Source organism: Kribbella sp. NPDC056951, from assembly GCF_042674205.1.
Taxonomy (GTDB): domain Bacteria; phylum Actinomycetota; class Actinomycetes; order Propionibacteriales; family Kribbellaceae; genus Kribbella; species Kribbella yunnanensis.
The window spans coordinates 1-57671 of the sequence record NZ_JBHUQZ010000005.1; the positions used below are offsets into that span (position 1 = coordinate 1).

The window sequence follows — 57671 nt, forward strand, 5'->3', positions numbered from 1 at the left end:
CCGACGCCACCAACACCCAGCCCGGCACCGACCCCGACCGGGCCAGCTTCACCATCGCCCTCAACGCCGCCCGCGACCAACTCATCCAAGCCACCAGCGTCATCACCCACGCCGTCACCGACCTCGTTGCCAACATCGGCCGGCTCGTCCTGGCCAACCTCCTACCACCACGCCGAACCCGTCTCAGCCCCCGCGCCGTCAAACGAGCACAATCGAAATACCCCGCCAAACAAGCAAAAATCAACCGCACCACCTACAAAGCCACCATCACCATCGACATCCTTGACACACCACCCTGACCACTAACTAACCGGCCTTGGGGTGAGCCCACCAAATGACGTGGGACGGAAGAGGGCGGGGTGCAGCGATGGACGGCGGCCGCCCGAGCGAGTTGCTGGGCACACGCCGGCTCGAACTGGGGACCGAAACCACCCGAAAGCGACCGTCAGCGCTCCCCGTCCCCGGCGACCGGGCCACCCTCGACAGGTGGGGAGGGCAACTGCCCTGAGCGGCCAAAATCCACCCCACACTGCAGATTCCGGGCAGGAACGGGGGGTGCGGAGACCGCACGGTGGGCGTGAACAAGGAATCACCTGTTCACCGCCACCAGTTCCTGTCCAAACCCCCGTGTCGACGAGCCGGGGAGCCGGGGCCGACCGGGAACGGACGTAGGCGGCCGGCGGCACTTGTCGGTCGCCGTCGACCGGGTGCCGCTCAGCGGGTGGGGAAGATAGTTGGCCTCACCGGCCCGAGATGCGCCCCACAGTGCGGATTCCGGGGAGGGGCGGGGCGCGGGTGAGGGTTTGCGGAGGTCCACTGCCGCTGGGTGACAGTAGGCATTCGTGTAACGGCAGAAACCACCGCGATGGGTCACTTGACAGGGCACATCACCCTCGGCGGCAACCGAAGACCGTCAGCCCGAGGCGGCGTGCGCCTCTGGTCGCTGGCCTCGCCAAGCGGCTTAGCCACAGGTCCGGCCAGCCACACCTCCTCTGTAAGCCGGCCGCGGCGGCGGTCAGGGACCGCCGTAGGTTTCCGGCCGCATCGCCGTGGCCTAGTTGGCCGGTTTGTGGTCGATCGCAGTCACCTGGCGACATCTTCTTTCCACACAGGTGTGCCGGGTGGCGGGAATTTGGGTTTTATGGCTTCTCAATAGCGTCTATACGGTCGATTCATGGAGAAATTTCAGACGGCGGAAGAGATGTTGGCGGCGTTGCGGGCGGGTGAGGTGAGCTCGGTGGAACTGACCGAGGAGGCGATTGCGCGGATCGAGCGGGATGACACGGCGATCAACGCGATTTGTGTGCGGGACTTTGAGGGGGCGCGGGTTGCGGCGCGGGAGGCCGACCGGGCGCGGGCGCGTGGTGAGGACCGGGCGTTGCTGGGGATTCCGGTGACGGTCAAGGAGTGCTACAACATGGTCGGGCTGCCGACGACCTGGGGGCTGTCGGAGTACCGGGAGTTTGTGCCGACCGAGGACGCCGTACAGGTGTCTCGGCTCAAGGCGGCGGGGGCGGTGGTGCTGGGGAAGACCAACGTGCCTTTGGGGCTGCAGGACATTCAGAGCTTCAACGAGATTTACGGCACTACGAGCAATCCGTGGGATCACGACCGTACGTCGGGTGGTTCGTCCGGTGGATCGGCGGCGGCGCTGGCGGCTGGGTTCGGTGCGTTGTCGATCGGTTCGGACCTGGGTGGTTCGTTGCGGACGCCGGCGCATTTCTGTGGTGTGTATGCGCATAAGCCGACACTCGGGCTGGCGGCTACTCGGGGGATGGTGGTGCCGCCGGAGCCTGCCTTGCCGGTCGATCTCGATCTGGCGGTGGTTGGTCCGATGGCGCGTAGTGCTCGCGATCTCACGCTTCTGCTTGATGTGATGGCCGGAGCGGATCCGCTGACGGCCGGGAAGGCGCAGGTCACGAGCCTGCCGCCGGCACGGCATGAGCGGCTAGAGGACTTTCGGGTGCTGGTTGTTGACGAGCATCCGCTCATCCCGACGGGCGCCGCTGTGCGGGCTGGTGTGCAGCGGGTGGCTGACGCGTTGGTTGATGGCGGGGCTGAGGTCGAACGGCATAGTCCGTTGCTGCCTGACCTGGTTGAGGGCGCGCGGCTCTACATGCAGTTCCTGTTCTCGGGGTCTGTCGCGCGCTTCCCCGTGGACGAATACGAGCAGCTGCAGATCCAGGCCGCCGGGTTGAGCGCGGACGACCAGAGTCTTGATGCGGCGCGGTTGCGGGCCATGGTGCTCAGTCATCGCGACTGGCTTGGGGTGAACTACCAGCGCGAGCTTCATCGGCATGCTTGGCGGCAGCTGTTTGCTGAGTTCGATGTCGTGGTGTGTCCGATCACACCGACGCCTGCGTTTCCGCATGACCACAACCCCGATGTGCTGGAACGGCGGCTCGACATCGACGGCGTCGAGTACCCGTACTTCGATCAACTCGTCTGGGCGGGTTTGGCGACGATGCCTGGGCTGCCGGCGACCGCCGTACCAGCTGGTCGGTCGCCGGAGGGACTGCCGGTGGGGGTGCAGTTGATCGGCCCGATGTTCGAGGATCGCACGCCGCTGCGGTTGGCCGAGCTGCTCTGAAATTGGTACGACGTCGGTTGAGGGCTTTGGTACGGTTTGGGCATGCAGTATTACTACTTCCTCTGACAGACCTGGATCCCGCGGCGCCCGATCGGGCTCGGCCGCGGTTCTGACGTCCGCTGTCAATCCATGTCACCGAACCTCGGCAGAGCTCTGCCCGGGTTCGCTTCGGAGGAAGTATGTCCAGCATCACCACTGCCCTAGCTACCCGCGCCCGAGCGCACCTGACCGCGAGCGGGATCCGGATCGCGCGGGGCGGTCATCCCGTCCTGAACGGTGTCGACCTCACCGTGTCGGCCGGGGATCGGCTCGGTGTGGTCGGCGAGAACGGTCGCGGTAAGACCACGCTGCTGCAGATCCTGGCCGAACGACTCGTTCCCGATGCCGGCGAAGTCCGTCGTACCGGTGCGATCGGGATCGCCGACCAGGAGATGCCGGTCGCCGACGACCGCACTGTCGGCGACCTCATCGACGTCGAACTGACCGACGTACGGGCTGCTTTGGCGGCGTTCGACGCTGCGGCCGCGGCGCTTGCCGAGCAGAGGCCGGGCGCGGACGACCTGTACGCCGATGCTCTCGCCGTCGCCGAGGCGTTGGACGCGTGGGACGCCGATCGGCGGGTCGACATCGCGCTCGCGGCGTTGAGTGCGGTCGACGATCGGAGTCGCGTGCTGTCGACGCTTTCGGTCGGACAGCGCTACCGGATTCGGCTGGCGTGTCTGCTCGGCGCCGGGCACGAGCTGCTGTTGCTCGACGAGCCCACCAACCATCTGGATGCGGGCGGTCTCGCGTATCTGACCGCGCAGTTGCAAGCGCATCCCGGTGGCGTGGTTCTCGTCAGCCACGACCGCGCACTGCTCTCGGATGTCGCCACGGCGATCCTCGATCTGGATCCGACCAGCGACGACCTGCCGCGCACGTACGGCGGCGGCTATGTCGGTTACCAGGAAGGCCGTTTAGCCGAGCGCGACCGGTGGGAGGACGAGTACCGCACGCAGGTCGCTGAACGGCAGCAACTCGCCAACGATCTGTCCACCGCACAGAACCGGTTGTCCACCGGCTGGCGCCCACCCAAGGGCACCGGCAAGCACGCCCGGGCGACTCGCGCGCCCGCACTGGTCCGCGCGGTACATCGACGACAGGAGGATCTCGAAGCCCACGTCATCTCAGTCCCCCGGCCGCCAATGCGGTTCCGGATGCCAGAGCTCGGTTCGCGTCCCGGCGCGACACTGATCCAGGCCACCTCGGCCGGGATGCCGGGTCGACTCGAGTCGATCGAGTCGGTCCTACTGCAGTCGGGTGACCGGCTGCTCGTGACCGGCCCGAACGGCGCGGGCAAGTCGACGCTGCTGTCACTCCTGGCCGGTCAGTTGCCTCCAGCAACAGGTGTGGTCCAGCACGGGCCCAACGTCCGGATCGGGCTATTGAGTCAGGAATCGCCGGAACCGTCCGCTCGGCGTGCCTACGAGGTGTACGACACAGCGGTCGGACGATTCGTCAGTACCGGCAAGCTCGCCGAGTCCGAGCGCGTCTCGTTGAGCGAACTCGGCCTGCTGGGTTCCAAGGAGTCGTCCCGCTCGATCGGCGAACTGTCGATCGGCCAGCAGCGCCGACTCGACCTGGCGATCCTGCTCGCCGCCCGACCCCACGTCGTACTGCTGGACGAACCAACCAACCACCTGTCGATCGCCGTGGTCGACGAACTCACCGACGCGCTGCGCACCACCCCGGCCGCAGTAGTCATCGCCACCCACGACCGCCAACTCCTCCGGGACCTGTCCGACTGGCCGGCGTTGCAACTTTGAGCGTCAACGCCGGGCGGCCCACACGGCGCCCGGCGAGACGTCGTTCAGCAGGTGATCGCCGATCAGGCGGGATTTGTAGATCGCCGGGTTGTGCGACGCGACGGTCCGCGCATTCCGCCAGTGCCGATCGAGCTGCCGGGTGTGACTGGTCGCGGACGCACCACCCACCTCGAACAAGGTCGTGGCCGAGGTCAGCACCAGGTCGATCACCGTCACCTGTGCCTGGTACGCCGCGATCTCGGCCGCGTCGACCAGTTCCTGAGTGAGGCTCCCGTCGTACGCCGCATCGGCGGCGAGACCGACCTGCTCGGCCGCCGCGAGGACGGTCGCGTCGACGGTGAACGACGACGCCGACAGCCGGCCGATCACCTGCTGCACCAACGGATCCTGGCGTGGGACCGGATCCACCGACGCCGGATACGCACGCGTTCGCGGCTGGACGAAGTCGACCGCATCCCGCACGACAGCCCGGCCGATCCCAGCCAGGGTTGCCAGCAGGACCAGCTGGAAGAACGCAAGCAGATGGCTGGGACCGCGATCCCGCCAGCGATAAATGTTGTCCGCGGCAACCTCGACGCCGTCGAACACCGTCGTACCGCTGCCGGTCAGCCGCTGGCCGAAGCCGTCCCAGTCGTCGGTCCGGGTGACTCCCGGCGCATCCGACCGAACGCTCACCGAAACCCGCTCACCGGTCTGCACCCCGCCGACCGAGATCCAGTCCGCGAACAGGGTGCCGGTGCTGTAGTACTTCGTCCCGTTGAGCAGCCACCGATCACCGTCCTGGGTCAGCGCGGTGCGCGGCTCGGCGAGTGACGTCGTCCCCAACTCACTCGACGCATTACCGACCAGCGAACCGGAAGCAATCTCCCGGCCCCAGCGTTCACGTGCTTCCAGATCCGCGTCGACGATCCTGGACTCGGTGAACGCGAAATGCCCACGCAGCAACTGCGGCAGGTTCGAGTCGGCGGCACCGAGTTCGATCAGCAGCCGGAACAACTGCGGCAGGCTCGCACCGGAACCGCCGTACTCGACCGGCACCCGGAGCGCACCGAACCCGGCCTCACGCAACCACTCGATCTCCTCGAACGGCAGTTCGCGCTCCCGCTCCCGCTGTACGGCGTTCTTCGCGATCCGCTCGAAGATCGGCCGGAAGCGGCCGGCGAGTTCGTCGTAGTCAGGCGTCGTCATCGAGACCTCCCGGATCAGATCACGCCGTGGCGTGGGGGCAGGGTGCCGTTCAGCGCGTGCCGGCCGAGGTGCTGGAGCTTCCAGCGTTCGGGATCGTGCAGGGTGTGGGTGCGGGCGTTGCGCCAATGCCGGTCGAGGTTGAGGGGCGCGAGCGCCGACCTGGTCCCGCCGACCTCGAAGATCGCGCTCGAGATCTCGACCGCCGCACGTCCGGTCGCGACCTTTGCCGCCGCGACGGCGAGCGAGGCCGCGGCCACCGACTCGTCGGTCAGCTCCGCGCGCTGGGCCGCGTCGATGGCCCGGGCCGCCGCGACCAGCAGCGCCTCCGCCGACCGGCGCTGCAGGTCGAGTTCGCCGAATCGCTGGATCAGCAACGGCTCCTCGGCTGCCGATTCGAGCCCGGACTCGAACCATGGCCGGGTCTTGGTGCGGACGAACTCCGCAGCTTCGGCGAGTGCACCGGCCGCGATGCCCGCATCGATGGCGGCGTGGATCAACTGCGCATAGGCACCGTGCAACTGCGGCCCCTCGAAGGTGAGGTGATGGGGAGCGACGTGGCTGTCCGGCACCAGCACACCGGTCAGCTTGACCGTGCCACTGGCCGTGGTTCGCTGACCGACCCCGTTCCAGTCGTCGATGACCTGCACCCCGGCCGAGTCCGCGGCCACGAACGCGACGTTCAGCTTGTCGTCCTCGCCACGCGCCAGCACCGGGATCCAGTCGGCGAACAACGCGCCGGTGCTGTACTGCTTCTCCCCGTCGAGCCGAAACCCGCCGCCGGGCTCCCGCACGAGCCGGGTACGGATGTCCTGCAGGTGCCGGGTTTTGGCCTCGGACTGCGCGTTACCCAACCGGCGGCCTGCGAGCAGATCCGTGAAGACCAGCTTCCGCAACTCCGCCGAGCCCTGCCGCTTCAGCACATTCACATAGGCGAAGTGACTCTGCGGGATCTGAGCGACATTCGGGTCGCCGATGGCGAGCAGCCGAATCACCTCGGCCAAGGTCTCCGCGCTGACCTCGGCGCCGCCGTACTCGGCGGGAACGGTGATGGCCAGTAACCCGCTGGCGGACGCCGCCTCCAGCTCGGTCCACGGCAACTCACGCTCGGCATCGCGTTGCGATGCTCCGGCGGCGAGCACCGGCACCAGCCGGCGAGCGGCTTCCAGCGCTTCGGCATCGCTGCCGATCACGACGGCGCTCATTTGCCGGCCAGCCAAGCGCCGGTCAGCACCGGCTGCGGATGCGAGGTATCGATGGCCACCCCGTGCAATCGCTTCTGATAGGCCCATTGCGCGTTGGCCTCCCACTGCGGCAAGGCAGGCACGAGCTCGATCAACCGGTGCTGCGCCTGCGCGTAGAGCGCGGCCGCCTTGGGACCATCCGGCGTACGGCGTGCTTCGGCCAGGATGGCGTCCAGCTTCGCATCCTTCAGGTACGACGCGTTCTGGCCGATCCGGGCGCCCGGGATCTCCGAGGAGTGGTAGCGGATGAAGAGCACGTCGGTCGTGTTGGTGTGCCAGTAACCGCTGGTCAAGTCGTAGTCACCGGCGTATCGCCGATCGGTGACCTGTGCCTGCGGCAACTGTTCGATCCGCAGCTCGATACCAACTGTCTTGAGTTGCCCCTGGACCTGCACCAGCTGCGGGCTCGGTGTCGCGCTCTCGACCGTGGGCAGCGCCAGGCTCAAGCGTTTGCCGACGGCATTGATCCGGTAGCCCTGTCCGTCGCGTCCGGTCCAGCCGGCCTTGTCCAGCAGCTGATTCGCCAGGCCCGCGTCGTACTTGAGGATTCCCTCGGTGGTCTTGTCGTAGTACTTCGAGTTCGAGGCGAGGTAGTTGTCCTTGACCGGGAAGTAGCCGAAGCCGACGCTCTTGGCCACGGCCGCGACATCGACGGCGGCCACCACAGCACGCCGTACGGCGAGGTCGTTCAGCGGGGCGCGGCCGGTGTTGAACCAGATCGCGTTCGGGTGGCCGGTCCGGGTCAGGTTCTCGAACGTCAGGTTCTTGTTCGCTTCGACCGCTTTGGCGTTCTGCGCCGGGACCAGGTCGGTGATGTCGTACTGGCCGCTGGTCAGCGCGTTGAAGCGCACCACCGGCTCGGGGACGATCGTCACCTCGATCCGGTCCAGGTACGCCTCGCCCTGATGTTTCAGCCAGGCCGGCGCCCAGTTGTAGCCGGCCCGCCGGACGTAGCTGATGCTCTGACCGCGTTTGTAGCTCTCGACCACGAACGGCCCGCTCGCGATCGGCTTGTCACACAGCGTTTTCGGCGACTCCTTGATCGCCTTCGGCGACAGCACACCGAGCCAGGACTGCGCGAGTACATAGGTGAACGGCGTGTAGGCCGAGGAAAGGTGGACCTCGAGGGTGCGCGCGTCGATCACCTTCGAGTCCTTGTACGGCGCGATGTACGCAGCCGCCAGCGGGGACTTCGTCTTCGGGTCACGCATGTGCTCGAGGTTCAGCTTGAACGCTTCCGCGTCCCAGGCGGTGCCGTCCGAGAAGGTGACACCGCTCTTCAGCTTGAACGTGTACGTCGTCCCGTCCGGTGACACGGTCCAGGAATCGGCCAGATACGGCGCCGGGTTGCCCTCCCGATCGAGGGTCGTGACGGTGTCGTAGGCGATCCGGCCGAGATACTGGTTCAGTCCACTGGAGATCGCGTGGCCGTCGAGGCACAGCGGATCACCGGAGATCGCGAACTTCAGTGTGCCCCCGCGCACCGGCGAGCCGCTGTCGGCGCCCTGGCCGGCCGACGCGGAAGTTCCGCAGCCGGCGGTCACCAGCGTGGCGACTGTCACCAGGACGGTTCCTAGACGTTTCATACTGACACTCCAGCGGGGATCGGTTTGCCGGTGCTGAAGCCTGCTTCGGCTCGTACGGCGGGGTCTCGGTAGCGGGCACCAGGATGGGTGTCCGGCAGGCGTGCGTGGCCGGCCCCGAAGAGGCGTTCGCGCAGGGTCTCGCCGTCGGCGTACGACTCGCGGTACCGGCCGCGGCGCTGCAGCTCGGGGATGAGCAGGGTGGAGATGTCCTCGGCCGTCCCGGGGGTCAGGAACTGCCGCAGGTTGAAGCCGTCCACGTCGGCGTCGTCCAGCCAGCCGATCAACGTGTCGGCGACCTCCTTCGGCGTCCCGGCGACGAAGAAGGCACCGCGGGAGATCTTGCTGAACTGGTCGACGATCTCGCCGACGGTGAAGTCCGGGTCGTAGCGGCGTTCGATCCGCTGGTAGCCGGGATCCTTGCGGGCGATGATGTCGGCGATCCGCTCCTCGCGCGGGTACTGCGACCAGTCCAGCCCGGCACCGGCGTGAGCGAGGTGGCCGTCGATACTGCGCAGCCGCTCGAACTCGGCGACCTTGCGGGCGACCTCGTCGTCGTTGCGGCCGACGATCACCGCGGCGCCCGGGAAGAACCGGACCGCGTCCCGGCCACGGCCGTGCACCGCCGACGCGGTTCTGATGTCGTTCACATGGCCGCGCAGATCCGCGACCGTGCGACCACCGATGAAGACCGCCTCGGCGTGCTTGGCCGCGAACGCCTTCCCCGCGTCGGAGACACCGGCCTGGAAGATCACCGGCGTCCGTTGCGGTGACGGCTCGGACAGATGCGGACCGGCGACCCGGTAGTGCTCACCGTCGTGGTTGATGTAGCGGACCTTCGCCGGATCGGTGTAGACGCGCTGGTCGCGGTCGAGCTGGACGGCGTCGTCGTCCCACGATCCCTCCCACAGTTTGTACGTCACATCGAGGTACTCGTCGGCGATCGCGTAGCGGTGGTCGTGCTCGATCTCATCGGCCAGCCCGAAGTTGCGGGCGGCGTTCGGCAGGTAGGACGTGACGACGTTCCAGCCGACCCGCCCGTTGGTCAGATGGTCGACCGTGCTCAGCCGGCGGGCCCACGCGAACGGCGGCTCGTAGCTGGTGGAGAAGGTGACCGCGAATCCCAGGTGCTTGGTCACCGCGGCCATCGCCGGTACGACGAGCAGCGGGTCGTTGTTGGGGATCTGCACCCCTTCCCGCAGCGCGGTTTCCGGTCCGCCGCGGAAACCGTCGTACGCCCCGATGACGTCGGCGATGAAGACCGCGTCGAACAACCCGGCTTCGAGGATCTCGGCCAGCTCGGTCCAGAAGCCGATCTCGTTGAACCGGTGCCGGTTGTTGTCCGGGTGCACCCACAGCCCGTGCGAGATATGGCCGGGCGTGTTCATCTCGAACAGGTTCAGGTGGATCTGTTTAGGCATGGGCAACCACTCCTTGGGTTCGCGCGCCGAGGGCCGGGATCGCACTCAGCAGATCGCGGGTGTACTCGTGCCGTGGTTCGGTGAAGACCTGTTCGATCTCGCCCGCCTCGACCACTTGGCCGTCGCGCAGCACGATCACGCGATCGGCGAGGTGGTGGACGACGCCGAGGTCGTGCGAGATGAACAGGTAGGCGACGCCGAGCTGGTCCTGGACGTCGCGCAGCAGGTCGAGGATCTGCGCCTGGACGGAGACATCGAGGGCGGAGACCGGCTCGTCGCAGACCACGACCTGCGGTTCCGACGCCAGGGCGCGGGCGATCGCGACGCGTTGCCGCTCACCACCGGACATCTCGATCGGCCGGCGTTTCAGGAAGTCCCCGTTCAGCTGGACGAGCTCGAGCAGCTCCCCCGCACGATCCCGCCGGGTACGGCGACTTGCGCCTCCGGCCGCGATCGCCTCGTCGAGCACTCGCCCGACGGTGAAGCGGGGGTCAAACGAGCTCAGTGGGTCCTGGTAGATGACCTGAAGATTGCGGTGTGCCTTGCGACGGTCGAGACCGCGCAGCGACGACCACGAGACACCGTTCACCAGCACCTCGCCACCGTCCGGGGTCTCGATCCCCAGCGCGATCCGGGCGGTCGTGGTCTTGCCCGAACCGGACTCGCCGACGAGACCCAGCGTCTCCCCCGCACGCAGCTCGAACGACACCTGGTCGACCACGGTCCGGCTGACGTGGTCGGGCCCGGTGAACTTCTTCACCAGATCCCGCGCCTCGACGACCACCTTCCCCGGCTCCCGGCGTACGGGCTCGGCGGCGGTCGCCGTACTGGTGAGCCGGCGGCCGCGGGAGCGGCGGGATGGGACGGAATCGAGCAGGGACTGGGTGTACGGGTGCCGTGGATTGCCGAGGACCTCGTCGACTGTGCCGGTCTCGACGATCTCGCCGTGCCGCATCACCGCGATCCGCTCAGCGATCTGCGCGACCACGGCGAGGTCGTGGCTGACCACGAGCATCGAGGTCTGGCTGGACTTGAGCGACTTGAGCAGCTCGAGGATCTGCGCCTGCACGGTGGTGTCCAGCGCGGTGGTCGGCTCGTCCGCGATCAGGAACGACGGACTGGTCCCGATCGCCGAGGCGATCAACGCTCGTTGCCGCAGGCCCCCGGACAGCTCATGAGGGAACTGACGCGCCCGCAGCTCGGGCTCGGGAACGCCAACGGCGGCCAGCAGGTCGACCACCTTGAGCTGCCGCTCGGCCTTGGTCAGCTGGGTGTGGAGAGCGAGCGGCTCGGCGATCTCCTTACCCACCGGCCGCAGACCGTCGAGCGAGGCCAGCGCATCTTGCAGGACGAACCCGATCCGGCCGCCGCGCAGTCGGCGCCAGTCCTTCGCACCGAACCCGCGCAGATCCGCGCCCTCGAAGGTCAGCCGATCCGCAGTGACCGTCGACCCGGTACCGGTCAGACCGACCAGAGTGCGAGCCGTGACGCTCTTCCCCGATCCCGATTCGCCTACCAGCGCAAGGGCTTCCCCCTGCTCGACCGCGAAGCTGATCCCGCGCACCACCTGCTTCGCCGACCGTCCGCGCCCGAAGGAGACCGAGAGGTTCTGGACGTCGATACTCATCGTCCGGACCGTCCTTCCGAGCGGCGGCGCAGCTCGCGGCCGACGACGGCGATCGAGATGACGGTGAGCGTGAGCGTCACCGCCGGTACGACGATCAGCCAGGGCGCGTTCGAGATGAAGTTGCGGCCGACCGACAAGGTGGCACCCCATTCCGGACTCGGCGGGGCGGCACCGAGCCCGAGGAAGCTCAGTGACGCGCCGGCGCCGATCATGCCGCCGACTCCGATGGTGGCGAGCACCAGCAACGGCTTGATCGAGTTCGGGAGGACATGCCTGGCGATGACCTGCAGCCGGGACAGTCCGAGCGTGCCGGCCGCTTCGACGTACGTCGATCTCCGGACGACATGTGCCTGGGCGCGGACGAGCCGAGCGTAGTAAGGGATTCCGCCGATACCGAGCGCCCAGATCGCGTTCTGCGTGCCACCGCCGAGAAGGGTGATGACCACCAGGGCCAGCAACAACTCCGGTACGGCGAGAGAGACGTCAATGAACCGCATCACCGCGGCCTCGACCCACCGATGTGACAGCCCGGCCAGCAGCCCGAGTACGACGCCACCGATCGCGGAGATCGCGGTCGCCGCGATACCGATCGTCAGGGACAGGCGGGCACCGTGGATCATCCGGCTGAGCACATCCCGGCCGGACTCGTCCGTCCCGAGCAGATGCCCGCTGCCCGGTGGCAGGAAGCTCTTCGCCGGATCGACCAGCAGCGGGTCGCTCGGCGCCAGCAGCTTCGGCGCGACGACCGCGACAGCCAGCACGATCAGGAACAGGACGGCCAGGGTGAGGCCGGGGCGGAACGTCACTCCCCGCAGGCGGATCCGGGCCACGGCCGGAGCGAACCGCGGCAGTACTTCGTCAGGGGTTGTCATGAGGTCACCAACCGAGGGTCGATCGCGGTGTAGAGGAGGTCGACGACGAGGTTGACCACGACGTACACGCCGGCGGACAGAATCACGACGCCCAGGACCAGCGGGATGTCCTTGGCGTAGACGGCGTTCAGCAGCAGGGCACCGACGCCTTGGCGGGCGAACAGAGTCTCGGTGATCACCGAGCCGCCCAGCAGGGTCGCGACCAGGAAACCCGACATCGTCACCGTCGGGATCAGCGCGTGCCGCAGGGCGTGCTTGATCCGGACCGCGGCATCACTCAGACCGCGGGTGCGCGCAGTGAGGATGAACGGTTGCTCCAATACGTCTTCCAGTTCGTTGCGCAGCACCTGGGTGAGCGTCCCGATCACGGCCAGCGCGAGCGTCGCCGCGGGCAGCACGAGGGCGAGCGGACCGTTGTTCCCGCCGATCGGGAACAACGGGATCGTGAACGCGAAGACGATCAGCAGCGCGAACCCGATCACGAAGGTGGGCGTCGAGGCCACGACGACCTCGGTCCCGGAGAACAGCGATCGCAACCACGGCGCCCGATGCGCCGTCAGCAGCGCGAGGCTCACCGAGACGACGACCGCGAGTACGGCGGCGGTCAGCGCGAGCTGCGTCGTCGCGCCGACCTGTTCGGTGATCGCGGTCAGCACCGGGATCCGCAGTACATAGGACTGACCGAGATCGCCCTGAACCAGCCGGCCCATGTAGTGGACGTACTGGAGCAGGACCGGGTCGTTCAGCCCGTACTCCAGCCGGACCTGGTCCAAGACCTCCTGGGTCGGCCGCGCGTCCGGCCCGCCGAGGATGGCCAGGGCCGGATCGCCGGCGGTCAGTTGCAGCGCGATGAACGCGAGCGTTGCCGCTCCCCACAGCACGACCACGGCCAGCAACAGCCGGATGCCGATTCGCTTCAGGTATCGCATCGGCTAACCACCGATCCAGGCGGTGGTGAAGACCGGGATCGGGTGCGAGGTGTCGACCCGGATGTCCTTGACCTTCTTGCTGTAGGCCCACTGGCTGCTGTTCTCGTACAGCGGCAGCCCGGGGACGAGCTCGATCAGCCGCTGCTGCGCCTGGCCGTACAACTTCGCGGCCTCCGGGCCGTCGGGCTTCTCGCGCGCCGACCGCAGGATCTTGTCCAGCGCGGGATCGGACAGGTACGCCGCGTTCTGGCCGATCCGTTGGCCGCTGATCTCCGAGGAGTGGAACCGGATGAACAACACGTCCGGCGTGTTCGTGTGCCAGACACCGCCGATCGCGTCGTAGTCACCGTCGTACCGGCGTTCGGTGAGCTGCGCCTGCGGCACCTGCTGGATCTGCAGGTCGATCCCGGCCTTCTTCACCTCGCCCTGGATCTGCACGAGCTGCGGTGACGGAGTCGCGCTCTCGACCGTCGGCGCCTCGACGACCAGTCGCTTGCCGTCCTTGGTCCGGTACCCGTCCGCGTCGCGGGCGGTCCAGCCGGCGGCATCGAGGAGCTGGTTCGCCCGGTCCGGGTCGTACTTCAGCTTGCCCTCGGTGGTCTTGTCGTAGTACTTCGTCGGGGTCGCGAGGTAGTTGTCCTTGGCCGTGAAGGTGCCGAAGCCGAGCGACTTGGTGATCGCGGGCGCGTTCACCGCCGCGACGAACGCCTGCCGGACCCGGAGATCGTCGAACGGTGTACGGGACAGGTTGAACATCAGCACCCACGGGTTGCCGGTGCGGATCAGGTTCTCGTAGACGAGGTTCGGATTCTTCTTGATCGCCTCGGCGTTCTGCGGTGGCGCCGCCTCGGTGATGTCGTACTGACCGCTGGCCAGCGAGTTGAACCGCACCACCGGCTCGGCCACCACGGTGATCTCGATCCGGTCCAGGTACGCCGGGCCCTGGTGCTTCAGCCAGGCCGGAGCCCAGTTGTAGTCCGGACGGCGTACGTAGGTGATGCTCTGCTGCCGCTGGTAGCGCTCCAGCACGAAGGGACCACTCGCGATCGGCTTGTCACACAGGGTTTCGGGTGATTCCTTGATCGCCTTCGGCGAGAGCAGCGCGAGCCACGACTGGGCCAGGTTGTAGAGGAACGGCGTGTACGCGTAGGCCAGCTTCACCTTCAGCGTGTACTCGTCGACGACTTCACTGCCGACGTACGGCGCGATGTAGGCGGCCGCGAGCGGGGACTTCGTCTTCGGGTCCCGCATGTGCTCGAAGTTCGCCTTCAGGGCCTCTGCGTTCCAGACCGCGCCGTCGCTGAAGGTGACGCCGCGCCGGAGTTTGAAGACGTACTCCTTGCCGTCCGGCGAGATCTTCCAGGACTCGGCCAGGTACGGCGCGAGGTTGCCGTCGGGATCGATCGTGGTCAGCGTGTCGTAGAGAATCCTGCCCAGCAACGCCTGCTGGGTCGCGGAGATCGCCTGCGCGTCCAGGCATCCGGGTTCGGCGGAGATGGAGAGCTTCAGGGTCCCTCCGGTCCGCGGGCGGGTGTCGGCGGAGGTCTGGGACGCGGCGGGACCACCACAGCCCACGATCAGCAGGGCCAGACTGGCAAGGAGAGCAGGCATGCGGGCACGGGCGGACATGGGAATCCTCTGCAGGGGCAGGACAACTGGACGGGTAAAGACAACTATGTCAGTTCATTTACTCGACTTTGCGGCGTCTCACTGACCGGACACCATCCAGTTGCCTCAGGCAACCTCAGCGGCGAGGCGGCCGAAGCCGCTGCGGTGGAAGACCAGCGGGGACGACGCCTCGACGTGCTCGACGGCGTGCAGCCGGAGCAGCACCAGCAGATGGTCACCGGCCTCGACCTCGCGGTGGATCGAGCAGTCGAAGCGGGCGATCCCCTCATCGAGCGTCACTGCGCCTTCGCCGCTGACAGTTACCGGGACATTGGCGAAGCGGTGGGCGGCCGGACCTGCCAACTGGCGGCAGACCTCACCGTGATGGTCGGCCAGCACACTCAGACCGAGGCGAGCAGCGCGACGCAGGTCCGGCCAGGTCTTCGACGTACGAGCTACCGAGAACGACACCAGCGGCGGGTCCAGACTGACCGAGGTGAACGAACTGGCGGCGAGACCGACGTACTCCGCGTCGACCTCGGCGGCCACGGCGATCACTCCGGTCGGGAAGGTACCGAACGCTGCGCGGAGGACCTGCGGATCGAGTTTCCGGCTGCACAGAACGCTCATGAGGCTGCCTCTCCGAAAGGTACGGCGGACCGGGTTACCACGGGCGCGGGGTGCTGCCAGCGGCCGCGGCGAGCGAGCTCGGGCAGCACACCCTCGCCGAACCAGTACGCCTCCTCCAGGTGCGGGTAGCCGGACAGGATGAACTCCTCGATCCCCACCGCGGCGTACTGCTCGATCAGGTCGGCGACCTCGGCGTACGAGCCGACCAGGGCGGTGCCCGCGCCGCCGCGGACCAGGCCGACCCCCGCCCAGAGGTTCGGGTGGATCTCCAGGTCGGCCTTCGTGCCCTGGTTGAGTTCGAGCATCCGGCGCTGGCCTTCGGCCTCACTACGGCGCAGTCCTGCCTGGACCTTCGCGATCTGCTCCGCCGGAATCTGGTCCAGCAGCCGCTCCGCCTCGGCCCAGGCCGCTGCCGAGGTGTCCCGGGCGATCGAGTGCAGGCGGACACCGAAGCGGAGCCGACGCCCCTTGGTCAACTGACGAACCCGGGCGATCTTCTCGGCGACGGCCTCGGGCGGTTCACCCCAGGTCAGGTAGACATCGGCATGCCGGGCCGCCACGCGCAACGCCGCCTCGGACGAGCCGCCGAAGTAGATCTCCGGGATCGGATCGGGCCGCTGGTTGAGCGTGGCTTCCTCGACCTGGAGGTGGCGGCCGCGAAAGGTGACCGTCTCCCCCGCCCACAGCCGGGTGACGATCTCCAGGAACTCATCACAGCGTTCGTAGCGCTCGTCCTTGTCCAGGAAGTCGCCGAACATCCGCTGCTCGTGGCTCTCACCGCCGGTCACCACGTTGAGCAGCAGCCGTCCACCCGACAGGTTCTGGAAGGTGCCGGCCATTTGCGCGGCCAGGAACGGCGAGATCAAACCGGGCCGGAACGCCACCAGGAACTGCAACCGCTCGGTCAGTCCGCTGAGCATCGCCGTACTGATCCAGGCGTCCTCGCACCAGGCCCCGGCCGGGGTCAGCGCGGCCGCGAACCCGAGTTGCTCGGCGCTGCGCGCCACCTGCCCCAGGTACGGAACCGAGGCCGGCCGACCGGCCGAGCCTGCCGTCACACCGTGACCACCGGCCACGACCTGCCGGCCGTCACCGCCGTTCGTGGGCAGGAACCAGTGGAACCTGAGCTGTCCGTCCGTCGCCATCGGACTCCTTCCGGAGGGCCGTCTCACGCCGGGCAGCCGTGAGCCATTGTCGACAGAATTACTGGACAATGGAGACGTCACAAGCGATTGCTGACAGACCCCGCCGATCACGGGATCGGTGAAACCAGGCAGGCCCGGAGGTTCGGATGCGGATCGAACAACTCGAGTACCTCGCGGCCGTCACGCAATACGGGTCCCTGCGCCGCGCCAGTGAGCACCTGCACGTCTCGCAGCCCGCTCTGAGTGAGGCGCTGACCAAGCTCGAGCGGGAGCTCGGCGTCCCACTGCTGGACCGGCGCCGTTCCGGTGCGCGGATCAGCCGCGAAGGTCTCGACCTGCTGCGCAACATGCAGGAGGTCCTGGAGGCGGTCGCGCGGCTCCGGGCGGCCGCCGGCGCACAAGCCGGCGCGGCCCGGACGATCCGCATCGGCACGGTCAATGCCGGTACGGCGTCGCTGTTGCTGCCGGCGGTCCGGCGGTTCCAGGACCTGCGGCCGGAGTCGACGGTCGAGATCCGCAACCTGCAGCAATCCGAGATCGAGACCGGACTGGCCGAGGGCGTTCTCGAGCTCGGACTCGTCAACCTCTTCGACGGCGACGACGTACCGCCTGAACTGGAGGCCACCGCCGTCCGGCACGGGCGCCCCGTCGCCGTACTGCCGGCCGGCCACCGCCTGACCGAGGGCGAAGCGGTCACCGTCGACGACCTTCGCGACGAACCGTTCGTCGGGATGCGCGCCGGCTACCTGATGCACCGCTTCACGCATCGGCTGTTCGGCAGCGCGCCGCCCGCGACCTGGCACAGTACGGACGGCGCCGAGATGGGCAAGATGATGGTTGCCGAGGGCCTCGGCCTGACCGTCCTCCCCGACTACAGCGTCATCGACGACCCGCTGGACCGCGTCGGCCTGATCACCAGCCGCCCCATCGTCGGTGACCGCACCACCGTCACCATGCTGGCCCTGCACCGCCGCCAAGCCCGCCTGTCCCCAACAATCCGCGAGCTGATCGCCATCCTCCTCGACCTCGCCGGTACGCCGGACTGCCCCCGCTTGGCCTCATGATCGATCGCCTACTGTGCGTGGGCGACGGCCCAGGTGAGGGCGTAGTCGGCGATTTCCTCCCAGCCGTCCTGGCTGACGAGGCGGTGGGTGCGGCCCGGGTATTCCTTGAACTCGACGGTTGCGGGGCCGCCGGAGTTCTTGTACTTGGCGAGGACTGCCTTGCCGATGGCCGGCGGTACGACGTGGTCGATGCTGCCAACGATGATCAGGAGCGGGGCTCGGTCGGCGCGGGCGTAGTCGACCTTCGTGACGCCGGTCTTGCTGTTCAGGACTGAGGAGACGCCCTCGAAGAAGACCCGGTTGTACGAGTTGACGGCGTACTCCTCCCAGAGCTTGTCGGACTCGGTCCGGGGCAGGTCGTTGCCGAAGGTGAAGTGGAAGTGGCGCTTCGACAGCGGCTTGGCGCCGTTCTTGCCGAACGGGTTCGACAGGATCGGGAAGCCGGTCCACAGCGTCGAGAGCGGCAGTGTCGTGACGCCGGCCGTTTGGCCGGGCGCGACGCCGACGTACACGGCACCCAGACCGCGGTCGGCGAGCATCTGGGTCAGGACGCCACCGAACGAGTGACCCATGATGATCGGCTTCACCGGGAGCTTGCGGATGATCGCTTCGTAGTGGTCGGCGATCTGCTTCAGACCGATCCCCTTCAACGGCTCGGGGTTGGAGCGGATGTCGGCGACGCTGCGGTCGTCGATCCCCGGCCAGCCCGGTACGACGACCTCGTGGCCCTGCCTGCGGAAGTACTCCGCCCAGGTGTCCCAGTCGAGGTCACAGGTTGAGGCCGGTGCCGTGGATGCCGTGGTGGTCGATGAGGGTTAGTTCGTCGGTGGTCAGTGGTGGGAAGGTCAGCGCTTGGAGGTTGTGGTCGAGTTGGGCGGTTGAGCTGGCGCCGATCAGTGCCGACGTGACCTCGGGGCGGCGTAGGACCCATTGCAGGGCGAGTTGGGCGAGGGACTGGCCGCGGGATTCGGCTAGTTTGTTCAGCTCCGCCGTACGGCGTCGGTAGGTGTCGTCGATGACATCCGGTGAGAGGAACGTGCTGTTCTGCGCGCGAGCACCGTCGGGGATCGTGTCGAGGTACTTGTCGGTCAGTAGACCTTGGGCGAGTGGGCTGTAGACGATGACGCCGAAGCCGTTGCGGTCGGCGGTTTCCAGGAGGCCGTCGGTCTCGGGGCGTCGGTCGTAGATCGAGTAGCGGCTCTGGTCTATGAGGAGTGGGACGCCGGCGGCCTTGAGTAGTTTCGCGGCGGCCTCGGCGCGATCAGGCAGGTAGTTGCTGATGCCGACGTACAGGGCCTTGCCCTGATCGACTGCGCTGACGAGCGCGCCGACGGTCTCCTCCAGCGGCGTGTCCAGGTCGGGACGGTGGTGATAGAAGATGTCGACGTAGTCGGTGCCGAGATCCCGCAGGCTCTGGTCGAGCGAGGTCAGCAATGACTTGCGCGAACCGCCACGCTGATACGGGCCGGGGCCGATCGGGTTCCCCGCCTTCGTCGCCAGAATCAGCTCATCCCGGTACGGCGCCAGGTCGGTGGCGAGCAACCGGCCGAACGTCTCCTGAGCAGCGCGGTGTGGTGGGCCGTAGCGGTCGGCGTTGTCGAAGTGGGTGATGCCCAGATCGAAGGCATGTAAGAGAATCTCTCGCTGCGTGGCGTAGGAGTAGTCGCGCCCGAACTTCTGCCACAAGCCGAACGAGAACGCTGGCAACTTCAGCCCCGAGCTCCCCGTACGACGGTAGTCCAGCGTCTCGTAGCGAGTCGGCTCGGCGCTCATCGGAGCTGGAACCCACGGTCGAGGAGCGCGGCCCGGAGATGTTCGCGGCCCTTGAGACCGGCGACACTTCCGAAGCGATGGGCGACTCGTTGCGCCCAGCTCTCCGGGAGGCCGGCGGCGGCGTAGAAGCCGTTGAGAACATCCTCGTAGTTCTCGAGATGTGTGGTCGGCGGCTCCGACGCGTACTGCTCGCGATGCAACACCGCCTCCTGTGGCAGTCGCGGCTTGACCGCCGTCTCCACGAGCTCATCAGGGTGACCGATCGTCAGCCCGAAGACCGGAAACACGTTCGGCGGCAGCCCGAGCTCAGCGGCCACCTCCAGCGGGTTGTTGCGGATCGCACCGACGAAGACCGTGCCCAGACCGAGCGACTCGGCCGCGAGCGAGGCGTTCTGCGCGGCCAACGCAGTGTCGATGAACGACAACAACGCGGCCTCGACGAAGTCCGCGCCCTCGGCAGTCGGCGACCCGACGCTCGACGTCACCTGCCGAGCGCGGGCCAGGTCCGCCAGCCAAACCAGGAACAACGGTGCCTGCACGATGAAGTCCTGCTCACCAGCCAGTACGGCGAGCCGGCGGCGGCGCGCGTCGTCGCGCACCGCCACCACGCTCCACAGCTGCAGGTTCCCCGAGGTCGGCGCGGATTGAGCGGCCGCGATCAACGCGGTCAGCGTCTCGTCCGACACCTCGTCGTCCGCCCGATACCGCCGTACCGACCGATGGGACAGCTGCTGCGCCAGCACCGCGGTCCATTGCGCCGGCGGTTCGACCACGGTCGGTGCGCCATAGCGCAGGCGGTACGACGTTTCCGGTGACACGGTCACGGGCTTCCTCCTCAGTTGTGCACCAATCTAGGAGACATTGGCTGCTGCGGAAGCCCGTCTCAGAACGTGGCAACCTATCCGAAAGTTAGTAGCTGCGTGTCCTGGGATCGCTGCGGTGCCGTCAGGGCGGACTGCCCGTTCAGGCTGATCGCGAGTCCGCTGTGCCGATTGACCAACCGGTACGAACCGGTGCCGACTGACGGCCCGCTGACTGCAGGCGAGTTCCGAACCTCCTGGATCGACCACTGGCGGACCGCACCACTACCGCCCGACGTGAGCGCGATCGCCGCACTCCACGCTCGGCCCCCATCCCCCGCCGCGACCGACAGCGCCTGCCCCGACCCGGCATTCGTGACGGTGAAGAACCCGTCCCCGGTCGGCGTGAACTTCCACCGCTGCGCCGACGAGGTCGAGCTGGTCGGCGTACTCGTAACACCGGATCCGCTCTGCGTCAGGAACTGACCACTCGCGCTCCGCACCTGGTACGACGTACTGGCGTTGACCGGCGCTGTCGGCAGATCGGCCGATGTCTTCGGGGTGATCGTGATGTCGGCGTACTCGCCGCTGTACGTCGAGCAGTAGAAGGAACAGTACGACCGGAAGGTCTTGCCGACGATCGTCGAACTCGTCCGGTTGCCGGAGTCGAGCATCCACCGGTACCAAGCGCCACTGGGCTGATCGGCCACGCTCCCGATATCGGTCCACTTCTGGGTGGCCAGGTCGTCGGTGGCGTAGAAGTGCAGTGGTGTCTTGGTATCGGTTGCCTGGGCCACGTTGTTCTGCGGCGTACCGATGTACTTGCCCAGATAGGCGCTCCAGGCAACATTCATCACCGCGAGCTGCGAGTTGTCCGGCAGCGACCCTTGTTTCACCTGGTCCTGCACCTTGCCGGTCGTCGTCGGCTTGTAGTCGGTCGCGGTGTAGCCGGAGCCGAGACCCTCGGCCGGGATGATGTTGCTCTCGGCCCCACCAACACCGGGTGTCTGCCAGGCACCGGCGTACCACTTCTTCCAGGAGTTGCGTGCCATCTTGCCCGAGATCGGCGCCCGCGCCACATGCTGCAGCCAGACCGCTCCCCCGCCACTCTTGTTCAGCACGCGCGAGGCATAGAACGCATAGAAGTAGCCCGAGGCGTAGTCGACGAACAACCGCTGATCGCCGTCTCCGTAGTAGTAGGTCGAGGCCGGGTACTGCGCGGTGTCACCGCGAGCCGTGCTGTACGGCGAGGTGATCGCGTGGTCGACGATGGTCCACGTACGGCCCTGGTTCTTCGACACGGCGTAGTCGATCGAGTCGTAGTGCATCCCGTCCCCGAAGGGCTGCGGCGTGAACTCGTTGTGGACCAGGCCGTACCAGTCACCCGTGTCAGGATCGACCCAGACGCCGCTCAGATCGCAGTAGTTGCGTTGCGAGTAGCCGCTGCCGGCCGGCGCCGACGTACTCTCGAGCCCGGTCGGGCTGTTATTACAGCGCCAGGTCGTGTCGTCGTTCCGGTCCTGGGAGTTGGCCGGGTTCACCGCACTGCTGATCGGCGACAGGGTCGTCGAGTCGAAGTCCGCGCCGGTGTAGAAACTCCACTTGCGTCCCTCGTCCGCGCCGTACAGCGCATGTGCCTGCTGGTAGTAGAACTTGCCGTCCTTGTCGATGAAGGTGGAGGCGGGAGTGTCGTCGGGTCGCGTGTACTGCACCGCCGCTCCCGACGACAGGTTGTACTTCGGCGGCGGAGCCGTCGCTGCACCCCAGCGCTGGGCCGCCTCCGCCGGGTTGCAAGGCGCGAGCCCGATCCGGGCGAGGTTGACGAACGCACCGCCTTGAACGGCCAGGCACTTCCCCGACTTCACGCTGTAGATCGTCTGGTCCGGCAGGTGTTTGAACAGTTGCTGCGGCACGCCCGGCACACAGGTGTAGAGCTGGACCAGCGCGCCGGTGGCATCGGATGCGCCGGTGATGTCCAGGCACTTGCCGAAGACTCTGACCGTGCCGTCGTCGTTCCATGTCCAGGACTGGGCCGAGGAACCGTTGCAGGTGAAGAGCTGGATGACCGTCCCGTTCGCGGTACCGAAGTCGGCATCGTCGAGGCACTTCGAACCGATGGTGATCGTCCCGGCGGTCGCTGCCGTGGCAGTCGGCAGGCCGAGGGACGAGGCGATGGCGACCAGCGCCAGGGCAAGTCGAGCGGAAGTACGGAGCATGGCGGTCCTCCGAAATGGGGGTGAATGTCACCAGATCCCGAGCTGGCCCGACAGCACCAGGCAGGCGCCGCCGAGCAGGATCAGGTCCGCATCGCCGGCCAGAGACCTGACCTGCAACGCCGAACTGATCGGAGTGAGCGTGCGCGAGCGAGCAGTCGTCGTCGCGGATTCGAGCAGTGGCCCGTCGATCAGCTCGGCGGGACCGGTGAGCACAACTTCGTCGAGGTTGAGGGCGCTGCTGATCGGTGCGAGCACAATCCCCAGCGCCCGGCCGGCCGCCGCGAGGACGGTGGCTCGATCGGACTCCGGTACGGCGTCAAGTCGCCGCTGCAGATGTGCCGCCGAGATCGCCAGGTCGAGGCAGCCCCGACGTCCACACACGCAGTCGTCGCCGTCGTCGTCGACGGTGACGTGGCCGATCTCGCCCGCGGCGAACTGCTCGCCTTCGACCAGCTCACCGCCGACCACCAGGCCCGCACCGACACCGTGCTCGATCGAGACGACCATCAGGTTGCGGGCCTCGGTCTCCCGGAATCGCAGTACGGCGAGGGCGGCGAGGTTGATGTCATTGCCGACGTACGCGGGGACTGCGTGGCGGTTGCTGAGTCGCTCGGCCAGCGCGAGTCCGGTCCAGCGCAAGTGCGCCGCCTGCCGGATCGTGCCGGTTTCGTCGACGATGCCCGGCGTACCGACACCGATCCCCAGCACTCGCCGGGGCGCGAGCCGCATCAGGTTGTCAGCCAAGCGGAAGACCAACGCGAGAGCCTCATCGCCGAGCGCCCCACCGAGCGCAACCTCACTACGCCGGACAATCTCCCCGCGCAGATTGAGCACCGCACCGGTGAACCGGTCGCTGTGCGACAGATCGAGTACGACGAGGTTGGTGTTGTCGTCGTCGATCCGCACCAGGTTCGCCGGTTTGCCAGGGCGCGATCCCTCGCGTGGTCCGGTTTCCGCGACCAGCCCGTCGGTCTCCAGGTCGCCGACCAGCGCCGAGATCGTCGGCGCGGTCAGCCCGGAGGCGCGAGTGAGCTCGGACCGCGTCATCGCGCCCTGGTGGTAGAGGGTCGCGAGCACCAGCGATCGGTTGTGGATCCGGTTGTCCTGCGTCCGGGCCTTGGTCCGCTCGGGCGCCTGCCGCCGCGGCGACGCCACCTGCTGAAACGTCATGGCGCCTCCCTCCGCGGCCTGGTTTCTAAGATGGTTTTACTTAAAGGATCTTAGATAGTCAAGAGCTCGATCCCACGCTTGACGACCTCGAGTCCGGCTGTCACGGTATGCGTCAACTTGAACCTTTCGAGCCGTTTCGAGCAGAAACAATCACTCCAAGGGACCGTGCATGAAGCCTCGAACGATCATCTCGGCACTCGCCCTCGCCCTCCTCGCCACGACGACCACGGTTCCGGCCGAGGCCGCTCCACCCCAGCTCCAGCAGGTCAACGCGGCGCCTCCCGTGGTGCCGTCATTGCAGCAGTGGACGGGTGGGACCGGTCGGCTGAATCTGCAGCCCCGGACACGCATCGTGGTGCGGCCGAGCGATGCTGCCGCACTGCGGACCACGGCCGATCAGGTTGCGACCGACCTCAACGAGCTCGTCGGGTGGAGCGTCCGGGTCGCAGTCGACACGCGATCGCGCGCGGGCGACGTCGTACTGCGGCTTGATCCAACCGCGGTGGTCGGTCCGGAGACCAAGGTCGCCGCCAAGGAGGGGTATCGGCTGCGGGTCAGTGATCGGGTGGAGATCGTCAGCCGGACGGCGACTGGTGCGTTCTGGGCGAGCCGCAGTTTGTTGCAGATGCTGGTTCGCGAGAGTCCCGGTCTGGCCAGCGTGCCGGTCGGGAGTGCGGTGGACTGGCCGAACTACGCGGCGCGCGGATTCATGCTCGATGTCGGACGCCGCTGGTTCGATCAGAAGTACATCCGGGACTCGGTGCGGTACCTGAGCTGGTTCAAGCTGAACACCTTCCAGCTGCACCTCAACGACAACGAGATCAGTCCGCCGGGTGGCGATTGGTCGAAGGCACAATCGGCGTTCCGGCTCGCGTCGGACAACCCTCGGTTCGCCGGGCTCGCTGCCAAGGACGGTGCCTTCACCCGCGCCGACTGGGACCGATTGGAGTCCGTCGCGGCCGACCACCACGTGACGATCGTGCCGGAGATCGATGCGCCGGCTCACGCCCGGGCCTTCATCGCCTTCGACCCGGCACTCGGTCTGAACGGCGGCAAGTCCGATCACCTCGATCTGAGCAAGCCGGCCACGACCGCCTTCATGAAAGAGGTGTTCGACGAGTTCACGCCGTGGTTCCGTGGGCCGGCTGTGCATGTCGGGGCCGATGAGTACCCGCGGGAGTACGCGACGCAGTACCGGCAGTACTTCAACGACATCACCGCGCACGTCCGTACACTGGGCAAGAGTGCGTCGGCATGGGGCAGCCTGTCGGTGATGTCCGGCGGCGCCAGCGGCTACGACCGCGACGTGACGATGAACTCGTGGAACAACAGCTGGTACGGACCGAAGCAGGCGATCGCCGACGGCTATCCGGTGATCAACACCAACGACGCCCTCCTGTACGTCGTCCCGTTCGCGAACTACTACCACGGCAACGGACTCGACGGGCGCTGGCTGTTCGACAACTGGGAGCCGAACGTCTTCCCCGGTAACCAGACGGTGGATCCGGGCGCGCCGCTGCTCCGCGGTGCGATGTCCGCGGTCTGGAACGATCTCGTCCACGCCCAGTACGGCGCGCTGGATGTGCACCGCCTGACCGAACCGACCTTCGGCGTACTCGGTCAGAAGATGTGGCGTGGCAAGGATCTCAGCCTCGGCTACGACACGTTCAACGATCAGATAGGGGCTCTAGGCAACGGTCCAGGCGCCGAACTGATCGCCAGCACGCTACCCAGTACCGGCGATCCGCGCATCGGTGTCACCGTCGACAACCCGCGACCACTCCCGGCCGGTGAGTCCGTCACGCTCACCGCGACAGTGACGAACCGCGGTACGGCGAAGCTGACCAACCTCGCACCGAAGTTGTCGGTCGCCGGTATCGCCACCACGCTCGCGACGCGCGGCGCATCTGCTCTCGCACCTGGTCAATCCACGGTCTGGAGCTGGCGCCTCACCGCGTCCGCACCGAATGGCACGGTCACGGCCACACTCGACGTACCGGTGTCTCTGCGCGGTCTGCAACTCACGGCTCGAAAGCAACTGCCGGTACGCACGGTGCCCGCAGCACCCTCAGGGTCGAAACACCTGTCATTCACGGCGAGCGCCACTGCGTCGTCGGTCGAGGCCGAGCTCGATCGACTGGCCGCGCGCAATGTCAACGACGGCGACCTGACGACGAGATGGGCCTCGAACTACACCGACGGCGAGTGGCTGCAACTCGCCTTGGCCGAGCCGAGTCGCGTGACCTCGGCCCGGCTCTTCTGGGAGGACGCCTGCGCATCGTCGTACCGGATCCAGGTCTCGGCCGACGGCACCACCTGGCGTGATGCGGCCACCGTCGGCACGTCGACCTGCAAGGACGACCAGGTCGCCCTGGACGCCCCGGATCCGGTTCGCTACGTCCGGATGCAAGGGACCAAGCGAGCAACCACGTATGGCTACTCGCTCTACGAGCTCTGGCTCTTCGGTACCAACTAGTGCTGCGGGCGGTACTTGACGGTCCGCCCGTTCAGCGCCTGCACCGGGCGGCTGTCGCCGTCCGGGAAGCGGGTCTGGAAGTGCGCCAGCGAGGACGACTTGACCTCGCGGATGTGCTTGAGCACCAACCAGGACACGGGTTCCGAGTACGGCGCGGTCGTCAGCGAACCGTCGTACCGGAAGGTGGAGAGGTCGGTCGGGAGGGCCGCGGCCAGGTTGGCGTGGTGCAGGCGAACGTTCTCGCCGCACTCCTCCGGGACGGTCGCGAGGGCCTGGTCCTGGAGGGTGCCGCCGTGACCGCCGGTGGTGATGAACTGGCCGATGACCAGCTTCTCGCCGTTCGGGCCGAGGTGCACCCAGTGCTGCTCGAGCGGGAACTGGTGGCCGTCGAGGCGGTGCTCGGAGCGGGTGTGGAAGTGGAAGTTGGCGAGGTTGTAGCGGACACCGCCGAGCGTCACCCAGGCAGCGCCGGCCGGGATCTCGGCCAGCACCGTCTCCTCGGAGGTGCGGTGCTCGCAGCCGCCGGGCTGACCGGAGTCCTTGCTCTCATAACGGATCTCGAGGTCGAGCGAGTGCGGGTAGTGCACGTGCAGTGCGGGCAGATCGTGGCTGACGACGACTCCACTGCGGTGGATGTCGATGGGGCTCTGGTGCGGGGTGGCGGCGGTCGCTCTGCTGATCAGGACCGGGGACGCGATCGCGGCGGCGGCTGCTGGTACGGCGAGTAGGACGGAACGCCGGGTCAAACCGGACATGGGAATACTCCGAACTGTGGGCAGAAAGGCGGCCGGCCTCATCCGGTCGCCTGGAGCAGTATGCGCCTGTCCCTGACAGCTGCCCGAAGGGGCTGGGGTTTGCGGCCAACCCGCTGACAGACTCGAATCATGGAGACGTACGCAACGCTGGCCGGCCGTTACGACCAATGGAACCTGTCCGTCGCGGGCCAGTTCCAGCAGGACGTCGTACTCGCGGAGGTCGGTGGACTAGCCGGGCGAACCGTCCTCGACGTCGGCTGCGGCACCGGCTTCTACAGCCGGCTCTGGGCCGCACAAGGCGCCGACCGAGTCGTCGGGGTCGACCTGTCCGCGGAGATGATCGCGATCGCCGAGTCCGTACCCGGCGAGATCGAGTACTTGCTCGGCGATGCCACCCGCGGTGCCCAGGACGGCCGCTTCGACCTCGTCACCGCGATGTGGCTGGTGAACCACGCGGAGACGCGCGCCGACCTCGACGCCATGCTCAAGGGTTTCGCCGTCGCCGGTGACGACCTCCTACTCGTGACCGCCAACGCCGACGCCGACTGGAATGTACTCAGCACGCAGGATCGACGGTTCGGCGTACAACAGCACCCGAACGGCCCCGCCGTCGACGGCCGCCAGCCCTACGAGGCCACGATCTTCTACGACGGCGGCAGCTTCAGCTTCCAGTCCGGCAGTTGGGCGACCGACGTACTCATCGAAGGCCTGCACGCCGCCGGCTACGACACCGTACGGCGGATCGCGGCGACCGGCCGCGATGTGCCGACCGAGCTGGCCGACAAGCCGCCGTTCATGATCCTCCGGGCCAGCTGAACAGCCTCGTACTTTTGGCCGGGTCTGAAGTGGCCGAGCGTGGGATGTGAGGCGGTGAGCCAACCGGAAGGGTTGGGGTCGTCCACAAAGCTCGGGAGGAATTCGAGATGCGGAAGACCTTGTCCGTGGCGGTAGCGGCCGCCACTGTGGCGACGGCGCTGATCCCCGGTACGTCGCAGGCCGAACCATCACATGATCTGAAGTGGGGCGCGTGTCCGGCGGATGTGTCGCCGGGCGTGCCTGTACCGGCGGGAATGCAGTGCGCAACGCTGAAAGTGCCGCTCGACTATCGCAATCCGGGCGGCCAGAAGATCGAGATCGCGATCTCACGGGTGGCCAGTAAGAAGCCGGATCAGCGGCGCGGGATCCTGCTGGTCAACCCTGGTGGGCCTAGTGCCGGGCTTGGGTATCCGGCCACGCTGGTGGCCGCCAAAATGCCGCAGAGTGTGCTCGACAGCTATGACGTGATCGGATTCGATCCGCGTGGTATCGGGCACAGCACGCCGGTGTCGTGCGACCTGACTGCGCAACAGCAGCTCTACGGGAACATCCCGCCGTACGCGAAGTCTGCGGCCGATGTTGCGAAGCGCGCGGCCGAGGTACAGCAGATCGCCAAGCAGTGCTGGAGTTCGGAGACGGCCGCGCTGCTCCCCCACATGTCGACTGCCAACACGGCACGCGACATGGACCAGATCCGCAGCGCACTCGGTGAGACCACAGCGTCGTACCTCGGTGCGTCGTGGGGCACGCATCTCGGGGCGGTTTACACGACGCTGTTCCCGCAGCGCAGCGACCGGATCGTGCTCGACAGCAACCTCGCTCCGGGCGGCTGGGACTACCCCAGCGACCGACTGTGGAGTCAGGGTGTCGAGGACCGGCTGCCGGACTTCGCAGCGTACGTCGCGGCCAACTTCCGTGAGTACGGGCTGGGCCGGACGCAGGCTCAGGTCATCGCGAAGTACCACGCGCTGGCGGCGCGGCTGGACAAGAAGCCGGTGGTCGCACCCGACGGCGTGTACGACGGTGCCATGTTCCGGCTGATCACCTTCGGCTACTCGTACGGCGCAGCGCAGCTGCCGGTGCTTGCCCAGCTGTGGAAGTCGCTGGACGCGAACCAGCCGCCGGCTCCGCCTGGTGAGACGAAGTCGGCTGCGAGCGGTGCCGACCAGCTCATTTCGGGCCGGTACGCCATCATCTGCAACGACTCGCGCTGGCCGACGTCGGTCTCGACCTACCAGCGTGCCGTCGCCGTCGATCGCGTTCGCTACCCGCTGTGGGGTGCGGCCGGGGCCAACATCCAGCCGTGCGCCTATTGGCCGGACGCGACCGAGCCACCCGTCCGCGTCAATGACGACGGTCCGGCTAATGTGCTGATGGTGCAGAACCTCCGCGATCCCGCCACTCCCCTGGTCGGCGCCCGGAAGCTGCGGCAGGCCCTGGGGCAGCGGACCACGATGGTCACGGCCGATGAAGGCGGTCATGGCGTCTACCTGTTCGGGCGCAACCGGTGCGCGAACTACGCGGTAACGACCTTCCTGACCACCGGCGTTCGCCCGGCGCACGACTACGCCTGCTCGGCCGCGGCGGCGCCTCGGTGACACGCTCCCGCGCCGTGATGATCCTCGAGATCTTGCTCCTCGCCGGCCTGAACGTCGACGAGCTGATCCGGCGGATCATCCTGAACGGAGCCCAGCCCGGCGAGCTTCTCTACTACTCGTCGGGCGCGGTCATCTGTGTCCTCGCGCTGCTGCGCCGTCGCTACCCCGGATGGACCGGGCAGCTCGCGGCTGTGGCGATCGCCATCTCGTTGCTGGTCAGCGGTGTCAGCCTGCTCTCCACGCCGTCCGCGCCGCTGGGAGGTGACTGCGAGACCACGGGGCTCGCGCTCCTGATCGGCGCCTGCTGCCATCGGCTCGCCTCACTCCGGGCGGGCATCCTCGCCGTACTCGGTGGGGCGGCCATGGTCGTCGCACCTCAACTCCGGTACGGCGAGGACCAGCCGCGGCTGACTGTCGCTATCTTCTGGGCGATCCTGTGGGGAGTCGGGGTGGCGGTCGGGCTGATGTTGCGCGACAGCGACGCCCGCCGCGAGGCTGCCCTGGCCGCCGCCCGCAACCGCGAGCGGCTGGCTCTGGCCCGGGAGTTGCACGACCTCGTCGCGCACCACATCACCGGTGTGGTCGTCCGCGCGCAAGCGGCCCAGGTGGTGCTTGCCGACAGCACCGAACACGAGATGCTCGGCGAGATCGAGCAGGCCGGTTCCGAGGCGCTCGCCGCGGTACGACGGCTGGTCGGCGTACTGCGTAGTCCCGAAGACGCCCCGCCCGTGACGACCGGCGGTCTCGTCGAGGCGATCGAGTCTGTTGTCGATGGCAACGATCGGGTCGCACTTGAATTGGCACCGGGTCTCGCCGAGTTGGCGGTTGCTCCGGAGACCGTCTCGACCGTCCACCGCATCGTGCTTGAATCGCTGACAAATGTCGCGAAACATGCGCCCGAGGCGCGGCACGTGACGGTCGCGGTCGATGTCGAGGACCGCCGGCTGCGCGTTGCGATCGGCAACGACGGGGTCGCCCGCTCCCGCCGTACGGCGGATGGTTACGGGCTGATCGGGATGCGCGAACGGATCGAGGCACTCGGCGGCCGGCTGACCACCGGACCAGATGGTGAGCGCGGCTGGCGGGTTCTCGCCGAATTACCCCTACCGAAAGAGGGATCGTGACGTTGCGGGTGTTGTTGGCCGATGACCAGGCTCTGGTGCGGACGGGGTTCCGGCTGATCCTGGAGCGTGAGCCCGGGGTCGAGGTGGTCGGCGAGGCGGCCGACGGTCGGCAGGCCGTGTCCCTCGCCCAGGAACTCCGGCCGGACGTGACGCTGATGGACATCAGGATGCCGCTCGTCGACGGCCTGGCCGCGACCCGGATCCTGGCCGGCCCGGATGTCGCCGACCCGTTGCGTGTACTGGTTGTGACGACGTTCGATCTAGACGAGCTCGTGCACGAGGCTCTCCGCGCCGGTGCTTGCGGTTTCCTGCTGAAGGACGCCGGTCCGCGACTGCTGGTCGAGGCCGTGCATGCGGCGGCGAACGGCGAGTCCTTGGTCTCCCCGTCGATCACGACCCGGCTGCTCGCCCAGTTCAGCGGACCGAGCGGGAAGGCGCGGCCCGCCGTACCGGCGCTCACCCAGCGCGAACTCGACGTCACGATGGCCGTCGCCCGCGGCCGGACCAACGCCGAGATCAGCAAGGAGCTGCTGATCTCGCTGTCCACGGTGAAGTCACACCTGACCGCGATCCAGCGCAAGATCACCGCCCGCAACCGGACCGAGGTCGCCGTCTGGGCCTGGGAATCAGGGCTCGTTCGCTAGCATGCCCTGGTGGGCAGAGCAGAGCTCGTGGGGCGGCGCTTGGAGAGCGCCGAACTCGACCGCTTGGTCGACGCGGCCCGTGGCGGCCGCAGTGCGGTCCTCGTCCTGCGCGGTGAGCCCGGCGTCGGGAAGACGGCGTTGCTGGAGGCAATGGAGTCGCGGACCAGCGGCTGCGTGTTCACCCGGACCGCCGGGGTCGAGGCCGAGATGGAGCTCGCGTACGCCGGTCTCTATCCGCTCTGCCAGCCACTTATGGATCACCGCGACCGGCTTCCGGCCCCACTCGCCGAAGCCCTCGGTACGGCGTTCGGCCTGGTCAGCGGGCCGACGCCGGACGCGTTCCTGGTCGGGCTTGCCGTCCTGAACCTGTTCGCGGACGCGGCCGCCGACCAGCCGCTCGTCTGTGTGATCGACGACGCGCAGTGGCTCGACAAGATGTCCGAACTCATCCTCGCCTTCGTCGCCCGCCGGCTGAACGCCGAGTCGGTGGTGATGATCATTGCTGTCCGCAACGGCTTCGATCACGGATTCACCGGGCTGCGCGAGCTGGAGCTCGGCGGACTGGATCGGGCCGATGCCCAGACCCTGCTGGAGTCGACCGTCCCGGGACTGATCGATCCGCGGGTCAAGGACCGGATCGTCGCCGAGGCGCAGGGCAATCCCCTTGCGCTGCTTGAACTTCCGCACACCGGCGTCGGTCGCGCCGACGGCCGGATCGCCTTGATCGAGGAGAGCTTCGAACATCGGCTGGACGACTTACCGGCCGAGGCCCGGCAGCTCCTCACCTTGGCCGCCGCCGAACCGCTCGGCGATCCGACCCTGCTCTGGCGCGCCGCCGAACGCATGGGGCTTGGTGCCGACGCGGCCACCGCGGCCCTTGAGTCGGGGCTCATCACGTTCGGCACCCACATCCGATTCCGGCATCCGCTGGTCCGATCGACGGCGTACCGGACTGCGGCCGCGTCGGATCGGCAGGCCGCACATCTGGCGCTGGCCGAGGTGACGGATCCGGATCGCGACCCGGCCCGGCGCGCGTGGCATCGCGGGCAGGCAGCCCCGCTCCCCGACGAGGACGTCGCCGCCGAGCTCGAACGGTCCGCGGCCGGAGTCCGCGAACGCGGCGGCCATTTCGCCGCCGGCGCCTTCCTCGAACGAGCGGTCGAGCTGACCCTCGACCCCGATCGCCGAGCCGAACGCCTGCTCGCTGCCGCGACCGCGCGGTGTGCCGGTGGCGCGCTCGACACCGCGCTCGGTCTCCTCGACCAGCTTGAGAACGGTCCGCCGGACGAACTGCGATCGGCCTTGGCCCAGCGGTTGCGCGGTCAGATCCAGTTCGATCAAGGCCGCAACCACGAGGCGGCTGCGACGCTGCTCGACGCCGCGCGGCAACTCGAACCGCTCAAACCCGACCTTGCCCAGAGCACCCATCTCGCTGCCCTGACCGCAGCCATCTGGGCGGCCGGGCGCGAGGCGAACGGAATCGTCGCGGAGGCGGCGGCCGCCGTACCGGCACCTCTTGCCCCGGAGGATTCGCTCCTGCAGGCGCTCGCCGCGCGGTTCACGAGTGGCTATGTCGAGGCGGCGCCGGGGCTGGTCAAGGCGATCGCGGCCGAGCTGCGGGATCACACCGATGAGCCGACCGGGCACCTGGCCACCGGCATCATCGCGATCGACCTGTGGGACCTCGAGAGCGCGCGCAGGCTGGTTGCCCGCCAGGAACGGCTCGCCCGGCAGACCGGCGCCTTGCTGCGCCTGCAGTTCGCGCTGGACTTCGGCGCGGCCCTGCATTGCCTGTCGGGTGAACTCGCCGAGGCGGCCCGGATGGTCGACGAACAAGACCGCATCGCGACCGCCACCGGCAACCCCTCGATCCAGTACGGCGGCCTGCTGCTCGCCGCCTTCCGCGGTACCGAAGTGACCGGCACTGGCGCTGGTGTGCTCAACCGGTATGCCCAAGCCGTGCTGAACAACGGGCTCGGTCGCTACGAACTCGCCCGCGACGCGGCCCAGTGGATCTTCGACCAGGACATCATCGGGTACGGCGCTCTGATCGCCGGCGAGCTCGGCGAAGCCGCATCCCGGACCGGCGACAGCAAGCTGGTCGAGTCGACGCTGACCTGGTTGAGTGAGCGAGCAACCGCCGTACCGACTGACTGGAGTCGCGGAATCGAGGCGCGCGTGCGGGCGCTTCGGGATGGCGACGAGGCGCAGTACCAGCGTTCCATCGAGTGCCTCGACCGCACGATCCTGCAGGGCGAGGCCGCACGCAGCCGGCTGCTGTACGGCGAGTGGTTGCGTCGCGAAGGCCGTCGCGCGGACGCACGCGGCGAGCTGCGGACGGCGTACGACGCGCTGACCGCGTTGGGGCTCGGGGCGTTCGCGGAGCGGGCACGGCATGAGCTGCTCGCGACCGGCGAGACGGTTCGGAAGCGCTCGGTCGAGACGGCGAACGACCTGACCACGCAGGAGGCGCAGATCGCCGGGCTGGCCCGCGACGGACTGACCAACCCCGAGATCGCTGCACAGCTGTTCCTCAGTCCGCGGACCGTCGAGTGGCACCTGCGGAAGACGTTCGCGAAGCTCGGGATTACGTCCCGGCGACAGCTGCGGGACGCCCTGCCGCGGTGACCAGGGACTCCCCCAGTGGGATCCCTGGGGCGACGCGGGGCCGGGCTGGCGATGGTGGACAGGCACATGCCGGTCCGCCACGCAGAAGGAGCCTCCCCCATGACCGATCGTCGTCAGTTCCTCGGCCTCGCCGCCGCGAGTGCGGCCGCCGTCCAGTTCGGCGTACCCGACCTGGCGCACGCCAGCACCGCGCACGACGACCCGCGGATCCGTCCGTACAAGATCAAGGTGCCGCAGACCGCGATCACCGATCTCCGGCGGCGGATCAAGGCCACCCGCTGGCCCGACCGGGAGACCGTCGCGGACCGCACCCAGGGCGCCCAGCTGGACAGGGTTCGGCCGCTCGTCGAGTACTGGGGTACGCACTACGACTGGCGCAAGGTCGAGAACAAGCTCAACGCGCTGCCGCAGTACATCACCTCGATCGACGGCCTGGACATCCAGTTCGCGCACATCCGCTCCAAGCACGCGAACGCGCTGCCGATGCTGATGACACACGGCTGGCCCGGCTCGATCATCGAGCTGCTGAAGATCATCGACCCGCTCACCAACCCGACCGCGCACGGCGGCAAGGCCGACGACGCGTTCCACCTCGTGCTGCCGACCCTGCCGGGGTACGGGTTCTCCGGCAGGCCGACCAAGGTCGGCTGGAACCCGGGCCACATGGCGACCGCGTTCCACCAGCTCATGCAGCGGCTCGGCTATTCGGAGTACGTCTCGCAGGGTGGCGACTGGGGCGCGATCATCTCCGAGGTCCTGGCGACTCAGGAGCCCAAGGGACTGCTCGGGATCCACATCAACATGCCTGGCACGGTGCCTGACGACGTACTGCGACACCTGCGCAACTTCGACGCGGCGCCCAAGACCCTCACCCCACGCGAGAAGGTCGCCTACGACCGGCTCCTGCACTTCTACCGCGACGGCTTCGGCTATGCCGCGATGATGAACCAGAGCCCGCAGACCATCGGCTACGCACTCGCCGACTCACCGGTCGCGATGGCCGCGTACTACTACGACAAGATCGCCGAGTGGACCGACAGCGGCGGCATCCCCGAGAAGGTCCTCACCTACGACGAGATCCTGGACGCGATCTCGCTCTACTGGCTCACCAACACCGGTACGTCGTCCTCACGCTCGTATTGGGAAGGCGCCCAAGCCGGCGGCGGCCCGTTCAACGCCGTACCGATCCCCCGGCTCCCAGTCGCGGTCACCGTCTTCCCCGGCGAGATCTACCCCGCTCCGCGCACCTGGGGTGAGCAGACCTTCGGCAACCTCATCCACTGGAACGAGGTAGACCGCGGCGGCCACTTCGCCGCCTGGGAGCAGCCCGACCTCCTCACCCAAGAACTGCGCACCGCCTTCAAGACGCTGCGCTAATTCTGGTCTAGTGGGTGACCGCGCAGCGTGGTCGAATCCTCGGGCACGATTCGACTCCCTGGGAGGGACCCTGTGAAGAACTTCCGCCTGGCGGCGGTGCCGGCTGCCGCCGCCGGCCTGCTCCTCTCACTTCTGACCGTCGTTCCGGCCTCGGCCGCAACCAACGGTTTCCGTGCCTGGATCACCTGTGACCCGGCCACGAACACCATCCGCACCGGCGTCACCGGAGTCGGTAGCGTGGCGGCGAACTGGCCGGTCAAGGTCGACTTCAAGGTCGAGTCCGGCTACTCGGCCACGGCGACGACCTCGGCCAAGATCCCGGCCTTCGGGACGACCACCACCGTCTCCGGCAAGTCGGACGCCGACGGCAACCTGACGGTCGCGGGATACCAGCGCAGCTTCCCGATCAGCAGCAACCTCTTCTACACCGAGAAGGTCGTCGCGACGGTCAAGAACCTGTCCGGCGACTTCCTCGCCGAACGATCCGCGTACTGCGCCTACGACACGCGCACGAAGGTCACGCTGTCGTGTGACGAGGAGGCGAGCACCATCACCGCCGCGGTCGAAGGCGCGCAGTACAACGAGCCGCAGCCGTCGGGGCTGGAGATCAAGTACGAGTACGAGACCACTGCCAAGAGCAGGACCAACGAGCCGGTGTTCGGCACCGCGCGTTACCTGCGGGCGACCCACCGCAGGTCCGCGGTGGATGGGGCCTTCAGCGACGTCGGCTGGACCGACACCATCACCTACCGGCCACCCGGGGTCTACGGGACACGCACGGTCTGGGTGACGGTCCGCTCGCCGTACACGGGAATGACCCTCGGCTCCGGTACGGCGAGCTGCGACTACTCGTACTGAGTCACCACCACTTGTGTTCGTTGGACTCGGCGGTGCCGCCGGTCCGGTCGAGAGCGTCAAGCTCGGCCACGGCGGCATCGCCCAGTTCGAAGTCGATGGCGAAGTTCTCGCGGATGCGGTCCGGGTTCGCAGACTTCGGGATGACGGACAGGCCCTTCTGCAGGCCCCAGCGGATCAGGACCTGGGCCGGGGTCTTGCCGACCTCGGTCGCGATCCGGCCGACGGTCGGGTCGGTGAGGTGATTGCCGGTGCCGAGTGGGCTGTAGGCCTGGGTGACCAGGCCGGCCGCCGTACCGGCTTCTAGCAGGGCGCGGCGGTAGGCGAACGGGCTGAAGTAGACCTGGTTGAGGGCGGGCTGGAGTTCGGCGACCTTGGCCAGCTCGGCCAATTCGGTGGCACTGAAGTTCGAGACGCCAATAGCCTTGGCGAACCCTGCCTGGGCCGCCTTCTCCATGCCAGGCCAAGCCCAGGTGGGGCCACCCTGCGGCCAGTGCACGAGATAGAGGTCGACGTAGTCGAGTCCAAGGCGCTCAAGGCTTTGCTCGGCGGCGGCGTACGGGTCGTCGCTGACCGGGCGGAACTTCGTGGTCAGGAAGATCTCCTCGCGCGGAATCCCGCTGGCCCGGATCGCCTTCCCGACGCTCACCTCGTTCCGGTAGTCCTGGGCTGTATCGATCAACCGGTAGCCGGCCTCGAGCGCCGTACTGACCGCGCGCTCACACTCCGCACCATCCGGCGTCTGCCACACCCCCAGCCCCAGCGCGGGAATCTCGGCACCGTTCACAAGCTTCAGAGTCATGCGGCCACAGTACGTCGCCTAGAGTTGCGGTCCATGGGCGACGACGACTTCTGGGACCGCGCGGCCCAGCGCCGACTGCGGATGGGTGAGCTCGAGGTGCTGTCGGAGGGCCGGTCGCTGGAACCGGTTCTCCACCATGCGGGCGAACAACTCCTCCGGGCAGGCGACCGCGCCGACCGAGAACTCGTCCAGCGTTGTAGCGCGGCCCTTCAGCAGCGCGATGCCGAAGGCGATCGTGAACTCGCCGCCGAACTGCTGGCCGAGCTCAGTCCGGCGGAACCAGCTGCGCGGCCGGCGCTGACCGCCGTACCGGTTGATCTGTCGTTGCTGGGCTCAGCACTCGACGGGGATCCGATGCAAGGCGACGGCGCCCTCGACCTGATCACCGGGGACGTCTACCCGCCGGGCCTGCTCGACGCTGATCCTCCCGAGTGGCTCGATGATGACAGCGAAGACTTCGACGACGAGCGGATCCGGTACTTTCAGCCGGAGAGCAGCTCGGGCTACTGGGACATGCGTGACTTCACCAGCAGCCTGGCGGATGGACCGCTCAAAGAGCAACTCCGGCAGGCGCTCGAAGGCAAAGGTGCCTTTCGGCGATTCCGCCGCGTCCTGGACGGCGAGGCCGTGCAAGATCAGCTCACGCGCTGGACGCTGTTCCGGGACGAGCGCCAATTGGGGCGCGCCCGGGCCTGGCTCGCCGCAGCGGGCTACCGACCGAGCATTCCCACGAGGTAATCGGAGATTCGACGTGCCGTACGACGCAGTGCTGGAGTCTGCCGCGGAGATCCTTGCTGCGCGTGGACCGCTGACGGATGATCAGCTCTTCGCCGAGCTGGACAGTCGCGGCGTCGATCTCGGCCCGCTGCCTGTGGACGGCTGGGCGGAAGCGCTCGACGAGGTGCCCGACAGCCAGATCGTGCTCCTCGGCGACGGTCGCTGGGGTTGGTTGCCGAGCCTGCTTGCCGGGCGGGTGTTCGTCCGCCGGGTGACGGACGTGGAGGCCGCCCACGACCTCCTGTTCCTGACGCCCGATCTCACGGCGGCGGCGCTCCTGTTCGAAACCGACGACGCTCGGTTGCTCGACGGCACACCGGTCGAGTTGATCGTTGTTCCCTTCGAAGCCGAGAAGCTCGCCGAGCGGGGCGTGCCGCTCGAGGAGGTGACCGACTACGAAGTGGTCCTGCTGCCCGGTGGTTACTGGAGTAGCAAGGGTGTTCGACCCGGTGACGTGATTGCTCTGCGGATTGCGGACGGAGGGCTCGCGCTCGAGGTTTCGGATGCGCCGGTCGACGCGAAGGCGACGACGGCGGTCGTGGAGGCGCTGACCGCCGTACTGGACCGGCGTGAGCCCGAGCAGCTCGACACGGCGATCTGGACGGTGTGTGCCGAGGATCCCGAACTCTTCCGCGAGCCGCTGCTGCCACTGGACGAACTGTTCGCCGCGAACGGCCTGGCCCGGCTCGTCGACTGGGTGGCGCGGAAAGACTTCGACTTCGCCGCGTGGCGGATGAACAGCAGCCTCAAGAGCGTCATGGATCGTTTCGAGCTGGACGACGACGAAGCCCTGGCTGTGCTCGCAGCCACCGGTATGTACGAGCAGATGGCCGACGGCACCCTGCTCGACGGATTGACCGGACAGATCAAGGAGTTGCTCGCGCTTCTGGACGAGCCGATCGTCGTCAGTGCGCTGTTGGTGCACACGACCGGCTACGAAGCCGACCGGGCCGCGCCCCTAGGGTTGCTCACCGAGGCCCTCGAACCGTTGATGCCGCGGACCACCCGTCCCGCACTGCGCTGGCTGCGCGCCAAGACCCAGGAGTTGCAAGGCGACATCGCGACCGCCGAGCAGACGCTGCTGTCCGCCGAGTCGCTCGATCCGGACTGGCCGCTGGCTGCGTTCGACCTGGCTCGCTACGCCTTCGACCGTGGTGACGCCACGCGTGGCCTGTCGCTGCTCCGGCGCATCGGGGCGCCCGACGATGATCCCATGCTGCAGGCTCTCGAGCGGTACGACGCCGCTCCGCGCGCGGACCTCGGTCGCAATGACCTGTGCTGGTGCGGATCAGGACAGAAGTACAAGAAGTGCCACCTCACCAACAGGGGGCTCCCGCTGGAGGAGCGCGCACGGTGGCTGTACCAGAAGGCGGAGCGGTACCTGGACGACCCGCCCCGCCAGATCTTGTACGACCAGCTGGGTGACCTGCGCGCTGAGTATGCCGAGACCGATGACGAGCTCGAGGCGGCACTCTCGGACCCACTCATCGCTGACGTCTTGTTGTTCGAAGGTGGGTTGTTGGAGGACTTCCTCAGTACTCGAGGCGTCCTGCTGCCGGATGACGAGCAACTGCTCGCGCAGCAGTGGCTGCTGACTTCTCGCTCGGTTCACGAGGTGACGGATGTCCACCCCGGCGAGCACCTCACGCTGCGCGACCTGCGGACCGGCGATGTCCAGCAGGTCCGCGAACGCACTGCCAGTACCGCCCTGACCACTGGCGAGCTGATCTGCGCCCGGGTTGCCGGGGCCGGCGACACCGCGCAGATCTTCGGTGGGATCGAGCCCGTTGCACTGCATCAGCGCGACGAACTCATCGCCTTGCTCGACTCCGAACCAATGCCGGACGAACTGGTCGAATTCCTCACCCGGCGTTTCGCGCCGGCAGTCCTGCAGAACACCGAAGGCGATCCGCTGGTTTTCTGCGAGGCCACCCTCCACACGACGGACCCAGTTGCCTTGGGCAAGTTCCTCGACGAGCAGTTCGACCGCGACGATCCGCGGGAGCCAACCTGGCTCGAGCACGTGACGACCGACGGCTTGCTGCGCATCAGCGCAACTCTCCGGCTGAGCGGCGACACCCTGCAGATCGAGACGAACAGCGAGAGCCGGCACGAGCGGGTCGTCACAACGATTCGCGAACTGATGCCTGCGATCGTCCTGGTCAGCGAGTCGCGGCGGCCGGCCCGCGACACGCGCGAGCTGGCCACGCTCGCCGCCGAGCCGACTCACGGCCGCGGCGCAATCGGTGGTCCGGTCGATCCGGCGACCGCCGCCGTACTCGAGGAGTTCGTTCTCGAGTACGAACAGAAGTGGTTGACGGATCCGATCCCGGCGCTGGATGGGATCACGCCGCGTCAGGCTGCCGCGGATCCCACTCGTCGTGACGACCTGATCAGGTTGCTTGCATCGTTCCCGGAGGCCGACGGGCCGGGCACGATGAGCCCAGCCCGCCTGCGTGCCGCGCTCGACCTGCCGGCCGCCGGATCCTGAGCGTCCTCGAGTGCCGTCAGCGGCGTTCGAGTTTCCAGATCTGGGGCTGGAGGTTGTTGCAGTGCCAGATCTGGAGGTCGGCGCCGGCTGCGGTGGAGCCGCCGGCTACGTCGAGGCAGAGGCCGGAGTTCTGGCCGATGACCTGGTAGTAGTTGCGGCCGACGTTCACGAACTTCCAGCGTTGCCAGCCGCCGTCCTGGCAGGCGAACTGCTGGATCTTCGCGCCGGGTTCGAAGGAGTTCTTGGTGACCTCGACGCAGAGCTGGCTGTTCTGGCCCTTCATCCGGTAGTAGCCGTTGCCCTCGGCGGTGAACTGGAAGTTCTGCGGGCCGAGGCCGTTGCAGTACCACTGCTGGATCCGGCCGCCGTACTCACGCGAGTCCGCGGCAACGTCCATGCAGTGACTGCTCTGCGCACTGAGCAGCCGGTACGTCGCTCCGCCGGCCACGCCGGTGTCCGCGCCGGTGCCGATTGCGGAGCCAGTGGCGAAGAACGTCTGGCAATCGCCGTTGCTGAAGTCACTGGCGAGTTGCAGCACACGGGTTCCGTCGGCCGAACCGACTAGCGGCGAGCTGTAGTTCGGGCAGTAGTGGTTGACCGGGTTCGGGACCTGGACCGGGGCCTCGAGTTCGTACCAGTTGCCGTTGGCGCCTTCGGTGTTGGCGAGTATCGTGCGACCGTTGTCCGCGGCAACCGAACCGTTGCCGTTGAGCAGGATCTGCCCGATCAGCAGCAGCTTGTTGCCGACGACCGCGATCGTTGGCGTGTGCGCGAAGTACTTGCCGTCGATGGTCTGTGGCCTGATGCCCAGGTCACTCGGCGATCCCCAGTTCCAGCCGTCGCTCGAGGTGCGCTTGTGGACGACACAGTCGTACTGCCCGCCGAGGCCGCAGATCTCGTAGACCATGATGTAGAAGCTCGAGTTGAGCTGACGCACCACGGGCATGCCCGGGCGGTGACCGCCGGTAGTGCTCTGCACTGTCGGTTGCCGGTCGGTCCAGTTCACGCCGTCGCTACTGCGGACCTCCATCAGCTTCTGACTGTGTACGCCGTCGGTCTCGTCGGCGTAGTGACAGACCAGCCGGCCGTCGGCGGCCACGGAGAACTCGGGCTCCCACAGACCGCGGTCGTTCGGCGCGGTTGCGCAGTTCGACAGGTAGCTCCAGGTCCGGCCGAGGTCGTTGCTCCGCCAGATCCGGAGGGCCATCGGGCGGTCGTTCGAACCCACCGAACCGGCCCAGAGGAGGGTCCCGGCCGGCATCGAGCCGATCTGCCGCGGCAGCTCGAACAGCGTCGCGCAGCACAGACCCTGGTTGTTGGCAGCTTCGGGATCGGCGACCACGCCAACCTCGGCGAAGCTCGCGCCGCCGTTCGTGCTCTCGTGGATCACGCCGACACCGCTCGCGGAGCCGCGGAACGAGACGACGCTCGCGAGGATTCGGCCGTTCGCCGTACCGCTGTACTGCAGGCGGACGGCTCGCGGATAGAGGCTCGCTCCGGCCGGCTGCAGCAAAGTGCCGCTGGCGGCAGGAGCAGCTGACTGAGCCGAGGCGGGGACTTGGCCGGCCACCAGGCCGGTGACCAGCAACAGGCCGGTGGTGAGCAACAGCAGACAGCGTTGCATCAGTGCGCGCTTCATCGGAGCTTCTCCAATGCGTCGGGGCGGGGACAGATCGGTTACAACGATGTATTCATGATGCACCCGACACCCTGTCACCGATCTGTCAGTGACGACAGTCCTCCGACATGTTCGGTTAGGGCTTGGTGGGGAACAGCACGCGCCAGAGCGGGATGAAGGCGGGCTGGTCCGGCTGGCCGGTGAGGTAACCGATCAGACCCGCCTGCTCGGCCGCGGTGATCTCGGCCGGGGTCTCCCCCTCGTAGAACGACCTGCACGGGGACGCGGCTGATTTGCCGCGCTCAAACAAGGCCAGGGCCGGCTTCGACTCGGCCTTGGTCCGCGGGGTCAGGATGCGGTCACCGAACTGTGCCCACGGGAACGGATCCGCCTCGGCCCACTGACCGTCGACGTACGCCTTGGTCGCCGCCGCCCGCTCGGCATCGGTAGCACCCCACTCCGGCGGCACGTTCGTGATCAACCCCACCGGTACGCCGACCGCCCGCAACTGCCGGAGGTGGCGTTGTGCACCCTCCATCCACGTCATCCGCCCAGCCACCTTGGTGTCGACCAACGTGTTGCCGAGGTCGAACCACACCACCGAACAACGGGTCGCGGTGGCGGCGGGGTGGGCGGCCGTTGCCGGGATCGCGGGCAGGACCAAGGCGCCGGCCGCGAGGGTTGCCGCGGCCAGCCTTGCGAAGAGTTTCACTGTGCCTCCGAGCGCCCGTCCGCCTGGGGCGGTGGCGCGGTCGATTCTCGGTGGATGACGTGGTTCACGGTGAGCACGGACGGCTCCGGAGCGGGCTGTCCGTTGATCTCGGCGAGCAGCCGGTAGATCGCATCACGGCCCTGGGCCTCGCGGTCGACGGCCACCGTCGACAACGACGGGGTCGCGAACCGGCCCATGTCCTCGTCGTCCCATCCGAACACACTAAGGTCGCCAGGCACGTCCCAGCCGCGCGACCGCGCGCCGCGGATCACGCCCATCGCGATCACGTCGTTGGCGGCCACCACCGCGGTGACTCCACAGTCGGCCGGCAACGCGGTGATCGCGTCGAATCCGGACTGGCCGGACCAGTCACCGTCGACCACGCCGACCGAGCGCAGGCCGAGCCGCTCGATCGTCTCCAGGTAGACGTTCTTGCGGTTACGGGCCGAGGCGAACTCCTGGTCGCCGGCCACGTGAAAGAACGTCCGGTGCCCCAGCGAACTCAGGTATTCGATGATCTCGCGGACCTCGGAGGCACCGGCGAGCTGGCCCAGCACGTGCAGCTTCTCGTCATGACTCTCGCTCCGGACAATCGGTATGCCGAGCCGCTTCGCGCCTTTCAGGTCGATCGAGGAAATCGCCAGGATTCCGTCGATCTGACCCGATCTGGCCAAATCCTCGATCCGCGCGGAACGCGCCCGCGGGCCACCTTCGACACTGACGATGTCGACCTGGTAACCGGCCTGGTGCGCAATCTCGGAGGCGGCAGCGAGCTGCCGGCCGGGAAAATGCGGGCCGGCCGCGAGCACGATCGCGAGCCGGTTCGTCCGGCGGGTGCGCATCGAGCGGGCGACCAGATTCGGCCGGTAGTCGAGCGCCTTCACGGCGTACTCGACCTTGATCCTGGTCTTCGGTTTCAGGCTGTCCTTGTCCTGCAGGTACCGCGACACGGTGGTGTGCGAGACGCCTGCCAGCCGGGCCACCTCGTGGATGGTCGACGGCCGCTTGTCCCCCGGATCTGTCACGGGCAGCAGATTAGCCGATCCGGCGAGCCCTTGACACCCTCTGCGGGCTGCGGTTAGCTACCGCATCAAGAAGTGGATCGATCACTTTTTAATGCGCCCTCCCCACTAAAGGAGGAAAGTGTCTCTCTTCACCCGGCTACGTCGCGATTACCCCGTCCTCCTGCTCGCGATCCCCGGAATGCTGATCATCTGCGCATTCCACTATTTCCCGCTCTGGGGAAATGTCATCGCTTTCCAGGATTACCAGCCCTATCTCGGTGTGGGAAAGAGCCTGTGGTCCCAGTTCGACAATTTCAAGACCATCGTCGACGGCGACCCGGAGTTCCTGAACGCGGTCAAGAACACCCTGGTCCTGACCGCGATCCAGACCGTCATCGTCTTCCCGGCGCCGATCGTGGTGGCCCTGGTCCTGCACAGCCTGCTGTCGAACCGGATCCGCCAGTTCGTGCAGACGGTGATCTACCTGCCGCACTTCATGTCCTGGGTGATCGTGGTCGCGGTCTTCCAGCAGGTGCTGGGCGGCACCGGGATGATCAACAACTGGCTGCGCTCGCACGGGTACGACCCGGTCCACATCATCGGGAACGTCGACGCCTTCCGGGCGCTGCTCACCTCACAGGTGATGTGGAAGGACACCGGCTGGGCGACGATCCTGTTCCTCGCTGTCCTGTCGCAGATCGATCGATCGCTCTACGAGGCGTCCGCGGTCGACGGCGCCGGCCGCTGGAAACAGACCTGGCACATCACCCTGCCGGGGCTCAAGCCGATCATCATCCTGCTGCTGATCCTCAAGCTCGGCGACTCGCTGACGGTCGGTTTCGAGCAGATCATCCTGCAGCAGCAAGCGGTCGGGACAGACGTCAGCGAAGTGCTCGACACCTACGTCTACAACAACGGCATCCTCGGCGGCGACTGGGGGACGTCGGCCGCGGTCGGTCTGGTGAAGAGCGTGGTCGCGCTGATCCTCGTCCTGGGCGCCAACAAACTCGCCCATCGGTTCGGTGAGGAAGGGGTGTACCGCGGATGAAACGCCAACAAGTGCTGGTCGGCGGCATGCCGATGCCGAGCCTCACCGAACGAATCGTCAAAGCGATCTTCCTGACCGCGATCTGCGCGGTGGTCGTGCTCCCGTTCGTCGGGGTCGTGTCCACCAGCCTGTCCTCGCCGGAGGAGGTCATCCGCGCCGGCGGCTTCGTGCTGCTCCCCACGCACGGATTCGACCTGTCGGCGTACCAGTCGATCCTGTCCGGTGGGACGGTGACGCAGGCGCTCCTGGTGAGCGCCTTCATCACTGCCGTCGGTACGACGATCGCCCTGTTCCTCACGTGCACTCTCGGCTGGGCGCTGAGCCGCCGGGGCAGTGTCGGCAACAAGCCGCTGCTGCTGCTCGTGCTGATCAGCCTGCTCTTCAACCCCGGGCTGATCCCGAGCTACCTGGTGATTCAGCAGTTCGGGCTGCTCGACAGTTTGTGGGCGGTCATCCTGCCGACCTCGGTGAGCGCGTTCAACGTGATCGTCGTCCGGGCGTACTTCATCGGTCTGCCGGCCGCGGTCCTCGACTCGGCCCGGATCGACGGCGCTTCGGAGTGGAAGCTGTTCTGGCACATCGGCCTGCCGCTGTCGAAGGCGGTCGTCGCGGTGGTCGGCCTCTTCTACGGGGTCGGGTACTGGAACAGCTTCTTCGGCGCCCTGCTCTACCTGAACGACCCCAGTAAGTGGCCGCTGCAGCTCGTACTGCGGACCTACGTGGTCAACGGCGTCGAGATCGGTGCCCAGGACCTCGGTGCAGCCGGTGAGGCGCTGCCGCCGCAAACCTCGATTCAGATGGCGATCCTGATGATCTCGGTCGTCCCGATCCTGTGTGTCTATCCGTTCATCCAGCGGCACTTCGCCAAGGGCGTGCTGACCGGAGCAGTGAAGGGCTGAGAATGAGTAATCACGATGCGCGGCTGAGCCGCCGTACCCTGCTCGCCGGCGCCGCGGCCATCGGCCTCGCCGGTTGTTCCAACGAAGGTCGCGGCGGCGAGACCGGAGGCGGCGGCACCGCCGCCGGCGTGCGGCCGACGTACCAGCGCTATACCGAGGTGAAGGCCGACCTGCCGGGTGCGGAGTACAACATCCCGAACGCCTTCACCCGCTACCCCGCCAATCCGGTGCAGGCGATCCAGAACCCACCGGGTGACGGCAAGCCGATCGACGTCCTGACCTACACGAATACGCCGATCCCGCCGCGACTCGAACAGAACAGCTTCTGGCAGGAGTTCAACAAGCGAGTCGGATCGCCGGTCACGGTGAACCTGACGCCGTCGGTCGACTACACCCAGAAGTTCGCCACTGTGGTCGCGGGCGACCGGCTCAGCGACATCTTCCTGGTCGGCGCGGTTCCGCAGGTGCCACAGTTGCTGGAGGCAAAGGCCGTCGACCTGACGCCACACCTGTCGGGCGACAACATCAAGAAGTACCCGTTCCTCGCGAACCTGCCCGAGACGGCCTGGAATCCGTGCATCTTCGGCAACCGGATCTTCGGCGTACCGATCCCCCGCGGTGCCATCAGCTCGCAGACGCTCTACAGCCGGGCGGACATCCTGGCCAAGCAGGGACTGCAGGGTGACATCAAGAACCTCGACGACTTCTTCGAGCTCTGCAAGGCGCTGACCGACAAGCGGAACAACCGGTTCGCGCTGGCGGGCTCGCCGACCCAGTTCGTCCGGAACATGTTCGACATCCCGAACAACTGGAGTGAGAACGGCAAGACGCTCGTCAGCAACCTCGAGCACGAGGCGCAGGAAGACGTCTTCGAAGCGCTGCGCAAGCTGTGGAGCGCCGGGTACATCCACCCTGACGGCTTCTCCGGCCAGAACCAGGACCTCAAGGTGCGGTTCGGGAACGGATCCAGCGCGCTGGTCCAGGACACCTTCAGCGCCTGGCCGAGCTACCTGCAGACCGCGGTGGACAAGGAGGCCAAGATCGCGATCATCGGGCCGCCGAAACACGACGGCTCGGGACCGGGCCGGATCTGGCTGGGTGCGCCGGCGATCGGCTTCGCCGCAATCAGCAAGAAGTCCGAGGCCCGGGTCGAGACGCTGCTGGCCTACCTGAACTTCCTCGCGACGCCGTTCGGCACCCAGGAGTACCTGTTCCGCAAGTACGGCCAGCCGGGACTGCACCACCAGGTCGTCGACGGCAGTCCGGTGCTGACCAAGAAGGGTTTCAGCGAAGTTCAGCTCGGGCTCATGTACACGGCCGACGCGCCGTGGACGATCTTCCTGCCGGAGAAGCCGGGCGACGCCGAGGCCGAGTTCACCGCGATGAAGCAGAATTGCCCGACCGCGGTGGCGGATCCGGTGGCCGGGATGTACTCCGAGACCAACGTCCGCAAGGGCCCGCAGCTGACCACCGACATCACCCAGATCACCAACGACATCATCCAGGGCCGTAAGCCGGTCTCCGCCTGGGCCGGTGCGGTGAAAAAATGGAAGAGTGGCGGCGGTGACAAGATCGCCGAAGAGTTCGCTCAGGCACTCGAATCGTCCCGTTGATTCACGTTGAAGGGAACTGTTTTGACCACCAACACCGTCAGGTTCGCGGCCGTCGGTCTTGATCACGCCCACATCCACGGTCAGATCGCCGGTCTGATCGACGCCGGCGCCGAATTCGTCGCGATGGCGACCGAGGATCCGGCGGCAGCGATCGCCGTCCAGGTCCGGGAGCGGTATCCCGACGTACCGGTCGTCGACGACCCGGCCGAGCTGATCGAGCGGGAGGGGATCGACCTGATCGTGACGGCCGCCGTACCGGACCGGCGCGGGCCGATCGCGGTCGCCGCCCTGCGCGCCGGGAAGGACGTCGTCACCGACAAGCCCGGCTGCGTCAGCTTCGCGCAACTCGAGGAGATCGAGAAGGCCGTCGCGGAGAGTGGTCGGTTCTGGTCGGTGACGTTCTCGGAGCGGTTCGAGGTGCGCTCGGCGGTCAAGGCCGGTGAGCTCGTCCGCGAGGGCCGGATCGGCACAGTCGTGCAGACCATCGGGCTCGGACCGCACCGGATCGGCGACCGCGGTCACCTGGGCGGTGGCGCCGGGCGGCCGGACTGGTTCTACGACAAGAACCGGTACGGCGGCATCCTGGTCGACATCGCGTCCCACCAGATCGACCAGTTCCTCTTCTACACGGGCTCGCGGACCGCCGAGGTCGTGGCGAGCTCGGTCGGCAACTTCGCCAACCCGGACAAGCCCGGTCTGCAGGACTTCGGCGATCTGCTGATCCGCAGCGAGAACGCGCAGGGCTACATCCGGGTCGACTGGTACACGCCGGACGGCCTGCCGACCTGGGGTGACGGCCGGTTGATGATCCTCGGCACCGAGGGCTACATCGAGCTGCGCAAGTACGTCGACATCGCCGGGCGGCCGGGCACTGACCACGTCTTCCTGGTCAATCACGAGGGCATGGAGTACATCGACTGTGCGGACGTGCAGCTGACGTACTACGCCGACCTCGTGAACGACGTGCGGGACCGGACGAGTACGGCGGCACCGCAGGAGCACACGTTCGAGACCATGCGGTTGGCGTTGACCGCGCAGCAGCAGGCGGTCATCCGCGGAGCCGCCGAATGACGGTGCTCAAGGTCGCGATCGTTGGCTGCGGCAACATCAGCCGCAGCCACGCCCGGTCGTACGCCGCTGCCCCGACCGAGGTGGTCGGGGTGGCCGATATCGTCCTGGCCAAGGCCGAGGAGCTCGCCGGCAAGATCGGCGGTACGGCGTTCGCGAGCGCCACCGAGTTGCTGGCGGCAACTGATCCGGACCTGGTGTCGGTCACCACTCCCCCGGGCAGTCACGCCGAACTCGCCATCGAGATCCTTGCTGCCGGCAAGTCCGTGCTGCTGGAGAAGCCGCCGGTACTGAGCCTGGCCGAGATGGACGCGGTGGCGGCGGCTGAGCATGCGAGCGCGGGTTCGGTGTACGTCGTCTTCCAGCATCGGCACGGGTCGGGCGGTCTGCGCGCCGCGTCGCTGCTGGCCGACGGCTCGCTGGGGAAGCCGCAGGTCGCCGTCTGCGAGACGTTGTGGTTCCGGCCGGTCAGCTACTTCGACCCGGAGTGGCGCGGCACGTGGGTCGGCGAGGGCGGCGGGCCGACGCTCGGCCACGGCATCCACCAGATCGACCTGCTACTGCACCTGCTCGGTCCCTGGAAGTCGCTGACCGCGACCGCGGTCCGGCTGGATCGGCCGGTGGAGTTCGAGGACGTTTCGATGGCGTCGGTGATCTTCGAGAGCGGTGCGGTGGCAACTGTTATCAACAGCTTGCTGTCGCCGCGGGAGCTGAGCCGGATCCGCATCGACACCACCGGCGGCTCGCTCGAGGTCAACCACTTGTACGGGTACTCCGATGCGGACTGGACGTTCCATCCGGTCCCCGACGCGGCGCGCGCTGCGACACTCGGGCTTGATCCGGGCGTCCGTCGTACCGGCTCGTCATCGGAGGTCGATTCCGGCGCGGATCCGTGGGTTGCCTCGGCGGGCGACGACGTACCGAGCAACCACGAGGCCCAGCTCGGCCGGCTGGTCAGCGACCTGCTGGCCGGGCGGACCCACGAGACCACGCTGGCCAGCACGCGGCCGACGATGGAGTTCGTGACCGCGCTCTACGCGTCGGCCCTCACCGGTACGGCGATCCGGCGGGCCGACCTGACCCCGGAACACCCGTTCTACCGAGCCCTCCACGGCGACGTACCGCAGGCTGTCATCGACCAGACGATGACGTAATCAGATCGGCTACCTCGGTGGGTTGACTGAGGTACGGCGAGTGGCTGGTCGGCCAGGTCTCGGAGGTCGTGCAGCGAGCGGCGAAGCGCTTCGTAAGGGCAGCGGGGACGGCCTGGTCCTCGCTGCCGGCGAGGTAGATGGTCGGAGTGTCGTGCCAGGTGACCTGGGTTGGCGCGGCACCGAAGATGGCTGGTGGTTCAGGGCGGAGCAGCGCGATGGCACGAGCCGCCGTGGCGTCGTCCACGTCGCCGTACAGGTTCACGCGGGCGTCGGCGGGGTCCAGGGCGAGGCGCCCGTTGTCGTCGGGGGCCATCGCCAGGCCATTGGGCGGGGCGCCGGTCTCCGCGGCGACTTCGGCCAGTAGCTGACCGGGCGACTCGCCTGCGTCGAGCAACCAGCCCGCGAGGAAGATCTGCCCCCGGGCACCCCGGATCGTGCCCGCAACGACCCCGCCGAACGAATGACCGACCACCAACGGCGGAACCTCGGAGGCCGCGACGAGCTCGTCGACGAGGGCGATGCTCTCATCCAGGGTCAGTTCGTAGAGGTCCGGAACCTCGACGCTGAGCCCGCGTGAGCGCAGCAGACCCGCCAGTTCGTCGAAGTGCGCCGGTTGGTGCCAGGCGCCGTGGAGGAGGATCACGTCTGTCATACGTTTGACGCTACCGTCGGCTTCGAAGCGGTAACGGCGCACCGGTACGGCGAGCAGGGGCGTGGGGGCAGTCAGTACGTTGAGGTTCATGTCCCGCCCCGGTCAGCCAGAACGCTCTGCGACGTACGCGGAGGTTTTCGCGGTTGCCGAGTTCAGGTGGTCGTGGCTCGCGCTGGTCGGGTCGGTGATCGGGGACCAACTGGCGCGGGTTGCGCTTGCGGTGCTGGTGTTTGACCGCACGGGCTCGGCGGGGCTGTCCGCGTTGACTTATGCACTGACAATGTTGCCGGATGTTGTGAGCGGGCCGCTGCTGGGCGGGTTGGCGGACCGGTTCCCTCGACGCCGGATCATGGTCAGTTGCGATGCGGCACGTGCGGTGCTGGTGGCGCTGATGGCGATTCCGGGCACGCCGCTGTGGATCCTGTGCGTGCTGCTCGTCGCGGTGCAGCTACTCGCCGCGCCGTTCCAATCAGCCCGTACGGCGTTTCTGGCGACGCTGATGAGCGGCGACACCTACCGAGCGGCCGTCGGGCTGTCGACAGTGACCGTTCAGGCCGCTCAGCTGGCTGGTTTTGTGGCTGGCGGCACCATCGTGGCGCTGCTCGGTTCCAGCCAGGCGCTGGCGCTGAACGCGCTCTCTTTTGCGGTCTCGGCCGTATTACTGCGGTTCGGCGTCCAGGAACGTCCCGTCCCTCTCGGCGACGACCCGACCGCCCGGCCGAGCTGGTGGGGCTCACTGGTCGCGGGCGCCCGCCTGGTCTGGCACAACCGCCGACTGCGCTACCTGCTCGCCCTCATCTGCGTGCCTGGCTTCTACATCACGGTCGAAGGACTGGCCACGCCGTACGCCGCCTCTGTCGGTGGCGGCCCGATTGCCGCCGGCATCCTGTTCGCCGCGAACCCGGCCGGCCAGGTCATCGGCATCCTCGCGGCATCACGAATCCCCCCGGCCCGCCGGATGGCCATGATGGGCCCACTCGCGATCGGCACCTGCGCCGTACTGATCGGATGCGTGTTCCAGCCGGGGTTATGGGTAACGGTAGGACTGTGGATGCTGTCGGGAATGTGCGCCTGCTTCATGCCGCTCGCGCAAGCAACATTCGTGCAAGAGATCCCTGATGCGCAGCGCGGCCAGGTGATCGGCCTGGCCCGCACTGCGCTGGTAGTCGCTCAGGGGATGGGAATCCTGGTCGCCGGGGCGGCGGCGGACCATTGGAAACCGGCCTTGGTCGTGACCGGTGCGGGGGTGTTGGGCGTCATCTACGCAGTCTGGGCCGCCCGAGGGTACCGGCGGGCGCTGCTGTGAGGACGCCACTGCGTCAGCTCAGTGCCAGTCGTTGGTCCGCATCGCGACGCACCTCCTCCCGAGAACCGGTCCGCCACCAGTACCTGACAGCTACCTGACACCGCAGTGACTTTCGGTGATGTCGCGTTTACTCTGAAAACGAGGACGAGTGGGGCTGGGGGAAACGTTAATGCCGAGTATCCGCCATTGGAGGCTGCGCCGCAGGCACCGTCGTGACACTGACGCGCCGGTGTCCAAGTGGTTACCTACCCGCTGGGCGCTCTGGTCCGCGCCATCGGTCGTGCTGGGTTACGTGCTGATCGTCGACGCCCTCGCGCTCGCCGTCGTCGGTGTCTCGTTCATCGACCTGGATGTTCGCTCCGACGACTGGATCCGCTTCGCCGCACTCGTCGTCGGTTCAGCTCTGCATGTCGAGGCCGGCCGGGAGATCGAGCGGCTGCGTGAGGTCGTCTCCGAGGGCTCGACCTACGTGAACCTGAAGTCGATGTGGATTTTCGCGGCCATCCTGATCCTGCCTCCACCGTTGGCGATCGCCGTGATCGCGGTCAGCTACGTGCACTCGTGGGCCCGGCTCCGGCGAAGCCCACCCCATCGCGGCTACTTCTCCGCCTCGACCGTCGTCCTCGGTTCGGCCGTCGCCGTCATGTGTCTGCGGACCATCAACCCTGACAACGATCCCGGCTTCGCCGGTGGACTCATCGGCCTGATCGCGGTGACCGCCGCCGCGCTCGCGTACTGGCTGATCAACTTCGCGCTGGTCGTCGGCGCCGTTCTCCTGTCCAATCCGGACGCCAACGCCAGCAAGGCGCTGGGGCAACTGTCGGATCAGCTCATCGTGGCCGGTGCACAGGGCCTCGGCATCAGCACGGCGGCCCTCCTGATGTACCAGCCCTGGCTCAGTGTGGCGTTGCTGATCACGGTGCTCGGTCTGCACCGGGCGCTGCTCGTCGGGCAGTTCCAGTTCGCCGCACGCACCGACCAGAGCACCGGGCTGGCGAACACCATGTTCTGGCACGAGATCGCCGCCAAGGAGCTCGAACGCGCCCAGAACACCAATACCCCGCTCGGCATCCTCTACCTCGATCTCGACCACTTCAAGAACGTCAACGACACGCACGGACATCTGGCCGGCGACCAGGTCCTGAAGGCGATCGCGGCCGAGCTGAAGCACGAGATCCGCACCGACGACCTGATCGGGAGGCTAGGTGGTGAAGAGTTCGCCATCCTGCTCCCCAACACCAGTTCCGCCGACACTCTTCACACCGCGGAGCGGATTCGGCATCGCATCTCAAGCCTGGTCGTCACAGTCACTGCCCCGACCGGAACCACGCTTGTCGACGGGCTTACCTGTTCTATTGGGGCAGCGACGTACCCAACCGCCGGGCACAGTCTTGATGTGTTGTTGATGGCGGCTGATACCGCTACCTATGCGGCCAAGGAGTCAGGGCGGAACCGGGTTGTCACAGCGCCCAACCGGACTCCGGGTCAACTGAGCTGAGGTAGACCGCGTTCTCGTCTGGATGCGGCGGGTCGAATTCCGCTAGGTGTTGGGTGAGGACCTCGTCGGTGACGTCTTGGCGGCCGCCACTCGTCTGGTTGGCGGTTCGGCGGGCGTGGATGGTGGCTTGGTCGATGTCCAGGTAGAGCAGGGTGAACTGGGCTTCGACATCGGCCGCGAGTGCGCGCCAGGCGTCGCGGAGGAAGCGTGGGGAACTCGTGTCGTCGACGACTACCGACGTACCGGCGGTGAGTAGGGCGCGGGTTTCGGCGCTGGCTTCGGCGTGGGTGCGGATCCACTCCTCGACCGGGATGCCGTCGCCGCCCCACAGGCCGCGGCGGGCGTTGATCTCGTCGAGGCTGACGATGGTGGCGGCGAGGCTGGGTGCCACGGATCGGGCGACCGTGCTCTTGCCGGAGAAGGCTGTGCCGCAGAGCAGGACGAGTCTTGGGGGCATTTCAGGCTTTCAGGAGGGCGTTGGCGAGCATGGCGACGACGCGGTCGGGGTCGTCCACAAGTTGGCGGAGTGCGTCGTCGGCGAGTGGTGCGGGGAGTTCGGCCAGGGCTTGGGTGAGGCGGATTCGGCCGGCGGAGTCGGAGACCGTCAGGGCGTCGGTCAGGGAGGTGATCACGGTGGGGTCAGCGGCGAGGGTGCCGAGGATCTCGGCGGCTTCGACGTCGTTGATGCCTTCGACGATGAGGCCAACCAGGGCTGGGATCGCGGCCACTACACCTCGGTTGCCTAGGGCAAGGGCTGCGTGTTTGCGGACGATCGGATCGTCATCGACGAGAGCACCCTCCAGTACGGCGGTCGCCTCCACCCCGGGTAGTTCGACGATCGCCTGCACCGCGCGTCGCCGTACGTCGACGTCGTCCGACTGCAGCCCGGGCGCGATACTCGCCACCCCACCGTCCGCACGAGCAAGGGCCCACCGGAGAGCGCCGGCCACGTTCGCATCGGACTCGGTCAGGATCGCCTTGGCGAGGACCTCGGTCGGGACCGGTACGTCGTCGCGCGGGGCGAGGACGGCCTGTTGGCGACGGGCGGCGTTGGGTGAATCGAGGGTGTGCAGGAGTTCGATGATCCGCAGCACGTCTTCCCAGCCGCTCGGCGCGGAGGCGTCGACCGTGCGGAGGCGTTCGAGTAGCTCCTGCTCGCGGTGCAGGCGGTCCTCGGTGCGCTGGATCAGGTCGCTGACCAGGGCCGTCGGGGCGAAGGTCGGGTCCTCGAGCGCCTGGCCGATCTCGCGTAGGGAGAGGCCGAGTGAGCGCAGGCTTTCGACGTGGAAGATCCGGCGGATGTCGTCGGCGGAGTACTCGCGATAGTTGCCGACGGTACGACCGGTGGGGCGCACTAGCCCGAGGGAGTCGTAGTGCCGGAGCATCCGGCTACTCACCCCCGAGCGGCGCGCCACTTCACCGATCAGCACGCGGCCTGTGCCCCGTTCTGGGCCGCCTTCGCCGCCTCGGCGGCGGCCAATTTCTCGGGGCCTAGAGAGTCCACGCGCTTCGCCGCGTCGACATCGGCCGCGAACGCAGCGTCCGGGTTGCGAAGCAGCAGGTCGGTCGCCCGAGCGTGCGCCCGCACCTGCGGATCAACGCTCGCCAGCGCCGGCCGCAGTACCGGCTCGATGAGCTCACCAAGACCGACCAACGCCCGGCTCAGGCTCAGTTGAACCATCCGGTCCCCACGCCCGAGCTCCTTGACCAGCTCAGCCGCCAGCGCCTCCCGCTCCTCAACAGGAGCCAGTACGACGGCCGCCCGCCAAGCCGTCCGCGCCACCTCGTCGTCCGGGTCGTGCAGCAGCTCCACCGTGATCGCGGTCCATGTACTCGGCACTCCGAGCTTCGACAGCGTGTGCAGCGCCTGGCTGCGCGCCTGCACGTGCTCCGACTGCAGTTCCGCCAAAACCTGAGGAACCGTCAGCTCCACCGGCTGCCGGGTCAACGTCCAGGTCAGCATGTCGCGCACGAAGAAGTCCGGCTCCACCGCGCACCGCGCCAGCAACGCCTCCACCAGCCCCGGTTCCGACCCGACCGTCATGGCCGTCCGCAACCGCGCCGATGAATCCCCGGCGCTCAACACTCCGACCAACCTCTCCACCGCACTCACGGTGATCACCTCCTGCACCCAGTGAAGACCTTGTCACAGTGTCAAGGTCAAGCAGTGTGGCAGGAAAGGGCATGGCATACGCGTCCCAGCGGCGGCTGGTTCACGCCATTTGAGCGGCATTCAATCGTTTGCGGGAGTTTTTTCCGCGGGCCACGATCTGGGCTTCCGTTTCGAAGCTCAGGAGGCAACGACATGGCAAGACACCACAACCTGCGCAGCATCGCCCTGATCGGCGCGGCGCTCGCGTCGGTCACCCTGCTCGCCCAAACCCCGGCGTACGCGGCCGCCGGCACCCAGCCCAACCCCAGCGGCGCGCTCGACCGCATCGACCAGCGCGACCGCCCCCTCGACAAGTCGTACAGCTGGAACTCAACCGGCGCGGGCGTCCGCGTCTATGTCCTCAGCGACGGCGTGAGCACGACGCACACCGACTTCGGCGGCCGGGCGTCGCAGGGTGCCGATCTGGTCGGCGGTACCGAGTGCACAGTGTTCGGAACCGGAGTGGCCGGGCTGGTGGCCGGCACCAAGTACGGCGTCGCGAAACAAGCGCAGATCGTCGCGATCCGAACTTTCAAGTGCAACGCGCTGCCGACCGCTGACCGCGCTATTGCCGGGGTCAACTGGGTCACGCAGAACGCGGTGAAGCCCGCCGTTGCCGTCCTGCCCTTCGCCGTCGCTGCTGACCCCGCCCTCGACGCGGCGGTCGCCCAGTCGATCCAGAGCGGTGTCACCTGGGTCGTCAGCGCAGGCAACAACGGCACCGACTTCGGCGCCGACGCCTGCAACTACTCCCCCGCCCGGGTCGCCGGCGCCATCACCGCGACCCAGCTGGACCTCACCAACACCGGCAACCCCAAAGAGGTGCTAGGAGCCGGCCAGAACCGCGGTCGCTGCGTCGACGTCGCCGCACCCAGCGGAACGACCGCAGTAGGCGGCGGCAGCGACGAAAACCCGTGGGGCATCCACGGCGGCCACGCAGGCGTCACCGCCGGCGCCGCAGCCAAGCTCCTCGAGCAGTACCCGACCGCCTCCCCCGCCACCATCCAGCAACTACTCAACAACAACGCCACCACCGGCCGCCTCACCCCAGACAGCCTCGGCACGCCGGACCGCATCCTGTTCTCCAACTAGTACGTCGATCCGGCCGCTCCACGTGGAGCGGCCGGATCGAGCGGCAAGCGGGCTGCGTTGATCAGGGTGGCGATCGACCGGTACCAGCCGGTGAGCAACACCAACTCGATCACCTGCGCGTCGCTGTATCGATCGCCCAACGCCGACCGCGTCGAGTCCGACAACGTCGCCGCGTCGAGCAGTTCGTCAATCGCGTTCACCAGAAGCCGATCCTGCTCCGGCACTGCGTCTCCGAACGTCAGTACGTCGTACTGCGCATCACACGCAGCTGTGGTCCGGGCGATCACGATCTCCCGGTCGTGCGTTGTCAGCAGGTTGTACGGCGGATCGATCGGTCGCATGGGCGCACTCCTCGTGGTGATACAGTTTCTGTATCGCCAACACTACGCCTCCGACGCCAGGTCGTCCCGTGCGAAATTCCAGCACCGGCCGGCCGATCATGGCTGCGCTGGATCTGCTCGGGCGTCGCTGGATGTTGCGGGTGTTGTGGGAGCTGCGCGACGGCCCGGTCGGGTTTCGCGACCTCCGGGATCGGTGCGACCAGGCGTCCCCCACCGTGCTCAGTACCCGCCTGAGCGAGCTCAGGGAAACGGGCCTCGTCACCCAGGACGAGGCCCGCGCCTATCTCCTCACGCCGCTCGGGCGCGAGCTCTACAGCTCACTCGAGCCCTTGCAGCGCTGGGCCGACCGATGGTCGGACTCGGCTAGGGGTAGTTGACCCATTGGGCCTTGTTGGTTTGGGAGTTGGAGGGGCCGCCGGAGTTGTTGATGACGTGGGCGATCGTGCCCTTGCCACCCAGTGACACCGTGACCATGTTGTGGAACTTCACATTCGGTTTGTTGGGGACTTCGAAGGCGCGTTCGGCGACTATGGAGGCGTCGGAGGTGAAGACGCAGTAGCTGCCTAGGCCCCAGGCCTCGTGGGTGTTCACCGAGTCTGCGACCTTGTACGCCGCATAGCCTCGGGTGGAGCCGTTCATCCAAGCGGCCTGGTTGGGCGGGTCGTACGGCAGTTCGTTCTGGTAGAAGTACGTGCGGCCGCCGTTGCCGTTCCAGATCGTCTGGTACTTCTGGTAGTGCTCGACGAACAGCCCGTACGCCGTGACGTCGTCGCCGTTCACGACGAGTCCGGTGTCGGCGGTGTTGGTGCCCCAGCCGACGCCGATCGAGTGGTCGCCGCGCCAGAGCCAGGCGTGGTCGAGGATCACGTCGTCGCTGTTGATCCGCAACGACTCGGTGGCCTTGCCGACGGCGGAGCCGCCGATGCGGAAGTAGATGTCGTGCAGCGAGGTCGGGTTGGCGCTGTGGTCGGCCGACGAGTTCGTCGGGCCGAGTTCCATCAGCAGTGGCGAGTTGGTCGGGGCCGCGTCGATCAGCAGGCCGGCGATCTTCACGCCGTCCACGTCGGCGACCGACAGGGCCGACGTACCGTTGGTAGGCATGATCGTGGCCAGGCCGAGTCCGAGGACGACGGTATTGGCGCGGGTGACCCGCAGGGTGTCGCTCAGCTTGTAGATGCCGGGCGTGAACAGCAGGTCCTTACCGGCGGCCAGTTCGGCGTTCAGCGTGGCCGCGGTGACACCGGGCTTGGCGATGTAGAACTGACTGATCGGCAGCGACTGACCGGGCGGCGTACCGTTCGCCCAGCCCGGACCGGCCGAGTTCGACTTCAGCGCGGGGACGAACACCTGGTAGGCACCGGCGCTGTCGACGTACAAGTAGGGCTTCTCGCGGATGATCGGGGTCTGCGCGACCTTCGTGTACGGCGGCTCCGGGAAGCTGCCCGCGGGTGCGTTCTCGGCGCCGACGAAGACCATGTTCCAGTTCTGACCGGTCCAGCTGCCCCAGCG

At 67.5% G+C, this 57671-nt stretch carries 47 protein-coding genes and 2 pseudogenes (1 of these 49 running past the window's edge); 23 read left to right on the forward strand and 26 right to left on the reverse strand.

What is annotated here, in order from left to right; all coding sequences use genetic code 11:
* The 3 genes and pseudogenes from ACFTSF_RS20920 to ACFTSF_RS20930 form a co-directional block, all read left to right on the forward strand.
* A pseudogene (locus ACFTSF_RS20920) lies at nt 1–299 on the forward strand (hypothetical protein); the annotation flags it as partial.
* Between the two features lie 875 nt (nt 300–1174).
* Nucleotides 1175–2590, forward strand: coding sequence for an amidase (locus tag ACFTSF_RS20925; protein WP_380155299.1), 1416 nt, complete (start codon nt 1175–1177; stop codon nt 2588–2590).
* Nucleotides 2591–2769: 179 nt separating this feature from the next.
* Nucleotides 2770–4395, forward strand: a complete 1626-nt coding sequence (locus tag ACFTSF_RS20930; protein WP_380155301.1) for an ABC-F family ATP-binding cassette domain-containing protein — start codon at nt 2770–2772, stop codon at nt 4393–4395.
* Nucleotides 4396–4398: 3 nt separating this feature from the next.
* Here ACFTSF_RS20930 and ACFTSF_RS20935 read toward each other — a convergent pair whose 3' ends face one another.
* The 10 genes from ACFTSF_RS20935 to ACFTSF_RS20980 form a co-directional block, all read right to left on the reverse strand.
* The gene (locus ACFTSF_RS20935) at nt 4399–5583 is read right to left on the reverse strand and encodes an acyl-CoA dehydrogenase family protein (RefSeq protein ID WP_380155302.1); all 1185 of its coding nucleotides are present in this window, start codon (nt 5581–5583) and stop codon (nt 4399–4401) included.
* A gap of 14 nt (nt 5584–5597) precedes the next feature.
* Nucleotides 5598–6785 carry an SfnB family sulfur acquisition oxidoreductase gene (locus tag ACFTSF_RS20940; protein WP_380155304.1) on the reverse strand — a complete coding sequence of 396 codons (1188 nt, stop codon included), beginning with the start codon at nt 6783–6785 and terminating at the stop codon, nt 5598–5600.
* Nucleotides 6782–8410 carry an ABC transporter substrate-binding protein gene (locus ACFTSF_RS20945; protein ID WP_380155305.1) on the reverse strand — a complete coding sequence of 543 codons (1629 nt, stop codon included), beginning with the start codon at nt 8408–8410 and terminating at the stop codon, nt 6782–6784. Before ACFTSF_RS20945 ends, ACFTSF_RS20940 begins: the two co-directional genes overlap by 4 nt.
* A complete protein-coding gene (locus tag ACFTSF_RS20950; protein ID WP_380155307.1) occupies nt 8407–9828 on the reverse strand; it encodes an LLM class flavin-dependent oxidoreductase in 1422 nt (473 codons plus the stop codon). Before ACFTSF_RS20950 ends, ACFTSF_RS20945 begins: the two co-directional genes overlap by 4 nt.
* Nucleotides 9821–11455 (reverse strand): dipeptide ABC transporter ATP-binding protein, encoded by a 1635-nt coding sequence (locus tag ACFTSF_RS20955; protein WP_380155309.1) that lies wholly within the window; start codon nt 11453–11455, stop codon nt 9821–9823. The genes ACFTSF_RS20950 and ACFTSF_RS20955 overlap by 8 nt, the downstream gene beginning before the upstream one ends.
* On the reverse strand, nt 11452–12327 hold the full coding sequence (locus ACFTSF_RS20960) for an ABC transporter permease (protein WP_380155310.1): 876 nt from the start codon (nt 12325–12327) through the stop codon (nt 11452–11454). Before ACFTSF_RS20960 ends, ACFTSF_RS20955 begins: the two co-directional genes overlap by 4 nt.
* Entirely contained in the window at nt 12324–13256 is a 933-nt protein-coding gene (locus tag ACFTSF_RS20965; RefSeq protein WP_380155311.1) for an ABC transporter permease, read from the reverse strand. The genes ACFTSF_RS20960 and ACFTSF_RS20965 overlap by 4 nt, the downstream gene beginning before the upstream one ends.
* 3 nt (nt 13257–13259) lie before the next feature.
* Nucleotides 13260–14885, reverse strand: coding sequence for an ABC transporter substrate-binding protein (locus ACFTSF_RS20970; RefSeq protein WP_380155313.1), 1626 nt, complete (start codon nt 14883–14885; stop codon nt 13260–13262).
* Between the two features lie 105 nt (nt 14886–14990).
* Nucleotides 14991–15494 carry a flavin reductase family protein gene (locus ACFTSF_RS20975; RefSeq protein WP_380155314.1) on the reverse strand — a complete coding sequence of 168 codons (504 nt, stop codon included), beginning with the start codon at nt 15492–15494 and terminating at the stop codon, nt 14991–14993.
* A complete protein-coding gene (locus ACFTSF_RS20980; RefSeq protein ID WP_380155316.1) occupies nt 15491–16639 on the reverse strand; it encodes an LLM class flavin-dependent oxidoreductase in 1149 nt (382 codons plus the stop codon). Before ACFTSF_RS20980 ends, ACFTSF_RS20975 begins: the two co-directional genes overlap by 4 nt.
* A 146-nt stretch (nt 16640–16785) precedes the next feature.
* On the opposite strand from ACFTSF_RS20980, the gene ACFTSF_RS20985 reads away from it, so the two are divergent.
* Nucleotides 16786–17703 (forward strand): LysR family transcriptional regulator, encoded by a 918-nt coding sequence (locus ACFTSF_RS20985; RefSeq protein WP_380155317.1) that lies wholly within the window; start codon nt 16786–16788, stop codon nt 17701–17703.
* Between the two features lie 8 nt (nt 17704–17711).
* Here the strand turns inward: ACFTSF_RS20985 and ACFTSF_RS20990 are convergent.
* The 5 genes and pseudogenes from ACFTSF_RS20990 to ACFTSF_RS21010 all read right to left on the reverse strand — a co-directional run.
* Nucleotides 17712–18455, reverse strand: a pseudogene (locus ACFTSF_RS20990) (alpha/beta hydrolase); the annotation flags it as partial.
* A gap of 16 nt (nt 18456–18471) precedes the next feature.
* The gene (locus tag ACFTSF_RS20995) at nt 18472–19476 is read right to left on the reverse strand and encodes an aldo/keto reductase (RefSeq protein ID WP_380155318.1); all 1005 of its coding nucleotides are present in this window, start codon (nt 19474–19476) and stop codon (nt 18472–18474) included.
* Nucleotides 19473–20300, reverse strand: a complete 828-nt coding sequence (locus ACFTSF_RS21000) for an NADPH-dependent oxidoreductase (RefSeq protein WP_380155320.1) — start codon at nt 20298–20300, stop codon at nt 19473–19475. The genes ACFTSF_RS20995 and ACFTSF_RS21000 overlap by 4 nt, the downstream gene beginning before the upstream one ends.
* A gap of 74 nt (nt 20301–20374) precedes the next feature.
* Nucleotides 20375–22492 (reverse strand): ricin-type beta-trefoil lectin domain protein, encoded by a 2118-nt coding sequence (locus tag ACFTSF_RS21005; RefSeq protein ID WP_380155321.1) that lies wholly within the window; start codon nt 22490–22492, stop codon nt 20375–20377.
* Nucleotides 22493–22519: 27 nt separating this feature from the next.
* Nucleotides 22520–23662: an ROK family protein gene (locus ACFTSF_RS21010; protein ID WP_380155322.1), complete on the reverse strand. Its 1143-nt coding sequence runs from the start codon at nt 23660–23662 to the stop codon at nt 22520–22522.
* A 169-nt stretch (nt 23663–23831) separates the two neighbouring features.
* Here ACFTSF_RS21010 and ACFTSF_RS21015 point away from each other — a divergent pair, with 169 nt between their 5' ends.
* On the forward strand, nt 23832–26138 hold the full coding sequence (locus ACFTSF_RS21015) for a family 20 glycosylhydrolase (RefSeq protein ID WP_380155323.1): 2307 nt from the start codon (nt 23832–23834) through the stop codon (nt 26136–26138).
* Here the strand turns inward: ACFTSF_RS21015 and ACFTSF_RS21020 are convergent.
* Entirely contained in the window at nt 26135–26893 is a 759-nt protein-coding gene (locus ACFTSF_RS21020; protein ID WP_380155324.1) for a carbonic anhydrase family protein, read from the reverse strand. The two genes, ACFTSF_RS21015 and ACFTSF_RS21020, sit on opposite strands and share 4 nt — an antisense overlap.
* 129 nt (nt 26894–27022) lie before the next feature.
* On the opposite strand from ACFTSF_RS21020, the gene ACFTSF_RS21025 reads away from it, so the two are divergent.
* The 7 genes from ACFTSF_RS21025 to ACFTSF_RS21055 all read left to right on the forward strand — a co-directional run bounded on the left by ACFTSF_RS21025 (nt 27023) and on the right by ACFTSF_RS21055 (nt 35938).
* Nucleotides 27023–27709: a class I SAM-dependent methyltransferase gene (locus ACFTSF_RS21025; protein WP_380155326.1), complete on the forward strand. Its 687-nt coding sequence runs from the start codon at nt 27023–27025 to the stop codon at nt 27707–27709.
* A gap of 107 nt (nt 27710–27816) precedes the next feature.
* Nucleotides 27817–29307: an alpha/beta hydrolase gene (locus ACFTSF_RS21030; protein WP_380155328.1), complete on the forward strand. Its 1491-nt coding sequence runs from the start codon at nt 27817–27819 to the stop codon at nt 29305–29307.
* Entirely contained in the window at nt 29304–30431 is a 1128-nt protein-coding gene (locus tag ACFTSF_RS21035) for a sensor histidine kinase (protein ID WP_380155329.1), read from the forward strand. Before ACFTSF_RS21030 ends, ACFTSF_RS21035 begins: the two co-directional genes overlap by 4 nt.
* A complete protein-coding gene (locus ACFTSF_RS21040; protein ID WP_380155330.1) occupies nt 30428–31075 on the forward strand; it encodes a response regulator in 648 nt (215 codons plus the stop codon). Before ACFTSF_RS21035 ends, ACFTSF_RS21040 begins: the two co-directional genes overlap by 4 nt.
* Before the next feature lie 9 nt (nt 31076–31084).
* The gene (locus ACFTSF_RS21045) at nt 31085–33703 is read left to right on the forward strand and encodes an ATP-binding protein (protein ID WP_380155331.1); all 2619 of its coding nucleotides are present in this window, start codon (nt 31085–31087) and stop codon (nt 33701–33703) included.
* Between the two features lie 99 nt (nt 33704–33802).
* On the forward strand, nt 33803–35080 hold the full coding sequence (locus ACFTSF_RS21050; RefSeq protein WP_380155333.1) for an epoxide hydrolase family protein: 1278 nt from the start codon (nt 33803–33805) through the stop codon (nt 35078–35080).
* Nucleotides 35081–35152: 72 nt separating this feature from the next.
* Nucleotides 35153–35938, forward strand: a complete 786-nt coding sequence (locus tag ACFTSF_RS21055; protein ID WP_344148685.1) for a hypothetical protein — start codon at nt 35153–35155, stop codon at nt 35936–35938.
* Nucleotide 35939: 1 nt separating this feature from the next.
* On the opposite strand, the gene ACFTSF_RS21060 is transcribed toward ACFTSF_RS21055, so the two are convergent.
* A complete protein-coding gene (locus tag ACFTSF_RS21060) occupies nt 35940–36737 on the reverse strand; it encodes an aldo/keto reductase (protein WP_380155335.1) in 798 nt (265 codons plus the stop codon).
* A gap of 33 nt (nt 36738–36770) precedes the next feature.
* On the opposite strand from ACFTSF_RS21060, the gene ACFTSF_RS21065 reads away from it, so the two are divergent.
* Both ACFTSF_RS21065 and ACFTSF_RS21070 read left to right on the forward strand, forming a co-directional pair.
* Nucleotides 36771–37475, forward strand: coding sequence for a hypothetical protein (locus ACFTSF_RS21065; RefSeq protein ID WP_380155337.1), 705 nt, complete (start codon nt 36771–36773; stop codon nt 37473–37475).
* 13 nt (nt 37476–37488) lie between these two features.
* Nucleotides 37489–40005, forward strand: coding sequence for an SEC-C domain-containing protein (locus tag ACFTSF_RS21070; RefSeq protein ID WP_380155339.1), 2517 nt, complete (start codon nt 37489–37491; stop codon nt 40003–40005).
* 16 nt (nt 40006–40021) lie between these two features.
* Here the strand turns inward: ACFTSF_RS21070 and ACFTSF_RS21075 are convergent, their stop codons facing one another.
* From ACFTSF_RS21075 to ACFTSF_RS21085, 3 genes are all read right to left on the reverse strand, one after another.
* The gene (locus ACFTSF_RS21075; protein ID WP_380155340.1) at nt 40022–41644 is read right to left on the reverse strand and encodes an RICIN domain-containing protein; all 1623 of its coding nucleotides are present in this window, start codon (nt 41642–41644) and stop codon (nt 40022–40024) included.
* A gap of 115 nt (nt 41645–41759) precedes the next feature.
* A complete protein-coding gene (locus ACFTSF_RS21080; RefSeq protein WP_380155342.1) occupies nt 41760–42335 on the reverse strand; it encodes an HAD family hydrolase in 576 nt (191 codons plus the stop codon).
* The gene (locus ACFTSF_RS21085) at nt 42332–43360 is read right to left on the reverse strand and encodes a LacI family DNA-binding transcriptional regulator (protein ID WP_380155344.1); all 1029 of its coding nucleotides are present in this window, start codon (nt 43358–43360) and stop codon (nt 42332–42334) included. The genes ACFTSF_RS21080 and ACFTSF_RS21085 overlap by 4 nt, the downstream gene beginning before the upstream one ends.
* Before the next feature lie 118 nt (nt 43361–43478).
* On the opposite strand from ACFTSF_RS21085, the gene ACFTSF_RS21090 reads away from it, so the two are divergent.
* From ACFTSF_RS21090 to ACFTSF_RS21110, 5 genes are read left to right on the forward strand one after another with little or no spacing between them, the layout of a single operon-like run.
* Entirely contained in the window at nt 43479–44387 is a 909-nt protein-coding gene (locus ACFTSF_RS21090) for an ABC transporter permease subunit (RefSeq protein ID WP_344148706.1), read from the forward strand.
* Nucleotides 44384–45286, forward strand: a complete 903-nt coding sequence (locus ACFTSF_RS21095; protein WP_380155345.1) for a carbohydrate ABC transporter permease — start codon at nt 44384–44386, stop codon at nt 45284–45286. Before ACFTSF_RS21090 ends, ACFTSF_RS21095 begins: the two co-directional genes overlap by 4 nt.
* A gap of 2 nt (nt 45287–45288) precedes the next feature.
* Entirely contained in the window at nt 45289–46899 is a 1611-nt protein-coding gene (locus ACFTSF_RS21100) for an extracellular solute-binding protein (protein WP_380155346.1), read from the forward strand.
* Nucleotides 46900–46920: 21 nt separating this feature from the next.
* Nucleotides 46921–47970 (forward strand): Gfo/Idh/MocA family protein, encoded by a 1050-nt coding sequence (locus ACFTSF_RS21105; protein WP_380155347.1) that lies wholly within the window; start codon nt 46921–46923, stop codon nt 47968–47970.
* Nucleotides 47967–49121, forward strand: a complete 1155-nt coding sequence (locus tag ACFTSF_RS21110; protein ID WP_380155348.1) for a Gfo/Idh/MocA family protein — start codon at nt 47967–47969, stop codon at nt 49119–49121. The genes ACFTSF_RS21105 and ACFTSF_RS21110 overlap by 4 nt, the downstream gene beginning before the upstream one ends.
* Here the strand turns inward: ACFTSF_RS21110 and ACFTSF_RS21115 are convergent.
* On the reverse strand, nt 49099–49773 hold the full coding sequence (locus ACFTSF_RS21115) for an alpha/beta hydrolase (protein ID WP_380155349.1): 675 nt from the start codon (nt 49771–49773) through the stop codon (nt 49099–49101). The two genes, ACFTSF_RS21110 and ACFTSF_RS21115, sit on opposite strands and share 23 nt — an antisense overlap.
* An 88-nt stretch (nt 49774–49861) precedes the next feature.
* Between ACFTSF_RS21115 and ACFTSF_RS21120 the strand changes: the two genes are divergently transcribed.
* Both ACFTSF_RS21120 and ACFTSF_RS21125 read left to right on the forward strand, forming a co-directional pair.
* Nucleotides 49862–51079 carry an MFS transporter gene (locus ACFTSF_RS21120; protein ID WP_380155350.1) on the forward strand — a complete coding sequence of 406 codons (1218 nt, stop codon included), beginning with the start codon at nt 49862–49864 and terminating at the stop codon, nt 51077–51079.
* A 229-nt stretch (nt 51080–51308) separates the two neighbouring features.
* The gene (locus ACFTSF_RS21125) at nt 51309–52577 is read left to right on the forward strand and encodes a diguanylate cyclase (RefSeq protein ID WP_380155351.1); all 1269 of its coding nucleotides are present in this window, start codon (nt 51309–51311) and stop codon (nt 52575–52577) included.
* Here the strand turns inward: ACFTSF_RS21125 and ACFTSF_RS21130 are convergent.
* The 3 genes from ACFTSF_RS21130 to ACFTSF_RS21140 are packed head-to-tail and all read right to left on the reverse strand — an operon-like array spanning nt 52540 to nt 54690.
* Complete coding sequence (locus tag ACFTSF_RS21130) at nt 52540–53034, reverse strand: AAA family ATPase (RefSeq protein WP_380155352.1); 495 nt, start codon at nt 53032–53034, stop codon at nt 52540–52542. The genes ACFTSF_RS21125 and ACFTSF_RS21130 overlap by 38 nt on opposite strands.
* Nucleotide 53035: 1 nt before the next feature.
* A complete protein-coding gene (locus tag ACFTSF_RS21135; RefSeq protein WP_380155353.1) occupies nt 53036–54007 on the reverse strand; it encodes a HEAT repeat domain-containing protein in 972 nt (323 codons plus the stop codon).
* Nucleotides 54001–54690, reverse strand: a complete 690-nt coding sequence (locus ACFTSF_RS21140) for a HEAT repeat domain-containing protein (protein ID WP_380155354.1) — start codon at nt 54688–54690, stop codon at nt 54001–54003. The genes ACFTSF_RS21135 and ACFTSF_RS21140 overlap by 7 nt, the downstream gene beginning before the upstream one ends.
* Before the next feature lie 192 nt (nt 54691–54882).
* Between ACFTSF_RS21140 and ACFTSF_RS21145 the strand changes: the two genes are divergently transcribed.
* Nucleotides 54883–55821, forward strand: a complete 939-nt coding sequence (locus ACFTSF_RS21145; protein WP_380155355.1) for a S8 family serine peptidase — start codon at nt 54883–54885, stop codon at nt 55819–55821.
* On the opposite strand, the gene ACFTSF_RS21150 is transcribed toward ACFTSF_RS21145, so the two are convergent.
* Nucleotides 55818–56162: a hypothetical protein gene (locus ACFTSF_RS21150; RefSeq protein WP_380155356.1), complete on the reverse strand. Its 345-nt coding sequence runs from the start codon at nt 56160–56162 to the stop codon at nt 55818–55820. The genes ACFTSF_RS21145 and ACFTSF_RS21150 overlap by 4 nt on opposite strands.
* 68 nt (nt 56163–56230) lie before the next feature.
* Between ACFTSF_RS21150 and ACFTSF_RS21155 the strand changes: the two genes are divergently transcribed.
* Nucleotides 56231–56539, forward strand: a complete 309-nt coding sequence (locus ACFTSF_RS21155; RefSeq protein ID WP_380155358.1) for a winged helix-turn-helix transcriptional regulator — start codon at nt 56231–56233, stop codon at nt 56537–56539.
* On the opposite strand, the gene ACFTSF_RS21160 is transcribed toward ACFTSF_RS21155, so the two are convergent.
* On the reverse strand, nt 56526–57671 hold the 3' portion of the coding sequence (locus ACFTSF_RS21160) for an RICIN domain-containing protein (protein ID WP_380155359.1). It continues 1080 nt past the right edge of the window; only the last 1146 of its 2226 coding nucleotides appear in the window; its start codon lies off the right edge, out of view; its stop codon occupies nt 56526–56528. The two genes, ACFTSF_RS21155 and ACFTSF_RS21160, sit on opposite strands and share 14 nt — an antisense overlap.

Bases quoted from the DNA above. Each gene is read 5' to 3' on its own strand.
- ACFTSF_RS21060 (WP_380155335.1), bottom strand. From the start codon at position 36,737: ATGACTCTGAAGCTTGTGAACGGTGCCGAGATTCCCGCGCTGGGGCTG.
- ACFTSF_RS20975 (WP_380155314.1), bottom strand. From the start codon at position 15,494: ATGAGCGTTCTGTGCAGCCGGAAACTCGATCCGCAGGTCCTCCGCGCA.
- ACFTSF_RS21120 (WP_380155350.1), top strand. From the start codon at position 49,862: ATGTCCCGCCCCGGTCAGCCAGAACGCTCTGCGACGTACGCGGAGGTT.
- ACFTSF_RS20980 (WP_380155316.1), bottom strand. From the start codon at position 16,639: ATGGCGACGGACGGACAGCTCAGGTTCCACTGGTTCCTGCCCACGAAC.
- ACFTSF_RS21015 (WP_380155323.1), top strand. From the start codon at position 23,832: ATGAAGCCTCGAACGATCATCTCGGCACTCGCCCTCGCCCTCCTCGCC.
- ACFTSF_RS21075 (WP_380155340.1), bottom strand. From the start codon at position 41,644: ATGAAGCGCGCACTGATGCAACGCTGTCTGCTGTTGCTCACCACCGGC.
- ACFTSF_RS21065 (WP_380155337.1), top strand. From the start codon at position 36,771: ATGGGCGACGACGACTTCTGGGACCGCGCGGCCCAGCGCCGACTGCGG.
- ACFTSF_RS20965 (WP_380155311.1), bottom strand. From the start codon at position 13,256: ATGCGATACCTGAAGCGAATCGGCATCCGGCTGTTGCTGGCCGTGGTC.
- ACFTSF_RS21150 (WP_380155356.1), bottom strand. From the start codon at position 56,162: ATGCGACCGATCGATCCGCCGTACAACCTGCTGACAACGCACGACCGG.
- ACFTSF_RS21100 (WP_380155346.1), top strand. From the start codon at position 45,289: ATGAGTAATCACGATGCGCGGCTGAGCCGCCGTACCCTGCTCGCCGGC.
- ACFTSF_RS20925 (WP_380155299.1), top strand. From the start codon at position 1,175: ATGGAGAAATTTCAGACGGCGGAAGAGATGTTGGCGGCGTTGCGGGCG.
- ACFTSF_RS21110 (WP_380155348.1), top strand. From the start codon at position 47,967: ATGACGGTGCTCAAGGTCGCGATCGTTGGCTGCGGCAACATCAGCCGC.
- ACFTSF_RS21130 (WP_380155352.1), bottom strand. From the start codon at position 53,034: ATGCCCCCAAGACTCGTCCTGCTCTGCGGCACAGCCTTCTCCGGCAAG.
- ACFTSF_RS21095 (WP_380155345.1), top strand. From the start codon at position 44,384: ATGAAACGCCAACAAGTGCTGGTCGGCGGCATGCCGATGCCGAGCCTC.
- ACFTSF_RS21030 (WP_380155328.1), top strand. From the start codon at position 27,817: ATGCGGAAGACCTTGTCCGTGGCGGTAGCGGCCGCCACTGTGGCGACG.
- ACFTSF_RS20930 (WP_380155301.1), top strand. From the start codon at position 2,770: ATGTCCAGCATCACCACTGCCCTAGCTACCCGCGCCCGAGCGCACCTG.
- ACFTSF_RS20950 (WP_380155307.1), bottom strand. From the start codon at position 9,828: ATGCCTAAACAGATCCACCTGAACCTGTTCGAGATGAACACGCCCGGC.
- ACFTSF_RS21050 (WP_380155333.1), top strand. From the start codon at position 33,803: ATGACCGATCGTCGTCAGTTCCTCGGCCTCGCCGCCGCGAGTGCGGCC.
- ACFTSF_RS21020 (WP_380155324.1), bottom strand. From the start codon at position 26,893: ATGTCCGGTTTGACCCGGCGTTCCGTCCTACTCGCCGTACCAGCAGCC.
- ACFTSF_RS21115 (WP_380155349.1), bottom strand. From the start codon at position 49,773: ATGACAGACGTGATCCTCCTCCACGGCGCCTGGCACCAACCGGCGCAC.
- ACFTSF_RS21145 (WP_380155355.1), top strand. From the start codon at position 54,883: ATGGCAAGACACCACAACCTGCGCAGCATCGCCCTGATCGGCGCGGCG.
- ACFTSF_RS20960 (WP_380155310.1), bottom strand. From the start codon at position 12,327: ATGACAACCCCTGACGAAGTACTGCCGCGGTTCGCTCCGGCCGTGGCC.
- ACFTSF_RS20970 (WP_380155313.1), bottom strand. From the start codon at position 14,885: ATGTCCGCCCGTGCCCGCATGCCTGCTCTCCTTGCCAGTCTGGCCCTG.
- ACFTSF_RS20935 (WP_380155302.1), bottom strand. From the start codon at position 5,583: ATGACGACGCCTGACTACGACGAACTCGCCGGCCGCTTCCGGCCGATC.
- ACFTSF_RS21010 (WP_380155322.1), bottom strand. From the start codon at position 23,662: ATGACGTTTCAGCAGGTGGCGTCGCCGCGGCGGCAGGCGCCCGAGCGG.
- ACFTSF_RS20985 (WP_380155317.1), top strand. From the start codon at position 16,786: ATGCGGATCGAACAACTCGAGTACCTCGCGGCCGTCACGCAATACGGG.
- ACFTSF_RS20995 (WP_380155318.1), bottom strand. From the start codon at position 19,476: ATGAGCGCCGAGCCGACTCGCTACGAGACGCTGGACTACCGTCGTACG.
- ACFTSF_RS21005 (WP_380155321.1), bottom strand. From the start codon at position 22,492: ATGCTCCGTACTTCCGCTCGACTTGCCCTGGCGCTGGTCGCCATCGCC.
- ACFTSF_RS21025 (WP_380155326.1), top strand. From the start codon at position 27,023: ATGGAGACGTACGCAACGCTGGCCGGCCGTTACGACCAATGGAACCTG.
- ACFTSF_RS20945 (WP_380155305.1), bottom strand. From the start codon at position 8,410: ATGAAACGTCTAGGAACCGTCCTGGTGACAGTCGCCACGCTGGTGACC.
- ACFTSF_RS20940 (WP_380155304.1), bottom strand. From the start codon at position 6,785: ATGAGCGCCGTCGTGATCGGCAGCGATGCCGAAGCGCTGGAAGCCGCT.
- ACFTSF_RS20955 (WP_380155309.1), bottom strand. From the start codon at position 11,455: ATGAGTATCGACGTCCAGAACCTCTCGGTCTCCTTCGGGCGCGGACGG.